This window comes from Actinosynnema sp. NPDC037264, assembly GCF_055603705.1.
The window spans coordinates 1-56209 of the sequence record NZ_JBVJVK010000045.1; the positions used below are offsets into that span (position 1 = coordinate 1).

General features: G+C 72.5%; 57 protein-coding genes and 1 pseudogene (1 of these 58 cut by a window edge). 36 read left to right on the forward strand and 22 right to left on the reverse strand.

The annotated features are described in order from the left end of the window. Nucleotides 1–229: 229 nt before the first annotated feature. Both ACZ7GX_RS33530 and zapE read right to left on the reverse strand, forming a co-directional pair. Nucleotides 230–472, reverse strand: coding sequence for a DUF3040 domain-containing protein (locus ACZ7GX_RS33530; RefSeq protein WP_106618954.1), 243 nt, complete (start codon nt 470–472; stop codon nt 230–232). Between the two features lie 67 nt (nt 473–539). Next, on the reverse strand, nt 540–1550 hold the full coding sequence (gene zapE / locus ACZ7GX_RS33535; protein ID WP_498782674.1) for a cell division protein ZapE: 1011 nt from the start codon (nt 1548–1550) through the stop codon (nt 540–542). Nucleotides 1551–1589: 39 nt separating this feature from the next. Between zapE and ACZ7GX_RS33540 the strand changes: the two genes are divergently transcribed. Genes ACZ7GX_RS33540 through ACZ7GX_RS33580 form a run of 9 tightly spaced genes read left to right on the forward strand, consistent with a single transcriptional unit; the run spans nt 1590 to nt 6232 of the window. Then, complete coding sequence (locus tag ACZ7GX_RS33540) at nt 1590–2363, forward strand: pyrimidine reductase family protein (protein WP_498782815.1); 774 nt, start codon at nt 1590–1592, stop codon at nt 2361–2363. Nucleotides 2364–2415: 52 nt separating this feature from the next. After that, a complete protein-coding gene (locus ACZ7GX_RS33545; protein ID WP_498782676.1) occupies nt 2416–2868 on the forward strand; it encodes an Asp23/Gls24 family envelope stress response protein in 453 nt (150 codons plus the stop codon). A gap of 5 nt (nt 2869–2873) precedes the next feature. Continuing rightward, a complete protein-coding gene (locus ACZ7GX_RS33550) occupies nt 2874–3125 on the forward strand; it encodes a hypothetical protein (RefSeq protein WP_498782678.1) in 252 nt (83 codons plus the stop codon). Continuing rightward, entirely contained in the window at nt 3125–3301 is a 177-nt protein-coding gene (locus ACZ7GX_RS33555; RefSeq protein WP_498782680.1) for a hypothetical protein, read from the forward strand. The genes ACZ7GX_RS33550 and ACZ7GX_RS33555 overlap by 1 nt, the downstream gene beginning before the upstream one ends. Nucleotides 3302–3339: 38 nt before the next feature. Next, nucleotides 3340–3600 (forward strand): Asp23/Gls24 family envelope stress response protein, encoded by a 261-nt coding sequence (locus ACZ7GX_RS33560; RefSeq protein WP_498782682.1) that lies wholly within the window; start codon nt 3340–3342, stop codon nt 3598–3600. Further along, nucleotides 3601–4104: a DUF6286 domain-containing protein gene (locus tag ACZ7GX_RS33565; RefSeq protein ID WP_498782684.1), complete on the forward strand. Its 504-nt coding sequence runs from the start codon at nt 3601–3603 to the stop codon at nt 4102–4104. After that, entirely contained in the window at nt 4101–4676 is a 576-nt protein-coding gene (locus ACZ7GX_RS33570) for an alkaline shock response membrane anchor protein AmaP (RefSeq protein WP_498782686.1), read from the forward strand. The genes ACZ7GX_RS33565 and ACZ7GX_RS33570 overlap by 4 nt, the downstream gene beginning before the upstream one ends. Further along, the gene (locus ACZ7GX_RS33575) at nt 4661–5734 is read left to right on the forward strand and encodes an ATP-dependent DNA ligase (protein ID WP_498782688.1); all 1074 of its coding nucleotides are present in this window, start codon (nt 4661–4663) and stop codon (nt 5732–5734) included. Before ACZ7GX_RS33570 ends, ACZ7GX_RS33575 begins: the two co-directional genes overlap by 16 nt. 27 nt (nt 5735–5761) lie before the next feature. Beyond that, complete coding sequence (locus ACZ7GX_RS33580; RefSeq protein ID WP_498782690.1) at nt 5762–6232, forward strand: hypothetical protein; 471 nt, start codon at nt 5762–5764, stop codon at nt 6230–6232. Nucleotides 6233–6235: 3 nt separating this feature from the next. Here the strand turns inward: ACZ7GX_RS33580 and ACZ7GX_RS33585 are convergent, their stop codons facing one another. After that, nucleotides 6236–6673, reverse strand: a complete 438-nt coding sequence (locus ACZ7GX_RS33585; RefSeq protein WP_498782692.1) for an iron chaperone — start codon at nt 6671–6673, stop codon at nt 6236–6238. Nucleotides 6674–6676: 3 nt separating this feature from the next. Further along, entirely contained in the window at nt 6677–7579 is a 903-nt protein-coding gene (locus ACZ7GX_RS33590) for an EamA family transporter (RefSeq protein WP_498782816.1), read from the reverse strand. Nucleotides 7580–7740: 161 nt separating this feature from the next. Here ACZ7GX_RS33590 and ACZ7GX_RS33595 point away from each other — a divergent pair, with 161 nt between their 5' ends. After that, entirely contained in the window at nt 7741–9258 is a 1518-nt protein-coding gene (locus ACZ7GX_RS33595; RefSeq protein ID WP_498782695.1) for an alpha/beta fold hydrolase, read from the forward strand. 1116 nt (nt 9259–10374) lie between these two features. Here the strand turns inward: ACZ7GX_RS33595 and ACZ7GX_RS33600 are convergent. The 8 genes and pseudogenes from ACZ7GX_RS33600 to ACZ7GX_RS33635 all read right to left on the reverse strand — a co-directional run bounded on the left by ACZ7GX_RS33600 (nt 10375) and on the right by ACZ7GX_RS33635 (nt 17249). After that, the gene (locus ACZ7GX_RS33600; RefSeq protein ID WP_498782697.1) at nt 10375–11052 is read right to left on the reverse strand and encodes a DUF6319 family protein; all 678 of its coding nucleotides are present in this window, start codon (nt 11050–11052) and stop codon (nt 10375–10377) included. Nucleotides 11053–11098: 46 nt separating this feature from the next. Further along, entirely contained in the window at nt 11099–11701 is a 603-nt protein-coding gene (locus ACZ7GX_RS33605; protein ID WP_498782699.1) for a DUF2238 domain-containing protein, read from the reverse strand. A gap of 90 nt (nt 11702–11791) precedes the next feature. Beyond that, nucleotides 11792–12727, reverse strand: a complete 936-nt coding sequence (locus ACZ7GX_RS33610; RefSeq protein ID WP_498782701.1) for a DUF1996 domain-containing protein — start codon at nt 12725–12727, stop codon at nt 11792–11794. A gap of 38 nt (nt 12728–12765) precedes the next feature. Beyond that, a complete protein-coding gene (locus ACZ7GX_RS33615) occupies nt 12766–15534 on the reverse strand; it encodes a glycosyl hydrolase (RefSeq protein WP_498782703.1) in 2769 nt (922 codons plus the stop codon). A 106-nt stretch (nt 15535–15640) separates the two neighbouring features. Beyond that, nucleotides 15641–15850, reverse strand: a complete 210-nt coding sequence (locus ACZ7GX_RS33620) for a DUF8847 domain-containing protein (RefSeq protein WP_230571353.1) — start codon at nt 15848–15850, stop codon at nt 15641–15643. Nucleotides 15851–15947: 97 nt separating this feature from the next. After that, a pseudogene (locus ACZ7GX_RS33625) lies at nt 15948–16346 on the reverse strand (phosphotransferase); the annotation flags it as partial. Nucleotides 16347–16398: 52 nt separating this feature from the next. Next, nucleotides 16399–16569 carry a hypothetical protein gene (locus ACZ7GX_RS33630; protein ID WP_498782706.1) on the reverse strand — a complete coding sequence of 57 codons (171 nt, stop codon included), beginning with the start codon at nt 16567–16569 and terminating at the stop codon, nt 16399–16401. 173 nt (nt 16570–16742) lie between these two features. Continuing rightward, nucleotides 16743–17249 carry a nuclear transport factor 2 family protein gene (locus ACZ7GX_RS33635; protein ID WP_498782708.1) on the reverse strand — a complete coding sequence of 169 codons (507 nt, stop codon included), beginning with the start codon at nt 17247–17249 and terminating at the stop codon, nt 16743–16745. A 117-nt stretch (nt 17250–17366) separates the two neighbouring features. Between ACZ7GX_RS33635 and ACZ7GX_RS33640 the strand changes: the two genes are divergently transcribed. After that, nucleotides 17367–18260: a LysR family transcriptional regulator gene (locus tag ACZ7GX_RS33640; RefSeq protein ID WP_498782709.1), complete on the forward strand. Its 894-nt coding sequence runs from the start codon at nt 17367–17369 to the stop codon at nt 18258–18260. Nucleotides 18261–18326: 66 nt separating this feature from the next. Here the strand turns inward: ACZ7GX_RS33640 and ligD are convergent, their stop codons facing one another. Together ligD and ACZ7GX_RS33650 are read right to left on the reverse strand one after the other, a co-directional pair. Then, the gene (gene ligD, locus ACZ7GX_RS33645) at nt 18327–19319 is read right to left on the reverse strand and encodes a non-homologous end-joining DNA ligase (protein ID WP_498782710.1); all 993 of its coding nucleotides are present in this window, start codon (nt 19317–19319) and stop codon (nt 18327–18329) included. 108 nt (nt 19320–19427) lie between these two features. Continuing rightward, a complete protein-coding gene (locus ACZ7GX_RS33650) occupies nt 19428–20042 on the reverse strand; it encodes a TetR/AcrR family transcriptional regulator C-terminal domain-containing protein (RefSeq protein ID WP_498782712.1) in 615 nt (204 codons plus the stop codon). Between the two features lie 77 nt (nt 20043–20119). Between ACZ7GX_RS33650 and ACZ7GX_RS33655 the strand changes: the two genes are divergently transcribed. The 3 genes from ACZ7GX_RS33655 to ACZ7GX_RS33665 all read left to right on the forward strand — a co-directional run bounded on the left by ACZ7GX_RS33655 (nt 20120) and on the right by ACZ7GX_RS33665 (nt 23542). Beyond that, entirely contained in the window at nt 20120–21271 is a 1152-nt protein-coding gene (locus ACZ7GX_RS33655; RefSeq protein WP_498782714.1) for an acyl-CoA dehydrogenase family protein, read from the forward strand. Nucleotides 21272–21283: 12 nt separating this feature from the next. Then, nucleotides 21284–22453, forward strand: coding sequence for an acyl-CoA dehydrogenase family protein (locus tag ACZ7GX_RS33660; protein ID WP_498782716.1), 1170 nt, complete (start codon nt 21284–21286; stop codon nt 22451–22453). A 201-nt stretch (nt 22454–22654) separates the two neighbouring features. Continuing rightward, the gene (locus ACZ7GX_RS33665; RefSeq protein ID WP_498782718.1) at nt 22655–23542 is read left to right on the forward strand and encodes an alpha/beta fold hydrolase; all 888 of its coding nucleotides are present in this window, start codon (nt 22655–22657) and stop codon (nt 23540–23542) included. Between the two features lie 215 nt (nt 23543–23757). On the opposite strand, the gene ACZ7GX_RS33670 is transcribed toward ACZ7GX_RS33665, so the two are convergent. Further along, nucleotides 23758–24807 (reverse strand): S66 family peptidase, encoded by a 1050-nt coding sequence (locus tag ACZ7GX_RS33670; RefSeq protein ID WP_498782720.1) that lies wholly within the window; start codon nt 24805–24807, stop codon nt 23758–23760. A gap of 54 nt (nt 24808–24861) precedes the next feature. Next, on the reverse strand, nt 24862–25494 hold the full coding sequence (locus ACZ7GX_RS33675; protein ID WP_498782722.1) for a GntR family transcriptional regulator: 633 nt from the start codon (nt 25492–25494) through the stop codon (nt 24862–24864). 324 nt (nt 25495–25818) lie between these two features. On the opposite strand from ACZ7GX_RS33675, the gene ACZ7GX_RS33680 reads away from it, so the two are divergent. The 12 genes from ACZ7GX_RS33680 to ACZ7GX_RS33735 all read left to right on the forward strand — a co-directional run bounded on the left by ACZ7GX_RS33680 (nt 25819) and on the right by ACZ7GX_RS33735 (nt 42603). Then, nucleotides 25819–26763, forward strand: coding sequence for an asparaginase (locus tag ACZ7GX_RS33680; protein WP_498782724.1), 945 nt, complete (start codon nt 25819–25821; stop codon nt 26761–26763). Between the two features lie 39 nt (nt 26764–26802). Further along, nucleotides 26803–27117 carry a hypothetical protein gene (locus ACZ7GX_RS33685; protein WP_498782726.1) on the forward strand — a complete coding sequence of 105 codons (315 nt, stop codon included), beginning with the start codon at nt 26803–26805 and terminating at the stop codon, nt 27115–27117. Between the two features lie 46 nt (nt 27118–27163). After that, nucleotides 27164–27601: a peptide-methionine (R)-S-oxide reductase MsrB gene (gene msrB, locus ACZ7GX_RS33690; RefSeq protein WP_498782728.1), complete on the forward strand. Its 438-nt coding sequence runs from the start codon at nt 27164–27166 to the stop codon at nt 27599–27601. Between the two features lie 235 nt (nt 27602–27836). After that, on the forward strand, nt 27837–28778 hold the full coding sequence (locus ACZ7GX_RS33695; RefSeq protein WP_498782730.1) for a TIGR04222 domain-containing membrane protein: 942 nt from the start codon (nt 27837–27839) through the stop codon (nt 28776–28778). A 63-nt stretch (nt 28779–28841) separates the two neighbouring features. Continuing rightward, nucleotides 28842–29768 carry a TIGR04222 domain-containing membrane protein gene (locus tag ACZ7GX_RS33700; RefSeq protein WP_498782732.1) on the forward strand — a complete coding sequence of 309 codons (927 nt, stop codon included), beginning with the start codon at nt 28842–28844 and terminating at the stop codon, nt 29766–29768. Next, nucleotides 29710–30531, forward strand: a complete 822-nt coding sequence (locus tag ACZ7GX_RS33705) for a TIGR04222 domain-containing membrane protein (protein WP_498782734.1) — start codon at nt 29710–29712, stop codon at nt 30529–30531. Before ACZ7GX_RS33700 ends, ACZ7GX_RS33705 begins: the two co-directional genes overlap by 59 nt. Before the next feature lie 32 nt (nt 30532–30563). Then, entirely contained in the window at nt 30564–31361 is a 798-nt protein-coding gene (locus ACZ7GX_RS33710) for an MbnB/TglH/ChrH family RiPP precursor modification enzyme (RefSeq protein ID WP_498782818.1), read from the forward strand. Next, the gene (locus ACZ7GX_RS33715) at nt 31358–31702 is read left to right on the forward strand and encodes an SCO6045 C-terminal-like domain-containing protein (RefSeq protein WP_498782736.1); all 345 of its coding nucleotides are present in this window, start codon (nt 31358–31360) and stop codon (nt 31700–31702) included. The genes ACZ7GX_RS33710 and ACZ7GX_RS33715 overlap by 4 nt, the downstream gene beginning before the upstream one ends. Then, on the forward strand, nt 31684–32211 hold the full coding sequence (locus ACZ7GX_RS33720) for a hypothetical protein (protein WP_498782738.1): 528 nt from the start codon (nt 31684–31686) through the stop codon (nt 32209–32211). The genes ACZ7GX_RS33715 and ACZ7GX_RS33720 overlap by 19 nt, the downstream gene beginning before the upstream one ends. A gap of 215 nt (nt 32212–32426) precedes the next feature. Further along, nucleotides 32427–35627: a S8 family serine peptidase gene (locus ACZ7GX_RS33725; RefSeq protein WP_498782740.1), complete on the forward strand. Its 3201-nt coding sequence runs from the start codon at nt 32427–32429 to the stop codon at nt 35625–35627. 229 nt (nt 35628–35856) lie between these two features. Continuing rightward, entirely contained in the window at nt 35857–39102 is a 3246-nt protein-coding gene (locus ACZ7GX_RS33730) for a S8 family serine peptidase (protein WP_498782742.1), read from the forward strand. Nucleotides 39103–39363: 261 nt separating this feature from the next. Then, entirely contained in the window at nt 39364–42603 is a 3240-nt protein-coding gene (locus ACZ7GX_RS33735; protein WP_498782744.1) for a S8 family serine peptidase, read from the forward strand. Nucleotides 42604–42654: 51 nt separating this feature from the next. Here the strand turns inward: ACZ7GX_RS33735 and ACZ7GX_RS33740 are convergent, their stop codons facing one another. Continuing rightward, nucleotides 42655–43242 (reverse strand): YbaB/EbfC family nucleoid-associated protein, encoded by a 588-nt coding sequence (locus ACZ7GX_RS33740; protein ID WP_498782746.1) that lies wholly within the window; start codon nt 43240–43242, stop codon nt 42655–42657. 129 nt (nt 43243–43371) lie between these two features. On the opposite strand from ACZ7GX_RS33740, the gene ACZ7GX_RS33745 reads away from it, so the two are divergent. The 3 genes from ACZ7GX_RS33745 to ACZ7GX_RS33755 are packed head-to-tail and all read left to right on the forward strand — an operon-like array spanning nt 43372 to nt 45143. Beyond that, entirely contained in the window at nt 43372–43707 is a 336-nt protein-coding gene (locus ACZ7GX_RS33745) for a hypothetical protein (protein WP_498782748.1), read from the forward strand. Between the two features lie 12 nt (nt 43708–43719). Continuing rightward, nucleotides 43720–44544, forward strand: a complete 825-nt coding sequence (locus ACZ7GX_RS33750; RefSeq protein ID WP_498782750.1) for a WXG100 family type VII secretion target — start codon at nt 43720–43722, stop codon at nt 44542–44544. Beyond that, nucleotides 44544–45143: a hypothetical protein gene (locus tag ACZ7GX_RS33755; RefSeq protein WP_498782752.1), complete on the forward strand. Its 600-nt coding sequence runs from the start codon at nt 44544–44546 to the stop codon at nt 45141–45143. The genes ACZ7GX_RS33750 and ACZ7GX_RS33755 overlap by 1 nt, the downstream gene beginning before the upstream one ends. Here the strand turns inward: ACZ7GX_RS33755 and hemQ are convergent. The 3 genes from hemQ to hemE are packed head-to-tail and all read right to left on the reverse strand — an operon-like array spanning nt 45127 to nt 48303. After that, nucleotides 45127–45819 (reverse strand): hydrogen peroxide-dependent heme synthase, encoded by a 693-nt coding sequence (hemQ, locus tag ACZ7GX_RS33760; RefSeq protein WP_498782754.1) that lies wholly within the window; start codon nt 45817–45819, stop codon nt 45127–45129. The genes ACZ7GX_RS33755 and hemQ overlap by 17 nt on opposite strands. Nucleotides 45820–45835: 16 nt before the next feature. Continuing rightward, on the reverse strand, nt 45836–47254 hold the full coding sequence (gene hemG / locus ACZ7GX_RS33765) for a protoporphyrinogen oxidase (RefSeq protein ID WP_498782756.1): 1419 nt from the start codon (nt 47252–47254) through the stop codon (nt 45836–45838). Beyond that, nucleotides 47251–48303, reverse strand: coding sequence for a uroporphyrinogen decarboxylase (hemE, locus tag ACZ7GX_RS33770; RefSeq protein ID WP_498782758.1), 1053 nt, complete (start codon nt 48301–48303; stop codon nt 47251–47253). Before hemE ends, hemG begins: the two co-directional genes overlap by 4 nt. A 97-nt stretch (nt 48304–48400) precedes the next feature. Here hemE and ACZ7GX_RS33775 point away from each other — a divergent pair, with 97 nt between their 5' ends. Then, on the forward strand, nt 48401–48937 hold the full coding sequence (locus tag ACZ7GX_RS33775; protein ID WP_498782760.1) for a DUF3000 domain-containing protein: 537 nt from the start codon (nt 48401–48403) through the stop codon (nt 48935–48937). Between the two features lie 75 nt (nt 48938–49012). On the opposite strand, the gene ACZ7GX_RS33780 is transcribed toward ACZ7GX_RS33775, so the two are convergent. Continuing rightward, the gene (locus ACZ7GX_RS33780) at nt 49013–50176 is read right to left on the reverse strand and encodes a dipeptidase (protein WP_498782762.1); all 1164 of its coding nucleotides are present in this window, start codon (nt 50174–50176) and stop codon (nt 49013–49015) included. Nucleotides 50177–50430: 254 nt separating this feature from the next. On the opposite strand from ACZ7GX_RS33780, the gene ACZ7GX_RS33785 reads away from it, so the two are divergent. Continuing rightward, complete coding sequence (locus ACZ7GX_RS33785) at nt 50431–51147, forward strand: response regulator (RefSeq protein ID WP_053718177.1); 717 nt, start codon at nt 50431–50433, stop codon at nt 51145–51147. A gap of 67 nt (nt 51148–51214) precedes the next feature. After that, on the forward strand, nt 51215–52462 hold the full coding sequence (locus tag ACZ7GX_RS33790; protein ID WP_498782763.1) for an HRDC domain-containing protein: 1248 nt from the start codon (nt 51215–51217) through the stop codon (nt 52460–52462). Between the two features lie 76 nt (nt 52463–52538). Here ACZ7GX_RS33790 and ACZ7GX_RS33795 read toward each other — a convergent pair whose 3' ends face one another. After that, nucleotides 52539–53186 (reverse strand): MerR family transcriptional regulator, encoded by a 648-nt coding sequence (locus ACZ7GX_RS33795; RefSeq protein ID WP_498782765.1) that lies wholly within the window; start codon nt 53184–53186, stop codon nt 52539–52541. A gap of 92 nt (nt 53187–53278) precedes the next feature. Between ACZ7GX_RS33795 and ACZ7GX_RS33800 the strand changes: the two genes are divergently transcribed. From ACZ7GX_RS33800 to ACZ7GX_RS33815, 4 genes are all read left to right on the forward strand, one after another. Further along, on the forward strand, nt 53279–54184 hold the full coding sequence (locus tag ACZ7GX_RS33800) for a hypothetical protein (protein ID WP_498782767.1): 906 nt from the start codon (nt 53279–53281) through the stop codon (nt 54182–54184). Further along, nucleotides 54181–54630, forward strand: a complete 450-nt coding sequence (locus ACZ7GX_RS33805; RefSeq protein WP_498782769.1) for an ABA4-like family protein — start codon at nt 54181–54183, stop codon at nt 54628–54630. The genes ACZ7GX_RS33800 and ACZ7GX_RS33805 overlap by 4 nt, the downstream gene beginning before the upstream one ends. 83 nt (nt 54631–54713) lie before the next feature. Next, nucleotides 54714–55934, forward strand: a complete 1221-nt coding sequence (locus ACZ7GX_RS33810; protein WP_498782771.1) for a thiolase family protein — start codon at nt 54714–54716, stop codon at nt 55932–55934. Continuing rightward, nucleotides 55931–56209: the start of a 3-hydroxyacyl-CoA dehydrogenase NAD-binding domain-containing protein gene (locus tag ACZ7GX_RS33815; protein ID WP_498782773.1), read on the forward strand. It continues 1833 nt past the right edge of the window; only the first 279 of its 2112 coding nucleotides appear in the window; it begins with the start codon at nt 55931–55933; its stop codon lies off the right edge, out of view. Before ACZ7GX_RS33810 ends, ACZ7GX_RS33815 begins: the two co-directional genes overlap by 4 nt.

Consider the following 56209-nt stretch of genomic DNA (forward strand, 5'->3'; position numbering starts at 1 on the left):
TGCACTGGCAGGCCACCAACGACATCGTCGAGACCATCGACTGGATCCGAGCCGCACCAGACAAAACCCGATCATGACCCGGCGGACACGCCCTAGGCCGGATCCGCGAAGTGTGACGCACCTCCCCGACCACCGGGGTCGGTCGACGGGCGTGACCGGGCGCGGCGCGACTGCGCGATGAGCTGGTGGGCGCCGGCCCGCTCGTGCGGGACCGCGGGGCGGTCCCGGCTCACCGCCAGGTGTAGCCGCGCATCAGCATCAGCAGCGCGCCGAACCCCAGCGACGCCAGGGCGGGGCCGAACGCCCCGAGGAACAGCAGCAGCACACCCAGACCACCGAACGTGGCCACGAGGGCGTAGCTGAGCACGGGGTGCCGGGGTTTGCCGGCGACGAGCGCCGAGGCCAGGCCCGGCTCCTCGTCCGCGAGTCTGCTCTCGATCTCACTGAGGGTGCGGCGTTCCGCTTCGCTCATCACGGCCGAGGGATACCCGGCGCCCCACCCGCAAAACCACCCCGAACGGGGGCCTGAGCAGGCAAGATCAGCGCGACAGGGCGACGAGCCGCGATACCGCCCGCAGGTACTTCTTGCGGTAGCCGCCGCGCAGCATTTCGGCGGTGAAGAGCTCCGAGAGCGGCTCGCCGGACACCGCCACCGGGATGTCCCGGTCGTAGAGGCGGTCGCCGAGCGCCACGAGCCTCAGCGCCACCGCCTGGTCGGGCGCGGGCCGGACGTGGCGCAGGTGCACCGCGGTCACCCCGTCCACCAGCCGGCCGTAGCTCGACGGGTGGATCCGGGCCAGCGCGGCGCACAGGTCGGCGAAGTCGTCCAACGTGCTGCCGGGCGTGCTCACGGCCTTGGCCACGAGGTCCTCGTCGGCCATCGGCGGCGGCGCGTCGGGCAGGCCGCGGTGGCGGTAGTCGGGGCCGTCGACCCGGACCACGGTGAACTTCGCCGACATCGACTGGATCTCGCGCAGGAAGTCGGCGGCGGCGAACCGGCCCTCCCCCAGCTTGTCCGGCAGCGTGTTCGACGTGGCCGCGACCGACACGCCCGCCGCGGTCAGCTCCTTGATCAGGCGGGTGACCAGCATCGTGTCGCCCGGGTCGTCCAGCTCGAACTCGTCGATCGCGAGCAGCTTGTGCGCGGACAGCCGGCGGACGGTCTCGCCGAAGCCCAGCGCGCCGACCAGGTTGGTCAGCTCGACGAACGTGCCGTAGGCCTTGGGACCGGGCACGGCGTGCCAGACCGAGGCCAGCAGGTGGGTCTTGCCGACGCCGAACCCGCCGTCGAGGTAGAGCCCGGGCTTGGCGTCCTCGGCGCCCGACCGCTTGAACAGCCGGCCGAACACGCCCCGGCCGCCGCCCTCGGACACGCGTTCGGCGAACTCACGGCCGGCCCGCACCGCCGCGGCCTGGCTCGGCTCGTCCGGGTTGGGCAGGTAGGTGGCGAAGCGGACCGCGTCGAAGCGGGGCGGCGGGACCATCGCGTCCACCAGCTCGTCCGCGGCGACGTGCGGGGTGCGGTCGGACAGGCGCGGCGGGGCGGACATGACCGGATCGTAACGGCGTGCTGGGATGTGGCGGTGCGGATGTTGTGGCCACCACGTGACGGCGAGATCACCGACGACGAGCTCGAACGGCTCTACGACTACCCCGACGGGCTCGACCGGCCGTGGGTGCAGGTGAACTTCGTGTCCAGCGTGGACGGTGCGGTGTCGGTGGCCGGGCGGTCCGAGGGGCTGGGCAACGAGGCCGACCGCAAGGTCTTCATGCTGGGCCGCGACCTGTGCGACGTGGTGCTCGTCGGCGCGGGCACGGCCCTGGTCGAGGGCTACCACGGGGTCAAGGCGGGCGAGGTGCGCGCGTCCCGGCGGGCCAGGCTGGGCCTCGCGCCCGTGCCGCCGGTCGCCGTGGTGACGGGGCGGTGCTCGATCGAGCCGACGTCCACGCTGCTGACCAGCACGACCGTGCCGCCGATCATCCTGACCACGCGGGCCGCGCCCCGGGAGCGGCGTGACGCGCTGGCCGCGGCGGGCGCCGACGTGGTCGTCGCCGGCGAGGAGACCGTGGCCATGGACCTGGCGCTGGCGGCCCTGCGCGAGCGCGGCCTGCACCGGGTCGACTGCGAGGGCGGGCCGAAGGTGTTCGGCGCGTTGATCGACGCGGACCTGGTCGACGTGCTGTGCGTGACGTTCTCCCCGCTGCTCGCGGGAGGTGACGCGGGTCGGATCTCGAACGGTCCGCTGCCGCCGGCGCCCCGGTCGCTGGAGCTGGCGTCGGTGCTGCACCACGACAGCGCCCTCCTCCTGCGGTACCGCAAGGTGACGCCTGATCCGGTGACGTCCGGCCCGTCCACGCCCTGATCCGGATACGGTCCGCTCCCGAACGTGCACGCACCGATTCGGAGGGACCGCCGTGGCCCAGAGCACCGCCGTCAAGCCGGAGACCGGCACCGCGCCGCGTGCGGCCGACGACACCGAGCAGGGCAGGACCACGATCGCGTCGTCGGTCGTGCAGAAGGTCGCGGGCATCGCGGCCCGGGAGATCTCCGGCGTGCACGCCGTCGGCGGCGGGGTGTCGCGGGCGTTCGGCGCGTTGCGCGAGCGCATCCCGGGCGCGGGCACCGTGAACACCGCCGGCGTGGCCGTCGAGGTGGGCGAGAAGCAGGCCGCGGTCGACCTGGACATCATCGTCGAGTACGGCGTGAGCATCGTCGACCTCGCGCGGGCGGTGCGGCGCAACGTGATCGGCCAGGTCGAGCGGATGACCGGGCTCGAGGTCATCGAGGTCAACATCGCGGTCAACGACATCCACCTGCCCGAGGAGGACGAGGAGACCACGCCGACCACGGGGTCGCGGGTCGAGTGACGGACGTGGCGGAGGACGTCGAGGCGGCGGTGCTGGCCCACCCGGAGGTGGCGCGGCTGGACGGCGCGTTCGCCTCCTACCTGCCGGGACGGCGCGTGCTCGGCGTCCGGGTCGGCGCGCGGGTCGAGGTGGCGGTGGTGCTGCGGACCGACCGGCCGATCGGCGAGGTGGTGCCGGAGCTGCGGGCGCGGGTGACGCGGGTGGCGGGCGCCGCGCCCGTGGACGTCGTCGTGGCCGATCTGGAGTGGGAGAGCTGATGAGCGCGACGCAGACGGGTCTGCTCGCGGGCCTGGTCCTCGGGCTGGCCGCGACCAGCGGTTTCACCGCCTTCCTGGTGACCCTGGCGGTCGGGGTGATCGGCCTGGTCGTGGGCCGGGTCCTCGACGGCGAGCTCGACCTCGGCGACCTGCTCGGCCGGGGCCGCGACAAGTGACCGACGCCGAGGGCTCGCTCGAGATTCACCCGACCGTGGTGCGGAAGGTCGCGGCGCACGCCGTCCGGCTCGTGCCCGGCGCCGAGCCGAGCGCGGTGGTCAAGGTCGACGAGGTGGAGGGTGACCTGGACCTCGCGGTGAAGCTGGCGTTGCGCTACCCGGCGCCCGTGCGCACGGCCGCCGCGGACGTGCGGCGGCGCGTGACCGAGGAGGTCGAGCGGATCACCGGCTACCGGGTCCGCTCGGTGGCGCTGACGGTGTCCGCGCTGCGCGCCGAGACCCGGCCGCGGGTGGTGTAGGTGCGGGTCCTGCTGCGGGTGCTGTCGCCGTTGCTCGGGTCGGCGTTGGCCGCGGCCGGCGCGCTGCTGGTCGTCGCGGTCGCCCGGCACTGGTCCGGGCACGGGTGGCCGACGTGGCCGGACTGGTCCTGGGTGGACCGACCGGTGCTCGTGACCGGCGCGTGCGTGGCCGCAGGAGGGCTGTTCCTGCTGGTCGTGGCGTCGCGGGCGGGGGTGTCGCAGGTGCCGCTGGACGACCCGGCCGACGGCGTGCGGGTGGTGACCACGCCGGCGTCGCTGGCCCGCGTGGTCGGGCACCGGGTGCGGGCGGAGGACGGGGTGGTGGACGTGTCGGTCACCGCGTCGCGGCGCAAGGTGCGGGTCCGCGCGACCAGCCGCCTGCACGACGAGGCGTCGTTGCGGCCGCGGCTGCTGGAGGTGGCCCGGGCCGCGGTGGACGACCTGCCGATGCCCGTGCGGCCGAAGGTGTCGGTCATCGTCATCTCGCCGAAGGACCGCCCGTGAACCGCTCGAACCGCGCCGAACGCGTGCTGGCCGCCGTGCTCGGCGTGCTCGCCCTGCTGGTCGGCGGCGCCGCCGTCGTGCTGCACCGCTTCGCCGTCGACCGGCCGGTGCTGGACCCCGTGGTGCTCGACTGGGCCCGGCGGCACCTGCTGCCCGTCCGGCTCGGGCTGATCGCGCTCGGCCTGCTCGCCGTGGTGCTCGGGCTGTGGTGGGCGTGGCGCGCGGTCCGCCCCGAACGGCACCCCGACCTGCTCCTGGACGACGTGGTCGTCACCGCCAAGGCGCTGGCGGCGGCGGTGCGCGGGGACGCCGAGCAGGTGCACGGCGTGGCCGGCGCGAAGGTGGCCGTGGTGGGCGGGCGCGCGTTGCGGCTGCGGTTGACGCTGCGGCACGGCGCGGACGTGCGCCGGGTGTGGCGGGAGTTGGACGGTCGGGTGCTGTCGCGGGCCCGCGCCGCGCTCGGCGTCGAGGTCCTCCCGACCGCGGTGCGCCTCGATCTGGCGAAGAGGAAGCGCCAACGCGTGCGCCGGGCCCGGTCACCCGGCAGGATGGCCGCGTGGCGCTCCCGTTGACCCCTCCCGTGCAGCCGATGCTGGCCACCTCGGTGGACGAGATCCCGACCGGCTCGGACCTCGTGTTCGAGCCCAAGTGGGACGGCTACCGCTGCCTGGTGTTCCGCGACGGCGACGAGGTGTTCCTCCAGTCCCGCAGCGGCAAGCCGCTCAACCGGTACTTCCCGGAGGCGGAGGCCGCGCTGCGGCGCACGCTGCCGCCGCGGATCGTCGTCGACGGCGAGCTCGTCGTGGCCAAGGACGACAAGCTGGACTTCGACGCGCTGTCCGAGCGGATCCACCCGGCGGAGAGCCGCGTGCGGCTGCTGGCGGAGCGGACGCCGGCGAGCTTCGTGGCGTTCGACCTGCTGGCCCTGGGCGACGAGCTGCTGCTGGAGCGGCCGTGCACGGAGCGCCGGTCCGCGCTGGAGGGCCTGATCACGCCCGGCGACGGCCTCTACCTCACGCCCGCGACCACCGACGGCGACCTGGCCGCGCAGTGGTTCGAGCTGTTCGAGGGCGCGGGCCTGGACGGCGTCATCGGCAAGCCCGCCGCCGGCGAGTACACGCCGGGCAAGCGCACCATGATCAAGGTCAAGCACGCCCGCACCGCCGAGTGCGTGGTGGCCGGGCTGCGCTGGCACAAGGACACCGAGCCGGGCACGGCGGTCGGTTCGCTGCTGCTCGGCCTGCACGACGACGCGGGCGTCCTGCACCACGTCGGCGTCGTCGGCTCGTTCAAGGCGGCCGAGCGGCGGGCGTTGGCCGAGGAGTTCAAGGACCTCATCACCACCGACGAGCACCCGTGGCTGGTGGAGCCGGACGGCCGCCGGCTGCCCGGCGAGATCAACCGGTGGCGGGGCAAGCACGCCGACTGGGTGCCGTTGCGGCCCGAGCGGGTGCTGGAGATCGCGTACTCGCAGACCGAGGGCGGCGCGCCCGCCCGGTTGCGGCACAACGGCCAGTTCCGCCGCTGGCGGCCCGACCGCGACCCGGCGTCGTGCGGCTACGACCAGCTCGAGCAGCCCGCGCGCTACGACGTGGAATCGGTGCTGCGAGGCGAAGTTCGCCCCGCGTGACCGCTCGGGTGAGTACCGTGGTCGGCTGTGGCCGAGGTAGCTGACGTGAACGTGCTCATCCGGGAGTTGGACGATCGCATGCAGCACGACTGCCAGCGGCTGTCGGCGTGGCGGGTCGTGCACCGGACGACCGGGCTGTTCTACACCGTGGTGCTGATCTTCGTGCCCGCCGTGCTGGCGGTGGGCTTCACCTCGTCGGAAACGCCGCTGGGCAAGGTGCTGCTGCTCATGGCGGCGGTGGTGGGCGGGCTGAACGTGACGTTCCGGCCCTACCTGCACAGCCTGAACCGCCGCAGCGCCGTGAACACCATGCGCCGGCTGCGCGACGAGTTCCGCGCCGACGTGGCCGCCACGGTCGAGGGCGAGCTGCTGGCCGTCTACCGCAAGTACTCGGCGACCTACGCGACGATCTTCGAGGAGCGCGGCGGCGAGCTGATCGACGGGCGGCTCAGCGTGGAGGAGCCGCCGCCCGACCCGCCGGCCAAGCCTCAGCACTGAACCTCAGCTGCGGGCCGCGCGCACCTTCGCCACGAAGTCGTCCACGCCCTGCCGTGCGACCTCACGCCCGATGAGGTCCAGCGGCAGGTCGTCGAGCCGCTTGAAGCGCACGCAGCTCTTGCCCATGTCGAGCTTCCGCCCGGTCGCCTCGAACTCGGCCCGGAACTCCTGCTCGCGCTCGCCGTACACGCCCATCAGGTACAGCGAGACGTGGTTCTTCTGCGACGCGAGGGACACGTACCCGAGCGGCTGCCCGTTGTAGGTCTTGCCGGACACCTCCAGCGGCACCGAGTAGGTGATCATCCCCCACTGCACGCCCTCGACGTACCCGGCCGGCAGGTTCGCCAGGATCACGTCCCGCACCGCCGACACCGTGGAGCGCCGGTCCTCCGGCAGCTCCGCGAGGTACTCCTCGACCGTCCCGGCCTTGCTCCGGACCACTCCTCACACCTCCGGTCTGCCGGTCCGGGTGGCGCCGATCGACGCCAGCACCACGCAGAACACCGCGACCCACTGCGCGGGGCGCAGCGCCTCGTGCAGCAGGACCAACCCGGCCACCGCCGCGACGGCCGGCTCCAGGCTCATCAGGATGCCGAACACGCGCGGCGGGATCTTGCGCAGCGCCTCCAGCTCCAGCGAGTACGGGACCACCGACGACAGCAGCGCCACCGCCGCGCCCGCGACGAGCACCACGGGGTCGAGCAGCATCGTGCCCGCCTCGGCCACGCCGAACGGCAGCGCCACGGCCGCGCCGACCACCATCGCCAGCGCCAGGCCCTTGCCGTCGGACGTGCGGCTGCCCAGCGCCGCGGTCAGCAGGATGTAGCCGGCCCAGCACGCGCCCGCGCCCGCCGCGAACAGCACGCCGGGCAGCGACAGGCCGCCGTCGACCCTGGTCAGCAGCAGCACGCCGGTCGCCGCGAGCAGCGCCCACACCCCGTCCAGCCAGCGCCGCGACCCGATGACGGCCACCGCCAGCGGGCCGAGGAACTCGATGGTGACCGCCGCGCCCAGCGGGATGTGCTTGATCGCCTGGTAGAAGCTCAGGTTCATGGCGCCGAGCACCAGCCCGTAGCCGAGGACCACCGCGTACGTCCGGCGGTCCAGCCGCAGCGACGGCCGCCACACCGCGAGCAGGATGAGGGCGGCCAGCACGAGCCGCAGCGTGACCGTGCCCGCGGCGCCCGCCAGGGTGAACAGCTGCTTGGCCACGGCGGCGCCGACCTGCACGCTGACCACGCCCAGCAGCACCAGCGCGGGCGGAGGTATCGCGCCGAACGCCTTGGCCGCGATCGTGACCGGCCCGGAGCGGTGGAGCCTGCGTTCGGGGATGCCCTCGACGTGCACTGTGACCACGCGGACATCCTGCCCCAGCCCGCTCACCGAAGTCTCACCTGGACTGTGTGAGGCTCTGCACCGAACCTCTGGGGCAACCAGCCCACCGGGAGTCCAATGCCGTGGGAGAGAGCGAGGGGACCGCTGTGCCGCGTCGGCGTCACGCCGCTTCGATGTTGGTGGCTCTGAGCGCGCTGGCCGCGTGCAGCGCGGGTCCGTCGACCCGGCCGGTGATCGCCGTGCACGGTGACGGCGAGGAGCCGTCGTCCGTCACCACCCCGTCCGGTCCCCGCGAGGTCCCGCCGCTGGAGAGCTACGAGACGCCCGGGCTGTCCTGGTCGTCGTGCACGGACTCCGCGCGTGCCCGGATGGGTGATTCCGCGCCGGCCGGCACGTGGGAGTACGAGTGCTCGCAGCTCACCGTGCGGCTGGACGTGCCGAGCCGTCCCGGGCGGGGCAACTTGGGTATGTCCCTGCTGCGCGTGGGCACGGGCGGCAGCCCCTTGGTGGTGGTCGGCGAGGCGGGCGGCGAGCCTGGGACGTTGAAGGCGGCGCGGCTGGCGGCGAGCCTGCCCGCGACGGTGCTGAGCACGTTCACGCTGATCGGTGTCGACCGGCGGGGCACCGGCGAGTCGGACCCCGTGCAGTGCGTGCCGGACGCGGCGCGGGTCGGGATCGTGGAGGCCGATCCGGGGGCGGAGTCGAACGAGGACCTGGTCGACGCGTACACGTTGGCGAGCCGCGAGTGCGTGCTCGACATGGAGAACCGGTTGCCGGCGGTGGACTCGTGGCGTGCGTCGGCCGATCTCGAGCAGCTGCGCGAGGCGTTGGGCGTGCCGCACCTGAACGCCATCGGGCTCGGTGAGGGTTCGCGGGTGCTGACGCTGTACGCGTCGCGGTTCCCGGACCGGATCGGGCGGATGGTGTTCGACGGCGCGCCGGACCCGACGTTGGACGTGACGGCCGTGATGCAGACGCGGGCGGTGGCGGCGGAGGAGACGTTCTCGGCGTTCCAGAAGGACTGCGTGGTGCGCGGGTGCCCGTTGGGGGCCGGTGCGACCGATCGGTACAAGGCGTTGCTGGACTCGCTGCGGGACCGGCCGTTGCGCGGCGGCGATTTCGACCTCACGCCGGGGACCGCCACGGAGGCCGTGCTGGCCGGCTTGGCGGACCGGTCGCGGTGGGGCGCGCTGGCTGACGCGATCGTGGCGGCGGAGGGTGGTGACGGCGCCAAGCTGGGTGCGTTCATCGAGCCGCTGCTGCTGGAGCGGGACGACGACCCGCCGCGCATCGACGCCGGGATCATCACGGGGTGCAACGACACGACGACCCGCGTGCCGCCGGAGCGGGTGGCGGGTTTGACGGAGGACTGGCGCACCAAGCACCCGATGTTCGGTGCTCACTTCGCGCGCAAGCTGCTGGCCTGCGGCCCGTTCCCGGTGCCTCAGGCGGTGAAGGTGCCGAGGCTCGTGGGGGCGCCGCCGGTGCTCGTGCTGACCACGGCGTCCGACCCGGTCACGCCGCGTGAGGGCGGGGAGCGTGCGGCGCAGGCCCTGCCGGCCGGGGTCGTGGTGGGGTGGCAGGGCGGCGGGCATGGCGCACTCGGCCAGTCGGCGTGCGCGACGAAGGCCGCGGAGGAGTTCCTGGTGGACGCCAAGGTGCCGTCCAACGGCACCGCCTGCCCACCGTGAGGCCGGCACCACGTCACCCGGCACCCCGACCGCAACCCCGCTACCCTGCCCGCGGACCCTCCCGCGTCCACCCGCCAGGGCCCACGACAACCGAACACGATCGAGTGAACCTGGCCGGAAAGTGTACGGAAACACTGTTCCCGTACCTCGGTTGAAAACCAGCGGACCCGCCGAAACCACCCCCGACCGCCCACCACCCGGCACCCACCACCTGGCAGCCGGCACCCGGCAGCCACCACCCGGCAGCCCGGCACCCGTCACAGCAGCCCAACCAGCCGCCAACCCCCGGACCCGGGCCCCGCCGCCCCGAGCCCTGCACCCGCCGAGCCCGAACGCGACCCCGCCACGAGACGGCCACCGCACACCCTCTCGGCGAACGACGGCCCTGACGCACCACGGACCTGACGACGCCACGGACTCGGCAGCACGACGAGCCCGGCAGCACGAGCCCGACGGCACGACGAGCCCGGCAGCACGAGCCCGACGGCAGGGCGCCTGACCCCCGCGACATGGCGTGTCCGCAGAGGTGATCCGGGCGCGGAACCCTGGGTGCGAAGTCCCGGCCCGGTGGATCCGGGCCGCGAACCCGAGCGGGCGTTCGGACGGCGCGCGAAAGGCCAGCGGCGGCCGGTAGTCGGCGCGAAAGCTGGCGGTGGCTCGGCGCAAAGGCCGGCGCCGGCGGCGGGGCGGCGCGAAGGGCCGGCGGCGGGCGGTGGGGCGGGCGAAAGACCGGTGGCGCTCGATTGGCGGCGGTGGTCGGTGGTGGTCGGTGGCCCGGACCCCGGCTCGCTGGGGCGGGCCGGGGTCGGGTGGTTGCGGTTTGCGGCCTGCTTGGCAGGCGCGGGATGGACTAGCAGGTGGAGCAGCACCCGCAGCCGGGGCCCGTGCAACCCGAGCACCCGCAGTTGTGGGCTTGAGCGTGCTCAGCGGTCGTGATCTCAACAACCATCTTGTGCCTCCGCGGCGTCGAGGGACTTCGTGCGACCGAAGGTATTTCGACCCCACGGTCCGCCCCTACCGCCGGCCAGGGGAAGTACCCTCACCCGATCGCGGAACGCCAATCATCAATACGTTGCAATACGTGTTCTCGCCAGGTCAGCACCCGCTCCCGCCCGGTCAGCCGGTCAGCTCGTCCAACGCCCGCTGGGCCGCCTCCAGCTCCGCCCGCAGCTGCTCCACCCGCGCGAGGTGGCGTTCGCGGGCCGCGCTGAGCACGCTCTCGACCGCCTCGTCGACCTCCGGCGGCAGCAGCTTCGACGCCTGCGACACCGCCGACGCCGCCACCGGCGCGGCCTTCAACGTGCGCTTCGACCCCCACTGCACGTCGACCGTCCACTCGCCGTCCGCGGTCGACGTGAGCGTCACGGTCACCTCCGCCGGCTTCGCCTGCTTGCGCGCGGCCGGTCGGCGTTCCGCCGGCGCCGCGGGCGCGGCAGGCGCCGGAGCGGGCCTCGGCTTGGGCGGGGCGGGCGCCGGCGTGTAGATGTGCTCCACCGGCGCCACCGGCGGCGGGGTTTCAGCGGCGGGCGCCGGGGTGCGCTTGCGCGGAGCCGGCTTCTCCACGGTCAGCTCGGCCGGCGAGAACGACAGCTCGTCCTTCTCCCCCGTCGGCCGCACCTGGATGAAGTCCCCCTCGGCGGGTTCGGTGAACGCCACCACCTTCGCCGACCGCCCGGCCTCCACCCCGACCGCGGCGGAGGTGAACCAGACCGCGGGCGGTCGGCCCGCGGCCAACTCCGCACGCAGGTGGTCGATGTCCTGCGGGGACAACGAGCTCTGCTTCGCCTTCGCCATCGCCTACCTCCACGACTTGCACAAGATCTGTCGGGTGCAGCTTGCCCTACCCCACCGACAATCCCGCGAGCTGCCGGTCGTGGGCACGTCCCAGCGCCCCCTGCGCGACCACCGATCCCACGAGCGCGAGGAGCATGTCCCAGTGCGTGTCCCACACATCACCTTGCGTGCCAAGGAAGTCCGTCGCCGACTCACCCCCGATCACCGCGCCGGCCCACTCCACGAACTCGTAGCCCGCGCTGACCGCCAGGCACGTGGCCGACACGAGGAAGAACGTCCACCGCCCCGGCCGCAGCGGCGTCCGGCGCAACAAGATCTCCCGCGCCAGCACCGCGGGCACGAAACCCTGCACGAAATGGGCGAACCGGTCGTAGTGGTTGCGGTCGGTCCACAGATCGCCGAACGGCACCTCGGCGTAGGTGTAGTGGCCGCCGAGCGCGAGCACCAGCGCGTGCCCGAAGATCAGCCAGTACGCGAGCGGCGTGAGCGGGAACCGGCGGCGCGTCCACGCCAGCAGGGGCAGCGCGATGAGGATCGGCGCGACCTCCAGCAGCCAGGTGACGTAGCTCTTGGGCCGGATGGCCGACACCGCGACCGCCACCACGACGAGTACCGCGAGGGTGACCGGCAGGCGGTCCCTTGGCTGCATCCGGCGATCCTGCCACCAACCGGGCGCCCCGCGCATCAGTCCACAGTGGACGGGCGGCGGAGGACAACGCCCCCGCCGCCCGCGCGACCCCTAGATCGGGTTGCCGTTCGTGCCGCAGATGCGACCCGCGTTGACGCAGTTCCGCACCCGTCGTTCCAGTTCCGGCTGGTCCCACGCGTTGATGAAGTCACCGTGGAAGGTGTACCCCGGCGCGTTGGTCACGTTCACCCCGTTCACCGTCCCGCCCAGCGACAGCCCGCCGCCGTTGACCGGGTAGGTGATCAGGAACTCCAGCCTCGGCAGGACCACGTTGTGCGTGGACGGGCACGACCCGTTCCAGAACACGATGTGGTCCTTGTGGTTGGCGCTGTCCAGGTCCCGACCGTTCCAGCAGGTCGGGAAGTCGAGGTAGGTCTCCAGCTTGGTGCCGGCCGGGCAGTTCATGAAGTCCCGGCTCGACGGCGACTGCGTGGTGCACGACCACCGCGCGGACGGGTTCTGGTCGGGGCTGGTCGCCCGGGCGTTGCCGACGACGTACCGCAGGTCCGGCGGGTACGCGACGGCGCGTTGCATGTCGTGGATGCCCTGGTAGTACACGGTGACGCTCTCCGGCGCGACCGGCTGCCCGTTCTTGTAGAGCGTGGGCACCCAGTAAGCGGACAGGTCGACCAGCGGGTCGCACGTGGTGCCCGCCGCCTTGAGCGACGTGTACGTGGACGACGCGTTGGTCGACCGGTTGCCGAAGAACTCGTGCACGTGCGACACGCCGGTCTGGTTGGGGTAGATGATCGGGTCGTTGCCGGACCGGTGGCTCGCGCGGCAGTTGGCGCGGAACTCCGACGCGGCCTGGATGCCGGCCTGCTGTTCGATGGCCGCGGCCTGGTGCGCGTCCGGTGCGGCCGGGTGGTTGTCGTGGTTCACCAGGGGGCCCGCGCCCGCCGGCTGGTAAGCGACCACCGACCCGATCAGGGCCAGTGCCAGCGCGACGGACGCGGCGCCGATGACACCTCTCAATCTCGCGTTCATCCGATCTCCTCCGGGTGGAGCGGGATGCGGCGGCAGGTCTAGGAGCCGAACGTGATCCAGTTGACGTTGACGAAGTCGGCGGGCTGGCCGCTGGTGAAGGTGAGGTAGACGTCCTGCTTGCCGGTCAGGCCGGCGATGTTGGCGGGCACGGTGCGCCAGCTCTGCCAGCCGCCGGTGTTGGCGATGGCGAAGCTGCCCAGCGGCGTGGCAGTGGGGCTGCCGACGCGGACCTCGACCAGGCCGCTCACGCCACCCGCCGCGCCGCTGGCGACCCGGGCGATGAACTGCCGCCCGGTGCGGGAGCCGAAGTCGACGCCGCGGAAGAGCGCCCACTCGCCGTTGGCGATGCCGGCGATGTTCTGGCCGCCGCCGCTGTCGGTGGTCGTCTCCTTGAACACGCCCTTGTGCTCGTCGTAGGACTCGGCCTGGATCGTGGCGAAGGCGTCCCGGCTCACGGGCGGAGCGGTCGTGGTCGTGGTGGTGGTGGTCGTCGTCGTGGTCGTAGTAGTGGTGGTCGTCGTCGGGTTCACGCCACCGGAGCCGGAGTCGACGCCGCTGCCGGCCGGCCCGCGCCACGCGGTGGACGACGCGGGCACGGACAGGGTCTGCCCGTCGGAGAACGTCACGGTGGCCGTCGTCGTGCCCGGGTTGTAGGCCACGTAGGTGCGGGCGCCGTTCTTGCTCAGCACGGCGTGCGTCGGCACGTTCGCGGTGACGGACGTGTCGGGCGTGCCGTAGGTGTTGAGCGACGTGATCCAGTGGTAGGCGTGCGCCCGCGAGTCGCCGTCCTCCGGCGGCAGGCCGGAGCCGTAGTTCGCCAGCGCCTGCGCCGGGTCGGCGAGCGCGAGGAACTGGGTGATGACGTCCTTCCACTCGACCTCGGTGCCGCCGTTGTTGGCGCGCAGCTCGTTGACGTTCTGGAGGATGTCGGCCTTGTAGTCCGCGTGGTACAGCGAGCCGCCGGTGATCGGCAGCATGTTGATGCCGTGGATCTCCTCCGGGTTCGCCGTCCACCACGTGCTGTAGCTGGCGCCCGCGCCCCACACCATGCCGACCGTGCCGTGCTGGAAGGACGCCGGGAACACCGTGTCGTCCTTGTCGAACCAGTACTGGGCGATCGTGCTCTCCTGCGTGGTGTGCAGGTAGATGCCCGCGTCGCGCAGCGCGGTGTCACCGGTCGCCTGGCCGAACAGCACCGCGGCGGTGGCGAACATCATGCCCTCGGACGAGGACTCCTCGTTGTTGCCGTGCGCGAAGCCGGCGTGGCCGGACGCCCAGCCGTGGCCCGCGTAGGCGTCGAAGTTGCGCAGGAACGGGAAGCGCGACTCGCCGCGGTCGTAGTTGTTGGCGTCCTTGACCAGCAGCTTGACCATGCCGCCGTACCGGGAGTCGGAGGCCCAGGTCGGGTCGTGCTGCGCCAGGACGGCGGCGGCCAGCACGTAGTAGCCGGCGTGGAAGTGGTGGTCGTTCAGCTCGGCGTCGGTGCCGTAGGAGGCCTTGTAGCCGGTCAGCGCGCCCCACGTGGCGTCGTAGACGAAGTGGTTGCCCGCCTCGCCGGACGACGCGGTGAGCCAGTCGGAGAGCCGGTCGCGGACCATGCCGAGCAGCCGGTCGCGGCCGTCGGTGTAGCCGATCTGGTTGGCCACCCGGGCCAGCGCCGCCAGGCGCCACAACGCCTTGCCGGTCCAGTAGGTGTCGCCCGCGCCCTTCCACGGGTCGGCGGCGTTGAGCTCCTGGTCGATCTCGGCGCGCAGGCGGTTCTTGTCGGCTGCCGAGGACAGGGGGAGCGCCGGCAGGACGCCGTTGAACGTGCTGCGGGTCGTGAACGACGAGCCCTCGCGCAGCCGCATCTCACCGCGCGGCGAGGTGTAGCGGTAGCCGGTGACGGTGTCGGTGGAGTTGAGCCACTGGTGCCGGTAGAGGGCCTGCAGGGTGCCGGTCTGGGTTCCCTGGCGCGCCGTGGTCGTGGCCGTGTAGGTGGCCGTGAGCTGGGCGTTCGCCGAGTTGTACGTCCAGTTGACCTTCGTGTCGGTCACGAACGAGAACGCGTAGCGCTGGAACAGCGAGAGCGCGTCGCGGCTCGGCAGCACGGCCACCGAGAAGAAGGCGGCCGACGAGGTGGCCTCGGCGGTGCCGACGACGTTCCAGGTGCTCGGCGAGAACAACGCGTAGTCGCGGCCGTTGATCGTGACGCCGAGGGTGGTGCCGGTGTTGCTCCAGATCGTGGTGGCGCCGTTGAAGCCGACCCTGGCCGCGCCGCCGGTGGCCTCCGCGTACACGTACGGCGAGCCGTGGCCGATGGTCGTGCGCAGGGTGCGCGTCCCGTCGGTCCACAGTGGACTGACCGTCCAGTCGGACCAGCCGTCGACCTGGGTGCGCGGCGCGTTGAGGCCGCTGACGCCGACGAACAGGTCGTCGGTGTGCATGAACTCGTAGAACCGGCCGTCCGGGGTGATGTTCGGGCTGGTCGGGTAGCCGACGCCGAGGCCCTGCGCCGCCGCGTGGAACGTCAGCGGGTGGGCGTACATGTTCTCGGAGTACGGGTTGCCCGGATAGCGCTGGAAGGCCAGCGACGACCACCAGTCGTTGGTCGGGACCGGGCGGCCGGCCATCCGGGCGGTGACCTTCGGCGTCACGGGCGCGCCGTTGGAGTCGGACGGGCCGACCGCGCCCGCCGGGCGGGTGGTGGCGTAGCTGCCTGCGCCGACCGTGACGGCGCTTGCCGTTCCGGGCAGGGCGAGGGGGATCGCGGCAGCCGCGGCCACGGCGACCGCGAGGGCCGCCAGGTGGGGGCGGATTGAACGCACAGGGACCTCCAGCAGGGACTCACAGCTCTGTGAGAGCGCTCTCACGCAAGCCAAACGGTAAACCGCAGGTGAGGCGTGTGTCTACGGTTGGCCGCTACTGACTCTGTCAAGAGCCGGGCTGGTCCTCGACGCGGAGGCGGTACTCGCAGCCGTACTCGACGGCGTACTGGAGGTCGTAGTGGTGCACGATCTTCGGGCCGCCGTGCAGGTGGACGTGGGTGACGGTCGGCTTCGGGGACTCGGGCGGCTTCGCGTGCGAGTCGACCCGGCCGTCGAGGGGACCACCGACGAACCGCACCACGTACGCCTGCGTCATCGGCCTGCCTCCCTCTCTTCGGCGTTGCCCCCATGGTACGAGAGGACCAGTCGGATCGCGGCTGAACCGCTGCCGGAAACAGCCGGTCGGCCGAAGGTCAGGTCCGGAACCAGTGGTCGGCCAGGTCGTCGAGCGTGGTCGCGCCGGTCGGCACCTCGCGCAGGTACCGGGCGACGTTCGAGTAGACGTGCAGCAGCGTGCAGGCCGGCACCTTGCGCGGGTCGACCGTGCGGCCGTAGCCGTCGTGCAGCGCCTTGTTGGCCGCGCGTTCGCCGCGGGTGAGGAAGACGCCGGTGGCGACGAACTCGTACTCGCGGGCGGCGCGCATCGCGGGCTCGAAGTCGAACAGGCCGGTGAGGCGGCCCTCGTCGACCAGCAGGTGGGCGCTCATCACCTCGGTGTGCGCCGGCACGAGTTCCGGGTGCCCGAGGTCGACGGAGTCGAGGAAGTCGGGTACCTGCTCCAGCCACCCGGGCGCGAGCCCGCGGTCACGCTGCCGCGCGACGCACGGCGGGAGGCTGGAGCGTTCCCGCGGGGTGGGCGAACGATTACCGGTCCTCGCCCGACTGCTCGTCGGCTGTCTCCTCGTCGGTCTTCAGCGAGCCGTCCTCGCCGAGGCCGACCCTGTCCAGCACCCCCCAAATGGCGTGGGCGACGGCCGCGTAGTCGCGGGCGGGCACGTCGGCGGGCAGCAGGACTTCGAGGCGTCGGGCGTTCATGCGGCCACCCTGCTCCCAGCCCACCGGGCCACGCGATCCCCCGTCCGTGGCGGGTGGACCACGAGTCCTCCCGCGTCCTCGCCGCACGGCCGCCCGACGTGCGCACTCCGGCGGCCGACCGACCCGCCTCCCGCCCCCTCGGGTCGGCCGCACACCACCCGGGCAGGTGACCGTCAGTCGCCGAAGATCCTGGTCGGGTCGCCGGTGAACCAGGCGTTGTCGATGCGGAGGCGGCGGATCACCCACCGCTCGCCGTCCCGCACGAGGACCACGTCGTAGGGGTTCTTCAGCAGCGCGAACACGCCGTGGTCGGCGGCGAGCAGGTGCTGCGCCTCGACCAGCGCGGTCAGCCGCGCGGTGTCCCCGTCGACCGCGATCCGGGCGTTGGTCACCTGGTGGGTGGTGTCGACCCGTCCGCTGAACATGCCCAGGACCGTGGTCACGATCGCGTCCCGCCCGGACATCAGCGGCGGCGGTCGCGCGCCCCACTTCGCGGCGGCGGGCCGGAAGTCCAGCTCGGCGTCGGCGGCGAAGGCCGACGCGAACAGCGCCCGGTCCTTCAGGTCCTGCCCGAGGCCGAAGCGGTGCAGCGCGTCGAGGACCTCGACCCGGTCCCGCAGCTCCCGCACCACCGCCTCGCCATCGCCGGCGGACAGCGCGCGGTCATCGGTGACGTACATCAGGTGCTCCTGTCGAAGGTTGATCGGCAGGTCCACCCTGCGGCCGGCGGGATCCGGGAACAACGCCGCGTCGTGCCACGATCGTGAAGCGACGGTTGACGATGCGGAGGTGCGGGCGTGCTCGAACGACACGAGATCGACGCGTTCCTCACGCTTGCCGAGGAGCTGCACTTCGGCCGCACCGCCGAGCGGCTGCACGTGTCCACCGCCCGGGTCAGCCAGACGATCCGCAAGCTCGAACGGCGCGTCGGCGTCCCGCTGTTCGACCGGACCAGCCGCCGCGTGGAGCTCTCGCTCGCCGGACGTCGGCTGGAGGAGGACCTGCGGCCGGCGTGGCACCAGGTCGCCGCCGCGCTCGCCCGCGCGATCGAGGCCGGCCGGGGCTTCACCGGGACGCTGCGGGTGTGCTTCACCGGAGCCGCGGGCGGCCAGCTGCTGGTCGGCGTCACCGAGCTGTTCCGACAACGCCACCCCGACTGCGACGTCGAGATCAGGGAGGCGCAACCGGCCGATCTCATGCCGTGGCTGAGGGACGGCACCGTCGACCTCGCGCTGACCACATTCCCCGTGCTCGAACCGGACATCACCACCGGACCGGTCCTGGTCTCGGAGGCCAGGTTCCTCGCCGTGCCGATCGGGCACCCGTTCGCGTGCCGCGACAGCCTCTCCGTCGAGGACCTGGCCACCGTTCCGGTGCTGCGGCTGCCCGACACGCTGCCCGAGTCCCTGCGCGCCGACCACGCCCCGGCGACGACCCCCGCGGGCCTGCCGATTCCGGCCGGGCGGTCGGCCGCGACGTTGCAGGAGCTGCTCACCCTGGTCGGCGCCGGGCACGGCGTCCTGCCGGTGGGCGCCAACGTCCGCCGCTACTACGCCCGCCCCGACACCGCCTACGTCCACCTGCACGACGCGCCACCCGTGCACTGTGGCCTGCTCTGGCGCACCGACAACGCCACCGCCCGCGTCCGCGCCTTCAGCACCGCCGCCGACGACTACGTCACCGCGCGCTGACGACGTCACCCGGAGATCGTCACGCCGCGCTGGACGGCCGGACGGGCAACCGGCCTGACTCCCGCGCTAGTTCCGCTTCCGCGACGGCTGCACGCGGGGCGGTTCGCCGGGCATCTTCGGGTAGTCCGGCGGGTAGGGCATCTCGCCCCGGTCGTCGGCCTCGTACCACTCCAGCAGGCGCTCGATGCCGAACGCCTCGTCGTCCAGGGACGCGTGCGGGTCGCCGCTCTCGGCCAGGTAGGCGGGCACGGTGAGGACGTCGAAGTCGTCCGGGTCCACAGTGGACAGGCGGTCCCACGTCACGGGGGTCGACACGGTGGCGCGAGGCGTGCCGCGGACCGACCAGGCGGACGCGATGGTGCGGTCGCGGGCGGCTTGGTTGAAGTCGAGGAAGACCCGTTCGCCGCGCTCTTCCTTCCACCACGACGTGGTCGCCTTGTCGGGCACGCGCCGTTCCACCTCACGTGCCAGCGCGATCACCGCGTGCCGGACGTCCACGAAGTCCCACTCTGGCCGGATGCGCACGGCCACGTGGATGCCACGACCGCCGGACGTCTTCGGGTACCCGGTGAACCCCAGCTCCTCCAGCACCTCCCGCAGCACCATCGCGACCGCGACCGCGTCCCGGAAGTCGGTGCCCGGCTGGGGGTCGAGGTCGACGCGCAGCTCGTCCGGCCGATCGGTGTCCGCACGCCGCACGGGCCACGGGTGGAAGTCGAACGTGCCCAGGTTCGCCGCCCACGCGAGCACCGCGGGCTCGGTCGGGCACACCTCGTCCGCGGGTCGCCCGGAGGGGAACTTGATGCGCGCCGTCTCCACCCACTCGGGCGCCCCCTTGGGCAACCGCTTCTGGTAGAACGCCTCCCCGGTCACCCCGTCGACGTAACGCTTCAGGGTGGTCGGCCGGTCGCGCAGCACGCGCAGCAACGGCTCCGCGACCGCCAGGTAGTACTCGACCACCTGGATCTTGGTGATCCCACGCTCGGGGAAGTAGACCTTGCCCGGGTTGGACACCCGCACCACGCGTTCGCCTACGTTCAGTTCCACAGCCTGGGCCACGCGGGCGAGCCTAACAACGAACCACGTGCCCAGCGCGATGATCGCCCGACACGGCCGTGACCACGAACACCACCCTCCACATCGCCCACACCGGTCCGGTGCGCGGGCTCAGCCGGGCGCTCGCGCCGCCAACCCGGTGACGAACGCCTCCAGCGCCAGCTCGAAGCTGTCGTGGTCCAGCTCGCGGGCCACGGCGGGCAGGAGGTGGGCCTTGTCCAGGTTCGGGTACCGGTCGCGGTAGAAGGTCTGGTCTTCCGAGAAGCCGCTGGAGAACGAGCTCAGCGCCGCGCCGAACACCAGGTACATCAACGACGCCGCGATCATCGTCGCCTCGCGCCGCGACCAGCCCGCCGAGACCAGCCCGCCGTGCACGACGTCCAGCCGCCGCAGCGACGCCTCGCGGTGCGCCGGCCCGTACGCCAGGAACGGCACGATGTTGGGGTGCGCGGCCAGCGCCGCCCGGTAGGAACGGGCGCAGCTGCGCAGGCCGTGCCGCCAGTCGCCGCCCTCGAACCCGGACACGTCGACCCGCTCCAGGATCCCGGCGGCCACCTCGTGCAGCAGGTCGTCCTTCGTGCTCACGTGCCCGTACAGCGACGCGGCCTGAACTCCCAGCTCAGAGGCCAGTTTGCGCATCGACAGGCCGTCGAGCCCGTCCCGGTCGATGATGTGCAGCGCGGCGGTCCGGATGCGCGAGGCACTCAGGATCGGGCTCCTCGGCATGTCCGCTCCCCTTGCCTGTGGTCGATTCCGCGCCTAGGTTAGATAACCTAACACCGTTCGGTTAGGAGGTCACCCCGGTGGATCTGCGCATCTCCGACGAACACCGGCAGCTCAAGGAGCTGGCACACCGGTTCACCGAGGAGCGGATCGTCCCGCACGCCACGCGCTGGGACCGGGACGAGGCCATCGACCGCGACCTGGTGCCCGCCCTGGGCGACGTCGGTTTCCTCGGTCTCGGCATCGACGAAGCGTACGGCGGCTCGGGCGGCGACCACCTGGCGTACTGCCTGGTGCTCGAGGAGGTCGCCCGCGGCGACTCGGCCGTGCGCGGCATCATCTCCGTCTCCCTCGGCCTGGTCGGCAAGACGATCGCCAAGCACGGCACGGAGGCGCAGAAGCAGCGGTGGCTGCCGGGCCTGTGCTCGGGCCGCGAGCTGGGCTGCTTCGGCCTGACCGAGCCGGGCACCGGCTCCGACGCCGCGTCACTGGCCACCAAGGCCGTCCGCGACGGCGACGACTGGCTGATCACCGGGCGCAAGGTGTTCATCACCAACGGGACGTGGGCCGACGTGGCGCTCGTCTTCGCCCGAACGGGTGGTCCCGGCCCGAAGGGCATCACCGCGTTCCTGGTGCCGACCGACTCGCCCGGCTTCACCGCCACGGAGATCCGCGGCAAGCTCGGGATGCGCGGCCAGGCCACCGCCGAACTGACCCTCGACCAGGTCAGGGTGAGCGACGCCGACCGGCTCGGCGACGAGGGCGCGGGCTTCAAGCTGGCCATGGCCGCCCTCGACCGGGGCCGGATGTCCGTCGCCGCCGGGTGCGTCGGCGCCGCCCGCGGGGCGCTGGAGGTCAGCGTCGCGTACGCCAAGCAGCGCGAGCAGTTCGGCAAGCCCATCGCCGGTTTCCAGCTCGTGCAGGAACTCCTGGCCGACATGGCGGTGGAGACCGACGCGGCACGCCTGCTCACGTGGCGGTGCGCGGACCTCGCCGACCGCGGCGAGCCGTTCGGCACGGAGGCGTCCATGGCGAAGCTCTACGCCAGCGAAGCCGCCGTGCGCGTGGCGAACAACGCCATCCAGGTCTTCGGCGGGTACGGCTACGTCGACGAGTACCCCGTCGGCAAGTACTTGCGGGACACCCGCGTGACGACCCTCTACGAGGGCACCAGCCAGATCCAGAAATTGCTCATCGGCCGGGCGCTGACCGGCGTCAACGCGTTCGCGTAGAGGGAGGACGGCATGGACTTCACGCTCGACGAGGAGCAGAAGGAGATCCGCGACTGGGTGCGGACCTTCGTGCGCAAGGAGGTGGCGCCGCTGGAGCCGGAGGTGCTGCGCCGCGAACGCCTCGGTCAGCCCGGTCTGACGCGTGACGAGCTCAAGGAGCTCCAGGACAAGGCCAAGGCGGCGGGCTTCTTCGGCGTGCTCACGCCCCAGGAGTACGGCGGCATGGGCCTGGGCGCGCTCATGACGGCGCTGTTGGAGGCCGAGCTGGGTCGCACGTTCGTGCCGTTCCGGTTCGGCGGGTACGCGGACAACATCCTGTTCCACGGCAACGAGGAGCAGAAGCAGCGCTACCTGCTGCCCACGATCTCCGGTGAGCGGGTGTCGTGCTTCGCGATCACCGAGCCGGGCGCGGGTTCCGACGCCAAGGCCATCCGCACGTCCGCCCGCAAGGAGGGCGGCGAGTGGGTGATCAACGGCGAGAAGACGTTCATCACGCAGGGCAACGAGGCCGACTTCGTGATGGTGTTCGCGGTGACGGACAAGGAGAAGGGCGCGGACGGCGGCGTCACGTGCTTCCTGGTCGACCGGGACATGGGCTGGAAGTCCGAGCCGATCCCGACCATGGGCCAGTGGGGTCCGGCCGCGCTCGTGTTCGAGGACGTCCGCGTGCCCGAGGAGAACGTGCTCGGCGAGGTCGGTCGCGGGTTCAACCTGGCCATGCAGTGGATCGGCCAGGGCCGCTACCTGCTGCCGGCGCGGGCGCTCGGCTCGTGCGAGCGGCTGGTGGAGATGGCCATCGAGCAGGCGAAGACCCGGGTCACGTTCGGTCAGCCGATCGCCGAGTACCAGGCCATCCAGTGGATGATCGCGGACTCGGCGGTGGAGATCGAGGCGTTGCGCTGGCTCGTGCTGCACGCGGCGTGGCTGGTCGACCAGGGCGCGGACTCGCGGCAGGCGCAGTCGATGGCGAAGCTGTACGGCGGCATCAAGGCGAACGAGATCGTGGACCGGGTGCTGCAGATCCACGGCGGCATGGGCTACACGCGCGAGCTGCCGATCGAGCGCTGGTACCGGGAGCTGCGGCTGCTGCGCATCTACGAGGGCACGGACGAGATCCAGCGCCGCACGATCGCCCGCAACCTGCTCAAGGGCCACGCGAAGGTGACGGGGACGCTCGGCTGACCCGCTTCGGTCGGGCTTGACGGGGTCGCCGGCTCCGCCAAGCCCGACCGGCCCCCGTCAAGACCACCCGGTCGTGATCTTGCCACTGTCGAACGCCAGTTCGAGAATGGACCCATGACCAACAGAGGTAGGGCAGACCCCACCAGGGCTCGGGGAGCGCGCACCAGGGACTGAGCGCGATCACCCGACCACGATGAGTGCATGCGATCACGACCGGCGCTCTTCCCGTCCGACCTGACGCGTCAGCGCATCACGACACCCGCGGGCACGTTCGACGCCGTCGCGACCGGCCCCAGCACCGGCCGCAAGGTGTTGCTCCTGCACGGCGCGCTGGAGTGCGGGATCGAGTGGCGGCACCAGTTGCGGGCGTTGGCGGCCCACGGGTACCGGGCGGTCGCGCCGGACCTGCGCGGCTACTCACCGGGCGTGCGGCCGCGCCGGGCAAGCGCGTACGGGCTGGACCACCTGGTGCGGGACGTGGTCGAGCTGGCGGACGCGCTGGAGTGGACGAGGTTCGACCTGGTCGGGCACGGCTGGGGCGCGATGGCGGCGTGGGTCGCGGCGGCGAGGTTCCCGCTGCGGGTGCGCACGGTGACGGCGGTGTCCGCGCCGCACCCCGGCGCTCTCGCCGAGGCGGTGCGCACGGACCCGGACCAGCGTCGTCGGTGGGCCCGCCTCGTCCGCCTGCCGGAGCCCGGTGTCGCGGAACGCGCCCTGCTGGCGGACGACGGCGCGCGGCTGCGTGCCGGCTGGCCGTCGGCGATCCCGCCGGAGCGGGCGGCGCAGTACGTGCGGAAGCTGGCCGAGCCGGGCGCGCTGACCGCGGCGCTGAACTGGTACCGGGCCAACGACTTCACCGAGGGAACCGCCGCGGACCTCACCGACCTCCACCGCCCGGTCTCGGTGCCCACCCGGTACCTGTGGGGCGAGGAGGACGAGATCATCTCGCCCGACACTGCGCAGAACGCGGCGCGGTGGACCACCGGCCCGTACTGGTTCGAGGTGCTGCCGGGCGTCGGCCACTTCGTGCCGGAGCAGGCCGCGGAGGAAACGACCCTGCACCTGCTCGACCACCTGGCCACCTACTGACCCACCCCCGACCGAACCGCCAGAAGCCCTCACCTCCACCGCCGGCCCAACCCCCGCCGCCGCCGATGCACACGACCGCCCCGGTTCGACCCGACCCACTGCGCCCGACCCACTGCGCCCGACCCGTTGGCGGCGGACCCGGCACGCCCGATCCATTGCCGCCCGAGCCGTTGCCACGCGGACCCAGAGCGGGCCGGGAGCCGGCTGGAGCCTTGTCAGCCGTAGTCGGCGAAGATCCGGCGTTCGATGCCGTCGACGGTGATGTCACCGCCGTGCGGAAGGATCCACTGCGGCCTGGTGTGGCCGAACGGAACGCCGACGCAGACGACCGCCTCGGGGTGGTAGCGGCTCACCACCTCGACGACCGCGTCACGCTGCTCGGCCCGCAGCCGCGCCCGGTCCGCAGCAGGCGGCCGGCGGGTGAAATCCGACACCGGCGGCCGGGCCACCAGGACCGCGTCCACCGCGCCGAGGACGCCGCGTTCGCCGAGCGAGCGGACGATCCAACCGACGTTGCGCGCCGGCAGGAGTTCCTCCGACGTCTCGATGATGAGCACGCCGCCCTGCAGAACGTCCGGCGGGAACGGGAACCGGCCGGCGGTCAGGATCCACTCGATCACCTCCAGGCAGCCGCCCCAGGCGCGGCCGGTCACGGAGCGGGCCGGGCCGTGCCAACTCCAGGGCTCCGTCGCCTCCCGCTCACCGAAGGACTCCAAGGCGCGCGGGTCGGCCCAGTCGATGCCGACGTCCTCGGACTCACCCGGATCGGTGATCTCCAGGCGCTCACCGGTCAGCAGGGCCGCCCGCAGCGACCGGGCGTGGACGTCGTCCACGGCGGGTCCGGGGCCGAGGTGGACCTGGGAGGAGCCGCCGTAGAAGCTCGCGATGCCGTTCGCCCAGAGCCAGTGGTGCAGGTTGGTGTTGTCGCTGGTGCCCAGGAACGGCTTGGGATCCGCCCGGGCGAGGTCCGCGCGCAAGTGCGGGATCACGGTGATCTGGTCCTCACCGCCGACCACGGCGAGGATGCCGCGGATCTGCGGGTCCGCGAACGCGGCGTTGACGTCCGCGGCGCGCGCCACAGGTGTCGCCCCGACGTCCCGCGTCGTCGGGTACTCGACCGGAATGAGGCCGGTCACCTCGGTGAGCCGGCGCATCGCCTGCTCGTGCACCTCGGGAAAGGCGCCTGCGGCCGCGAACGACGGAGAGAGGACCGCGATGCGATCACCCGGTCGGGCCTTCAGCGGGTGGACGAGGTCGAGCGCCATGCCGAAGATCCAAACACGACTGCGGCGGATGCGCGCTCCCCCGCCGAGCGGCCGTCAGGCCAGGCTGGTGAGCATCTGGGCGCAGACGCGGGCCAGGTGCTTGCGCATCACGTCGGACGCGCGGGACGGGTCGGTGGCGGCGATGGCGGCCACCAGGGCGTCGTGGTCGTCCAACGACGCGTGCTGGTGCGGCGGGTCGTCGCGCAGACCGCTGCGCAGCAACACCACCCGCTGCTGCGCCAGCCGCACCTGCTCGGCGATCCGAGGGCTGCGCGCCGCGTCCAGCAACGCCTGGTGGAACGCCAGGTCCAACCGGTACGGGAAGCGCTCACCGGCCGAGTACGCCCGACGCGACTCCTCGCACACCGCGCGCAGCCGCACGACGTCCGCCTCGGTCCGCCGTGACGCGGCCAGCTCGACCGCCGCGCACTCCAGCGCGGTCCGCAGCTCGAACAGCGCCCGCACGTCGGCCTCGTCCGAGATCGGCACGGAAGCGCCCCGGTGCGGCGCCAGGACCAGCAGCCCCTCGGACGCCAGGTGCCGGATCGCCTCGCGCAGCGGTCCCCGCGAGATCCCGAGCCGCTGGGCCAGCTCGACCTCGTTCACCCGCGCCCCGGGCGGAATGTCGCCGGTGAGCACCAGCTCGCGCAGCACGTCCACGGCCTGACCGGCCAAGCTCAGGTGCAAGGGGGGTCTGACGTGCTCACCGCCGGGCGCCGCCTCGTGGCTAGACCGCGTCCGGGGAGCGTCCTGCTTCATCACCGACCACCACCCGGGCACACCAGAACGTGCGCGCCGGCATCGCCCGCCGAGCCACCTCGGGCTCCAGCCGGTGGCGACACGTGACCAGCACAGTGATCAATATAGCGAACCGGCCCGCGGCGGGAGCGAGGCTCACCGACGGCTCGGAACATGCCACGTGTCACGAACGTCTCCTAGCGCACCGGGTCGCCAACGATGTTAACTGTCGACAGTTGGCAGCGCACACGCGCACAGGGTGGAGGTACCGGCATGGCACACGAACTGGTCGCCGAGGTCTGGCGTGGCGAGTTCCTCGAGTCCGTGCACCACGGCTCCGTCATCGCCCTCGACCGCACAGGCCGCGAAGCGCTGGCGCTCGGCCGCCCGCACGACACCGCCTACCCGCGCTCGTCCAACAAGCCGATCCAGGCGCTGGCCATGCTCCGCCACGGCCTCGACCTGAAGGACGAGCTGCTCGCCCTGGCCTGCGCGAGCCACTCCGGCGAGGACTTCCACGTCGACGGCGTCCAGCGCATCCTGCACGCGCACGGCCTGACCGAGGCCGACCTCCAGTGCACCCCCGACCTGCCGATCGGCGAGGACGCCCTCCGGTCCCACCTGGCCGCGGGCCGGGCCAAGGCGCCGGAGTACATGAACTGCTCGGGCAAGCACGCCGCCATGCTCGCGACCTGCGTCGTCAACGACTGGTCGACCCGGGACTACCTCGACCCCGCCCACCCCCTCCAGCGGGCCATCCGCGACACCCTCGAGGAAGTGGCCGGCGAGCGCGTCGGCGCGGAGGGCGTCGACGGCTGCGGCGCGCCGTTGCTCGGCATCAGCCTCACCGGCCTCGCGCGGGCGTTCGCCAAGCTGGCCGGCGCGCAGGACGGCCCGGAGCACCGGATCGCGCAGGCCATGAACGCCTACCCGGAGTGGGTCGGCGGCACGGGCCGCGACGTCACGAAGCTGATGCGGGCGATCCCGGGCGCGGTCGCCAAGGACGGCGCGGAGGGCGTCTACGCGATCGGCCTGCCGACCGGCGAAGCCGTGGCGTGCAAGATCGCGGACGGCTCCAGCCGCGCCAGGGCGGTGGTCCTGGTGGCCGCGTTGCGCAAGCTGGGAGTGGACGCGCCGGACGAGTTGGCCACGTTCCCGGTCCTCGGCCACGGCAGGCCGGTCGGCGCGGTCCGGCCGTCACCCGTCCTGGCGAGTTGAGCCGCCCGGCCGCTTGAAACGCCGGCTACGCTGGGTCCCATGGCCAGCGCCAGAGCCGCCGACGCACCGGACGATCGCCCACTGGGCAGCATCGACGACGAGCTGATCGGACTCGACCCCGACGACCCCGAGACGAGGGCGTTCGCCGAGCACCTCGGCCGGATGCAGCAGCAGCCACCCAGCTTCACCATCGAGGGCACGGTCGCGGGCGTCGGGCAGTTCGCGGACTCGGCGAACCGGGCGGGCGGCCTGCGCAGGCTCACCGCGGTCGTCGTGGTGGGCCTCATCCTCCTGGGTGTGCTGGTCAGCGTCTGGTACTACCTGGGCACCCTCGTCTGGGTGTTCTTCTACTGACTTCCGCCGACGTTTCGGCCGCCGCGGTTTCGACTAACGTGGAGGTATGGAACCTGTCGTCGGCGCCACCCCGAAGGTGGTCCACTCGGAGCTGGAGTGGCGGGAGATCCTGACCCCCAAGGAGTACGCGGTGCTGCGCGACGCGGGCACCGAGCCGGCCTGGGTCGGCGAGTACACGGACACCAAGACCGAGGGCGTCTACGAGTGCCGCGCGTGCGGCGCGGAGCTCTTCCGCAGCGACACGAAGTTCGACTCGCACTGCGGCTGGCCGTCGTTCTTCTCGCCGCTGGCCGGTGACGCGGTGATCCTGCGTGAGGACCGCGCGCACGGCATGGTCCGAACGGAGGTGTTGTGCGCCACGTGCCACAGCCACCTCGGGCACGTTTTCGAGGGTGAGGGCTACGCCACCCCCACGGATCAGCGCTACTGCATCAACTCGGTGAGTTTGCGTCTGGTCGAAACCCCCGGTGGTCGAGCAGACTGAAGGCGCTACTCCGAATGATGACTGATCCACTCCAGGAGGAATCATGCGCATCTTCAAGGGCACTGACGGCGAAGGCTCCGGCGGCGTGGACGGCGCGTCGTCCTCCTGACGGACCACCGGCGAACCGGCCAACCCTAAGGCTTGCTCAAGCCCCCTTGCTGGAGTGTGGCCTGGCGCACACGATTGCCTCCTAGCTGGTGGACCTGGTTCCGCCGAGGGCCACAGGGGGTGGACCGTGGAGCGACCGTGGGGGCTTTCAGGCCCGGAATTCCTTGAGCTGTACTGGATCGCGCTGGCCGGGTCACTGGTCTTCGCGATCTTCGTCCGAGTGCGCCTGCGGGGGACGCGGGGAGACGCCCCCGCGGGTGCGCTCGGGTTGCTGGACATCGCTTACCTGACCGGCGGGCCACGTCGAGTGGTCGAGACGTCGGTCGCGTCGCTCATCGACTCGGGCGCCCTGGTGGCCGCCCGCAACGGGGCCGTGCGCCTCGTCGGCTCGCCCGTCGCCGACCACCCGGTCGACCAGGCCGTGCTCGCCGACGCGAAGCGCTACCGCTACCGGACGTTGACGCTGCTCATCACCTCGGTGTCGGAGAAGGACGCGCCGCGCGAGGTCGGCCGCCGGCTGTCCGAACAGGACTACCTGGTCGCGCCGGACGTGCTGAAGAGGCGGTTGCGGACGGGTGTCGCGCCGATGGCGCTGTTGTTCGTCGTCGGTGTCGCGCGCTGGATCACCGAGCTGGCGGTCGGCGCGCCCGAGTGGACGATGTCGTGGCAGCTCGTGCTGACGGGCTTGCTGATCTGGGGGTTGTCGCAGGCGGCTCCGTGGACGCGCACCGCCAAGGGGCGCGACGCGGTGGCGAAGGCTCGCGCAGGCGAGATCACCGGGGGGTGGGGAGGGACCAGCTCGGCGAACGCCGCCGAGCTGGTCGCTCTCAACGGTTTCACCAGCCACCCGAGCATCACGTTGCGTGCCGCCGCACGGCCGCGTCCGCCTGCTCGGAAGGCGTCGCGCGGTGCTCGCGCGAGCAGCGCGTACAGCGCGACGAGCGGCGGCAGCACCTGCAGCGGCGGCGGTGGCAGCAGTTGCAGCAGCAGCAGCAGTAGTGGGAGCAGCTGCGGTGGCGGGAGCAGCTGTGGCGGCGGGGGCGGCTGCGGTGGTGGCGGCGGGGGCTGACGGGGTTCTTACGCTTCCGTGACCACGGCCGTCATCGGCCTGACGGCTCCTAGGGTGGCGGCCATGACGTTCCTGTGGTGGTACGGCCCGGCGCTCGTCGCCGCGGTGCTGGTGGGCCTGCGGTGGAAGCGGGTCGCCGGCGACGTGCCCGACCGGCCGCTGTCGTTCGAGGAGATCGGTTACCTCGGTGGTGGCCCGGTGCGGGCGGTCGAGGTGGCGTTGGCGGGGTTGGTGGCCGAGAACCGGGCGCGGGTGTCCGGTTCGGTGGCCGCGGCGGTGCCCGGCGAGGAGCAGCCGGCCACCGCGTTGCAGGCGGTCGTGCTCGCCCGGCTCACGCCGCCGCGTGACCTGGACGAGCTCGTGGTCGGCGCGGCCACCAGCGGTCCCGCCCGGCAGATCGGGCAACGCCTGGTCGCGGGCGGTCTGCTGGTGTCGCCGCGGCGGCGGTTGGCTCGGGCGGTGCTGTCGGTCGTGCCGGTGGCGGCGCTCGTGGTGGTGGCTGTTCTCGCAGGTCCGGGCGGGTGGGTGACGGTCACCGCGCTGTCGGTCACAGGCTTGCTCGGAGTCCTGCTGCTGTTGGGTCCGCCGCCCGTCCTGACCAGGAGGGGCGCGTGGGCGTACGAGGAGGCCACGGCGGGCCTCGCACCGGTCGACCCGGCCGAGGTGACCGCCCGCTACGGCCTGGTCCGCACGACGTCGCGCACCGCCGGACCGCCCGTGCCGCGCAAGGGGTCGGCACGGGCGGAGACGGCGGTGTTCGACGGCGAACGGGCGGAACCGATCGCACCTGCGGAAACGTCACAGGCACCGCTACCGCGGCGCAGGCGTGCCGTGGTGGTCGAACCGCAACGCTGGCAGCGGCGCAACGGCTGGCTGGTGGCAGGCGGGTGGTTCGCCGGTGGGTGGTTGGCCGCGGAGTGGTTGGAGGGCGATGACGGTGGCGACTCAGTGGACGCCGACTTCGGCGGGTTCGGCGGGTTCGACACCTGAGCCGGGGCCCGAGCAGCAGGGCATGCTGGTCGGCGGGCCGGGCCGCGCGGCCGAGGTCGCGGTGGTGTCGCTGGTCGAGGCGGGCGCCGTGCGGATCTCCCGCGAGGGCTTGGTCTCGGTGGTCGGACGGCCGGGTCACGGCTGGAGCCCGTTGCAGGCGTACGTGCTGCGCTCCGCGCCGAGGACGCTGGGCGAGCTGATCACCGCGACGGCGTGGAGCGCGGAGGCCCAGTCGCTGCGGCAGCACCTCGTGGACGTCGGCCTGGTCACGCCGCCCGGTCGGCGCAAGGCGCTGCGCACGCTGCGCCTGCTCGTGGTGGCCGCCGTCGTGGTCACGATGATCGTGGCGGGCGCGCTCGACCTGCCGTTCGCGTTGGCCTTCTTCACGGCGGTGGCGGGGGCGGTGGTGGCGGTGGTGCTCGGGCGGCTGAGTCGTCCGCTGACCGCCCGGGGACGGCAGGTGGTGCGGGCGCTGAAGCAGGTGGCCGTCTCGCCGAACCGGATCGCGCTGGTCGCCTACTACGGGCTGCTGGGCAAGGTCGAGCGCCACCACGTGTGGGAGGTGCTGGGCATCGCACCGGCCGCGGCGGCGACACTGCGACGGCGATCGCGCGGCAGCGGGTCGGACGGCGGCGCGTCGTGCGGCGGTGGGTGCGGCAGTTGTGCCAGCAGCAGTTGTGGCGGGAGCAGCAGCAGCAGTTCCGACAGCGGCGGCTCGTCGTGCGGTGGTGGCGGTTGCGGCGGCGGTGGCGGCGGCGACTGATCGGGTCGAAGGCGACGAGGAGGCGGTGGCACGTGGAGAAGCTGGGTGTCGGCATCGGGTGGCGGCCGGAGATCGACCTGACCGTCGAACGCCTGCCGGGCATCGACTTCGTGGAGGTCGTCGCGGAGAACCTGCACGTGGGGCACCTGCCCGAGTCCGTCCTGCTCCTGCGCGAACGGGGCATCCCGGTTCTGCCGCACGCGGTCTCCCTCTCGCTCGGCGGCGCGGAACCCGTTGACGCGCAACGGGTCGCGCACCTCGGCGCGCTGGCCGAGGCGCTCGACGCCCCGCTGGTCAGCGATCACGTGTGCTTCGTGCGCGCGGGCGGCCTCGACTCCGGCCACCTCATGCCGCTCCCCCGCACCCGCGACGCGCTCGACGTGCTCGTCGCCAACGTCAAGGCCGCGCAGCAGGACCTGCCCGTGCCCCTCGCCCTGGAGAACGTCGCCGCGCTGCTCGACTGGCCGGACGGCGAGCTGACCGAGGGCCAGTTCCTCGCCGAGCTGGTCGACCGCACCGACTGCCACCTCCTGGTCGACGTCGCCAACCTCTACGCCAACGCCCGCAACCTCGGCACGGACGTGGCCCGCTTCCTGGACGAGATCCCGCTGGAACGCCTCGCCTACGTGCACGTCGCCGGCGGCGAGGAGCACCAAGGCGTTTACCACGACACGCACGCGCACGCCGTGCGGCCCGAGGTGCTGGACGTGCTGGCCCAGCTGCGCGCCCGCGTCGACCCGCCCGGCGTGCTGCTCGAACGCGACGACGACTACCCCGCCGACGCCGAACTGGCCGACGAGCTGGCCGCGATCCGGGCGGTGCTGGGATGACCGGACCCCAACGGGACCGGTTGGCCGCGGCGCAGGCGGAGCTGCTGCGGGCGCTCCTGGCCGACGGCGACGTGCCCGAGGGGTTCGACGCGGAACGGGTGCGCATCGAGAGACGCGCGTTGCTCAACAAGCGGCGCGGGATCGTGGAGATGCTCCGGCCCGAGGTCGCCGTCGAGCTGGGCGACCGGTTCCGGCCCCTGTTCGACGCCTACGCCAAGGAGCACCCCAAAGAGGTCGGCACGCGCTTCCGCGAGGACGCCGCGCGCTTCGCCGAGTGGGCGACCGCCCGGGGCGAGCTCCAGCCGCCGAGGAGAAGACGGTGGTGGCGGCGCGCAACCTGATCGGCGTCCCGTTCCGTCCCACCGGCATGTGGAGACGGACCTGGCCGTTGGGCGTGCTGCTGCTGGCCACCGCGTGCGGCCCGATCGAAGGCGTGGCCTGCACGGCGATCGGCACTCGCACCGGCGTGAGCGTGGAGGTCGCGCACCCCGAGGCGGCTTCCGCGAAGATCGAGGTTTGCTGGGACGGCTCCTGTGCAACCCCCTCGCTGGAGCTGTACCCGTCGAGCAGGGTTGCCGAGACGACCTGCACCGGCACTTCCCCGGACGACTCGTGCAGCGCGCGTTCCGAGCCGACGGGAGGCAAGCACGGGTTCGCCGACCTCCCCGACCTGCCCGCGCAACCGGTCACGGTGACCTTGACGCTGCTGGACCAATCCGGTTCTTCCCTGGTGGACCGGAATTTCGTGCTGACCCCCGAAATGGTCTACCCCAACGGTCCGGACTGCCCATCGGGTGGTCCACAGGCAGGTATCTCAGTTGGTGCCGACGGCTCTATTACTGAACGGTAGGTAACCGTTTACTCGGCTGAATTGGTCAAGAACATGCCGACCAATCAGCGGCTGTCCGCCCTTCCCGAACCCTCTAGCGTCGGTGACGTCAAGGGCAACGTCGCTCCCGGTACATCCGCCGCCACCGCGGGTAGCAGCCCTTCCGGCCGCGTACCCGCCATGCGCGGCACTCACCGGGAGGTTCGAGACAGTTGAAGAGCAAACGCATCCGTGGCATGACGTGGGGGGCCGTGCTCGTCGCGGCCGGCCTCACGGCGAGCGGTCCGGGGGTGTCGGGGGCGGAGGACGCCCCACCGGTCACCGGCGAGCACCACGAGGTCACCCTGATCACGGGCGACCGGGTCGTGCTCCTCGATGACGAGGTCACCGCCCTGGTCGCCGCTCCGGGACGAGAACGCACGGTGTTCCACAGCTACCGGCGCGACGGGCACCTGCACGTCGTGCCGCGCGACGCGGCGAAGGCCGTCTCGCAGGGCAGGCTGGACCCGAGGCTGTTCGACGTCACGGGGCTGGTCGAGGCCGGCTACGACGACGGCAGCCGCGACACCCTGCCCCTGATCGTGACCGGCGAGCAGGAGCCGGCGACGGCCGGTCTGCGCGTCGGCCACCCGCTGCCCGCCGTCGGCTCGTACGCCGCGCAGGTGGTCAAGTCCGAGGCCGCGGACACCTGGCACACGCTCGTGTCGAGGGCGAGCGTGCGCAAGGTGTGGTTGGACGGGTTGCGCCAACCGGGTCTGGACCGCTCCACCGCGCAGATCGGCGCGCCGACCGCGTGGCAGGCCGGGCACACCGGCAAGGGCGTGAAGGTGGCCGTGCTGGACACCGGCGTCGACCAGGACCACCCGGACCTGGCGGGCCACGAGGTCGCCGAGCGCAACTTCACCGACGACCCGGACAACACCGACGGCGTCGGGCACGGCACGCACGTCGCCGCGACGATCGCGAGCTCGGGCGCGAAGTACAAGGGCGTCGCGCCGGACGCGGACCTGCTGGACGGCAAGGTGTGCGTGCTCTCGGGCTGCCAGGAGTCGGCGATCGTGGCGGGCATGCAGTGGGCCGCCGAGCAGGGCGCGGACATCGTGAACCTCAGCCTCGGCGGCGGCGACACCAGCGAGCTGGACCCGTTGGAGGAGGCCGTGAACACGCTGTCCGCGCAGACCGGTGTGCTGTTCGTGGTCGCGGCGGGCAACAACTCCCGCCCCGAGACGATCAGCTCGCCGGGCAGCGCCGACGCCGCGCTGACGGTGGGCGCGGTGGACCGGCAGGACGGCATCGCGCCGTTCTCCAGCCGCGGCCCGCGCGTCGGCGACGGCGCGGTCAAGCCCGACATCACCGCGCCCGGCGTGGACATCGTGGCCGCGAAGTCGAGCAGCGGCACGGTCGGCACACCGGCCGGCGACGGGTACGTGTCCATGTCGGGCACGTCGATGGCGACGCCGCACGTCGCCGGCGCGGCGGCGGTCCTCGCGCAGCAGCACCCGGACTGGACGGGCGCGCAGCTCAAGGCGGCGCTGGTGGCGTCGGCGAAGAACAACCCGGCGCTCACCGCGTTCGACCAGGGCGCGGGTCGGGTCGACCTGGCCAAGGCCATCACGACCTCGGTCACCGCCGAGCCCGCGAGCCTGGCCATGGGCCTGCAGAAGTGGCCGCACGACGACGACACCCCGATCAGCAAGACCGTGACCTACCGCAACGACGGCACCGCGCCGATCACGTTGTCGCTGGCCACCGAGGTCAAGGCTCCCGACGGCGGCTCCGCGCCCGCCGGTCTGGTCGGCGTGTCGCCGGCGAAGGTGACCGTGCCGGCGGGCGGCGAGGCGACCGCCTCGGTCACCGCCGACACCCGGCTCGGCACGCAGGACGGCCTGTACGTGGGTTCGGTGGTGGCGACCGGCGGTCCGACGCCGCTGCGCACCGCGCTCAGCGTGAACCGCGAGGTGGAGAGCTACGACGTCACGTTCGCCTTCGTGGACGGCGCGGGAGCGCCCGCGGCCGACTACTACACGTCGATCATCGGGCTGAGCAACGGCACGTTCGCCTTCCCCTACGACGCGGACGGCTCGTTCACGCTGCGGCTGCCCAGGGGCGAGTACTTCACCAACTCCGACGTGCAGACCGACGACACGCGGTTGGCGCTGCTGCCCCGGCCGGGGCTCAGCGTCACCGCGAACACCACGGTGACGCTCGACGCGCGCACGGCCAAGCCGTTGAAGATCACCGCACCCGACGCGGGCGCGGAGGAGGCGTTGGGCGACGTCACGATGGCGCGCAACCACGGCGACCGGCAGGCCAGCGTGAGCACGGCGTTCCTCGGCGGGTTCGGCCCGAACGTGTCCATCGCGCACGTCGGACCGGAGCTGGCGGCGGGCGACATGACCGCGTTGCTGGGCGCGCAGTTCCGCGGCACGCCGGTCGGCGACAAGCCGGTGACCTACCGGTTCGCCTGGACGCAGCAGGGGAAGATGCCGGTCGGGTTCGTGAAGGACGTGGCCGCGACCGAGCTGGCAGAGGTGCGGACGACGTTCGGCCCCGGACCGGCGGGCCGCCGGTTCGGGCACGGCGGCAACCCGATCACCGCGGGCGGTGTCGGCGGCTGGGCGTGGCTGCCGGACGTGGCCTCGCCCGGTGAGGCGATCAACCGGGTCACCACGGACCTGGCGTGGTCGTGGGGCTTCCTGCAGTTCGGCGCGGAGGGCGCGGTCGAGGCGACGTTGACCTCGCCGGAGCGCACCTACCAGCGGGGCGGCACGCACGACGAGCGGTTCAACGACCCGGTGTTCTCCCCCGCGCTGCCCGAGTCGCGCTCGCCGTACCTGGCGCGCAGCGGCGACGAGATCAGCTTCGCGGTGCCGCTGTTCACCGACCGGGCGGGCAACGGCGGCAACGCGGCGGTGTCGTCGGCCCGGACCACGTTGCTGCGCAACGGGACGAAGGTCGGCGAGACGTCGTACGCGGCGAACGGCCTGTTCGAGGTGCCCGCGGGCGCGGCGGCCTACCGGGTGGAGACCGACGCGGTGCGGGCGACCGGCACGTCGGAGTTCGCCACGAAGGTGAGCGCCGCGTGGACGTTCCGCTCGGACACGGCGGCGACCGACCGGTACGTGCCGCTGCCGCTGTCGGTGGTGCGCTTCACGCCGGAGCTGGACGCCGGCGGCGCGGCGCCCAAGGGGCAGGCCCTGCGCGTGCCGCTGACCGTGCAGCAGCAGGACGGGGCGGTCAACGGCACGATCAGCCGGATCGACGTCGAGGTGTCGTTCGACGACGGCGCGACGTGGACCGCGGCGCCGGTGTCGGGGGGCGTCGCGACCATCTCGAACCCGAACGCGGTCGGCTACGGCTCGGTGCGGGTGAAGGCGACCGACAGCAACGGCAACGCCTTGGAGCACACCGTGATCAGGGCTTACAAGATCGCCTGATCGAGCCCGGGAGGGGCGGCCGCGACCGGCGGGCGCCCCTCCCGGCGAGCAACGCCCGTTGGGCTGCTCGGCCGCCCGCACGCACCACTTTGGGCCGCTGAATCCGCTCCCCCGGCTGGATAGCGTCGAAACGTCGGGGGGCGACGTCCAATCGGTTCACCGCACTTCCACCCCGCCTCCCGCAGGCGCGTTCCACAGCGCGCTCAACCAGATTCGGGAGGTATCTGCGTTGAATCCGAGATCACGAAGGCGCGGCGTCGCTTGGGGTGCCGCGCTGCTGGCGGTCGGACTGGCCGCCGGCACCGCCACGGCTGTCGCGTCACCCGCACCACCACCATCAGCATCACCGAACGTCGCCGACGGCGAGCGGCACACCGTCACCCTGATCACCGGCGACCGGGTCGTCGTCGCGGGCCAAGCGCTCCTGTCGGTCACGCCGGGCCGCGACCGCGGCGGCATCACGTTCCACCGGTTCCTGCGTGACGGCCACCTGCACGTCATCCCGCGCGACGTCGCCCGGCCGCTCGCCGACGGCAAGCTGGACCTGCGGCTGTTCGACGTCACCGGGCTCGTGGACGCGGGCTACGACGACGCGCGCCGCGACACCGTGCCGCTGATCATCACCGGCGACCAGCCGCGCACCGGCGGCGTCCAGGTCACCCGCGCGCTGCCCACCATCGGTTCGGTGGCCGCGCGCACCGCGAAGTCCGAGGCCGCCACGGCCTTCCAGGGCCTGGTGAACGACCCGGGCGTGAAGAAGGTCTGGCTGGACGGCATCCGCAAGCCGAGCCTCGACCGCTCGGTGGCCCAGATCGGCGCGCCCACCGCGTGGCAGGCCGGATTCACCGGCAAGGGCGTGAAGGTCGCCGTGCTCGACAGCGGAGTCGACCAGACGCACCCCGACCTCGCCGGCCGCGAGGTCGTGGAGCGCAACTTCACCGAAGACCCCGACAACAGCGACCTGGTCGGCCACGGCACGCACGTCGCCGCCACGGTCGCCAGCGCCGGCGAGAAGTACCGGGGTGTCGCGCCGGACGCGCAGCTCCTCGACGGCAAGGTGTGCTCGTTGAACTGCGCCGAGTCCTGGATCGTCGACGGCATGCAGTGGGCCGCCGACCAGGGCGCCGACGTGATCAACATGAGCCTGGGCGGCACGGACACCCCGGACGTCGACCCGCTGGAGCAGGCCATCGAGACCCTGTCCGCGCAGACCGGCACGCTCTTCGTGGTCGCCGCGGGCAACTCCGGTCGCCCCGAGACGCTGAGCTCGCCGGCCAGCGCGGACGCGGCGCTCGCGGTCGGCGCGGTCGAGCGGGACGACGCCATCGCGGACTTCTCCAGCCGCGGCCCCCGCGTCGGCGACGGCGCACCGAGGCCGGACGTCACCGCGCCCGGCGTGGACATCGTCGCGGCCAAGTCCAGCACCGGCCAGATCGGCACACCCGTGGGCGACAAGCACATCGCCGTTTCCGGCACGTCCATGGCCACACCGCACGTCGCGGGCGCGGCGGCGTTGATCGCGCAGCAGCACCCGGACTGGAACGGCGCGCAGCTCAAGGCCGCGCTCATGGCCTCCGCCAAGAACAACCCGGCGCTGACCGCGTTCGACCAGGGCACCGGCCGCGTCGACCTCACCAAGGCCATCACCACCACGGTGACCGCCGACCCGCCGTCGCTCGCGCTCGGCCTGCAGGAGTGGCCGCACGAGGACGACGTCGCGACCAGCAAGGAGTTCGCGGTCCGCAACACCGGCACGCAACCGGTCACGCTCGACCTCACGATCGACGCCAAGGGACCCGGCGGCACGCCCGCGCCGGCCGGTGTGCTCACCGTCAGCCCCACCACGGTCACCGTGCCTGCGGGTGGCGAGGCCAAGGCCACCGTCACCGCCGACACCAAGGCGGCGACCGCCGACGGCGCGTACGGCGGCACGGTCCTCGCCTCCGGCGGCGGCGTCGAGCTGCGCGTGCCGGTCGGCGTGAACCGCGAGGTCGAGAGCTACGACGTGGCGTTCGACTTCATCGACGCGGAGGGCAACCCCGCGGTCGACTACGTCGCGTTCGTCATCGGTCTCGACAACGACAAGTTCGTGGTGCCGAGCGGCACGGGCGGCAAGGCCACCGCCCGGCTGCCGGTGGGCGAGTACATGTTCGTGGGCGAGGTGCTGACCGACGGCACGAACAGCGCCGTGCTGCCGCAGCCGAGCCTGCGCGTCAGCCGCGACACCACAGCGGTCACCGTGGACGCGCGCAAGGCGAAACCGATCTCCATCACGTTCCCCGACCCGAAGGCGGAGCCCGACTTCGGCGACCTGCTGATCACCCGCAGCCGGGACGGCGAGCTGGTGACCGCCCTGGGCGCGGGGTTCGCGGGCGGCTTCCGCACGGTGTCGATCGGGCACCTCGGCCCCGAGCTGCCCGCCGCCGACGTGTCCGTGCTGGTGAGCACGCAAGCGGTGGGCACACCGGTCGGCACGACGCCGGTGACCTACCGGTTGTCGTGGGCCGAGCACGGCAAGGCGCCCACCGGCCTGGTCCGGGCGCCGGCCAAGCGGGACCTGGCCGAGGTGCGGTCGGAGTTCGCCGCCGGTCCGGCGGGCAAGGAGCACCGGTTCGCGGGCTTCCCCGTGCTGCCCGGCGGGTTGAGCGGTCTCGGCGTCGAGACGACGGTGACCGCTCCGGGCAGGTCCCTCGACTACGCCACCACGCCGTCGGGCGTCGGGTGGGTGTGGTCGCTCGCGCAGTTCGGGCAGGACGGGATCGAGGCGCAGCTCGACTCGCCGCTGCGCACCCACCAGCCGGGGCGCACGTACCACGAGCGGTTCAACCGGCCGGTGTTCGGGCCGGCCATGCCCAGGTCCCCGTTCCCGTACCTGGCCCGGGCGGGCGACGTGGTCGGCTTCTCGCTGCCGCTGTTCGGCGACCGGGACGGCAACGCCGGCCGGTCGGTGACGTCGTCGGCCCGGACCACGTTGCTGCGCAACGGGGTCGTGGTCGGTGAGACGGGCGAGGCCGCCGCCGGCCGGTTCCTCGTGCCGCCGGGTGCGGCCGACTTCCGCGTCGAGGCGGAAGCCGTGCGCGCGCCGGGCGTCTCGGAGTTCTCGACGGCGGTCAGCGGCGCGTGGACGTTCCGCTCGGACACCGTGCCGGGTGACCGGTTCGCGCCGCTGCCGTTGACCGTGGTCCGGTTCACCCCCGCGCTCGACGCGAACGGCGTCGCGCCCGCCGGCCGGGTGCTGCGGGTGCCGCTCGTGGTCGAGCAGCAGCCGGGCGCGGCCAACGGCCGGGTCGACCGGGTCTCCGTCGAGGTGTCGTTCGACGACGGCAAGTCGTGGACGTCGGCGCCGGTGGTCGGGCGCACCGCCCTGGTGCGCAACCCCGCCGCGGCCGGGCACGCCTCGCTGCGCGTGAAGGGCGCCGATCGCGACGGCAACACGTTCGAGCAGACCCTGATCCGGGCCTACAAGATCGGCTGAGCGAGATCGGGTGACGAGAGGGGGCATTCGCTCGATCGGATGCCCCCTCTCGCACACCATCGACGGTGAGTAATCACCGGCTACCCCGTTCGAGGGGTGAACTCCCCACGAAGAGACGCTGTCTTCACCCTGACGGGTGGATAGCGTCGAAGTCGTTGGGGGGCTTCGACTGTTCCGGTACTCCGCCGCACCGTGAGCCGGCGGCGCCTTCCGACGCGCGCGTTTCCGCAGCGCGACAACCAGATTCGGGAGGTATCTGCGTTGACGTCGAGATCACGAAGGCTCTGGGTCGGGTGGGCGGCCACCGCCCTCGCGGCCGGGCTCGCGGCAGGCACGGCAACGGGGGTTGCCGCCGCGACACCGGAGCGGCACGACCAGGTCGCCGGGCACCGCCTGGCGACCGTCACCCTCATCACGGGCGACCAAGTCCTGCTCAACGGACCCACGTCCGGCTCGTTGCGGGCCGGCCCCGGCCGTGAAGGGGTCGTCGTCCACACGTTCCACCGGGACGGCAACCTGCACGTGGTGCCGGCCGACGCGCTCGACGCGGTGGCCGAGGGCAAGCTGGACCTGCGCCTGTTCGACGTCACCGGGCTGGTCGAGGCCGGCTACGACGACGCGCGGCGCGACACCCTGCCGCTGATCATCACCGGCGACCAGCCGCGCACCGGCGGCGTCCACGTGACCCGCGCGCTGCCCACCGTCGGCGCGGTCGCCGCGACCACGGCGAAGGCCGAGGCCGGCACGACGTTCCAGGCCCTGGTGAACGACCCGGGCGTGAAGAAGGTCTGGCTCGACGGCCTGCGCCAACCCAGCCTCGACCGCTCCACCGCCCAGATCGGCGCGCCGACCGCGTGGCAGGCCGGGCACACCGGCAAGGGCGTCAAGGTCGCGGTCCTCGACGGCGGCGTCGACGGCGCGCACCCCGACCTGACGGGCAAGGAGGTCGCGGAGCAGAACTTCACCGAGGACCCCGACGCCACCGACGTCGACGGCCACGGCACGCACGTCGCCGCGACCATCGCCAGCTCCGGCGAGAAGTACCGGGGCGTCGCGCCGGACGCCCAGATCCTCGACGGCAAGGTGTGCGTCCTCCAGGGCTGCGCCGAGTCGTGGATCCTCGGCGGCATGCAGTGGGCCGTCGACCAGGGCGCCGACGTGGTCAACCTGAGCCTGGGCGGCAACGACTCACCGGAGCTCGACCCGCTGGAAGAGGCCGTGAACACGCTGTCCGCCCAGAGCGGCACGCTGTTCGTGATCGCCGCGGGCAACTCGGGCCGTCCCGGCACGGTCGGCTCGCCGGGCAGCGCGGACGCCGCGCTCACCGTGGGCGCGGTCGAGCGCGACGACAGCATCGCGTACTTCTCCAGCCGCGGTCCCCGCGTCGGCGACGGCGCGGTCAAGCCCGACATCACCGCACCGGGCGTGGACATCGTCGCGGCGAAGGCAGCCACCGGCAGCATCGGCACGCCCGTGGACGAGCACCACGTGGCGCTGTCCGGCACTTCCATGGCCACGCCGCACGTCGCGGGCGCGGCGGCGTTGATCGCCCAGCAGCACCCGGACTGGACGGGCGCGCAGATCAAGGCCGCGCTCATGGCGTCGGCCGAGCACAACCCGGCGCTGACCGCGTTCGACCAGGGCGCGGGCCGGGTCGACCTGGCCGAGGCCATCACCACCTCGGTGACGACGGACCCCGTCAGCCTGTCCATGGGCCTGCAGCAGTGGCCGCACACCGACGACACGCCGGTCACCAAGGAGCTGACCTACCGCAACGGCGGCGCCGCGCCGGTCACCTTCCCGGTGTCCGTCGAGGCCAAGGGCCCGGACGGCAAGCCCGCGCCCGCCGGCATGTTCACCGTCGCGCCGACCACCGTGACCGTGCCCGCCGGCGGTGAGGCCAAGGTGACCGTCACCGCGGACACCAGGGTCGGCGCGGTCGACGGCGCGTTCTCCGGCACGGTGGTCGCCGGTGACGTCCTGCGCACGCCGGTGGCCGTCGACCGCGAGGTGGAGAGCTACGAGGTCGAGGCGACGTTCCTCGACGCCGACGGCCAGGCGCCCACCCGCTACAGCGGCACGGTGATGGGCCTGGACAACGACACGTTCACGTTCCTGGACGGCACCGACAACACCGTGACCACCCGCCTGCCCAAGGGCGAGTACCTGGTGTCCGCCACGGTGGTCACCGGTGACGTGGAAGACGGCCGGTTCGCTGTGCTGCCGCAGCCCTCGCTGACGCTCACCGGGGACGTCTCCCTGACGTTCGACGCCCGCACCGCCAAGCCCATCAAGATCACGCCGCCCGACCAGGGCGCGGTGGCGTTCATCGGCGACATCAACCTCGAACGCACGATCGGTGACCGGCGGACCGGGTACGGCGTGGCGTTCCTCGACGGGTTCCCGGAGAACGCCACGATCGCCCACACCGGCCCGGCGCTGGCCGACGACCAGCTCGAAGTCACGATCGGCGCCCAGTACAAGGGCACGCCGGTCGACGGCGCGCAGGTCTCCTACCGGTTCTCGTGGATCGAGCACGGCCGGGTGCCCACCGGCTTCGTCCGGGCGCCGGCCAAGCGCGAACTGGCCGAGGTGCGGACGAGGTTCGGCCCCGGCCCCGCCGCCGACGAGTTCATCCACGGCGGCGGCGCCATCGGCCCCAACGGCTCCGGTGGCTGGTTCGTGCTGTTCCCGGTGAAGCCGGGCAGCGCGGCGGTCGACTACGTCAACACCGCCGGTCTCAAGTGGGTCTGGCAGTTCGCCCAGCTCCAGGGCGAGTTCGGGTTCGTCGCGGACTACCGGTCGCCGGACCGCGCCTACCGGCCCGGCGAGCGCGGCCGGGAGAGCTTCAACTTCCCGGTCTACGGTCCCGGCCTGCCCGCGTCCCGCTACGAGTACCTCTCCCGGATCGGCGACCACCTGCTCGTGCAGGTGCCGTTGCTCAACGACGGCGCGAACAACCTGGGCGGGTCCGCCTACGAGACCGCGCGAACCGCGCTCTACCGCGACGGGGCCGAGATCGGCGAGGTGCCGAGGCCGAGCGGGCAGTTCACCGTGCCCGGTGGCGCGGCGGACTACCGCGCGGAGGTCGACTTCGTCCGGGCGCCGGGCGTCTCCGAGCTGAGCTCGCGGGTCACCGGCACGTGGACGTTCCGCTCGGACACCGTGCCCGAGGGCGAGCTCCGCAAGCTGCCGATCTCGGTGGTGCGGTTCGCGCCCGAGCTCGACGCGAACGGCGGCACGCCCGCCGGACGCCTGCTGCGCATCCCGTTCACCGTGGAGCAGCAGCAGGGCGCCGACAACGGCCGCGTCCGCAAGGTCGAGGTCGAGGTGTCGTTCGACGACGGCAAGACGTGGTCCAAGGTGCCCGTCGTCGGTGGCGCGGCGCTCGTGCGCAACGCCGACCAGGCGGGCTTCGCGTCCTTGCGCGCCAAGGGCGCCGACAGCTCGGGCAACACGTTCGAGCACTCGGTGATCCGGGCCTACCGGCTCACCCGGTAACCGCGGACCGGAGCGGAGGGGCGTCCGGGGTCGGGCGTCCCTCCGCCCGTGTCACCACGTGTCCTTGCGGAAGATCGAGCCACCTTCGTCCGGGTCGTCGTCCACCGGCGGGCGGCGGGCAGGGGGCGGCGGCTGCTGCTGGAACGGCTGCGGCGGAGGCGGCGGCTGCGGGTAGTTCCGCACCGGCTGCTGGAACGTCTGGGGCGGCTGCTGGTACGGCCCACCAGGCCCACCCGGCCCTGGACTGCCAGGTCCTGGACCGCCGGGTCCGGGCATCCCGGGCGCACCCGCCACGACCGGCGGCGTCGGGCCGAGGCCCAGCTCGGACGGGTCGATCGAGCTGTCCTCCAACAGCGGCGCGGCCAGCGCCTGCACCTGCCGCGACGCCTCCGCCGACGCCTGGAACACCAGGTTGAGCAGGTTCGCCGCCAGCTCGCGGCCGTTGCGCAGGGCCCGGTCGTCGATGCGCAGGTCGACCAGCTGGCCGTTCGCGGTCACGGTCGCGGTCAGCAACCCGTCACCCGACTTCCTGGTCACCCGCAGCCCGGCCAGCTGTCCCTGCAGTTCGTCGGCCTGCTGCTGCTTCTGCTCGGCGAGTTCGGTGATCCGCGCCAGCTTCTGTTCGAGATCTTCTCGCATCGCGCCCTCGATCCGCTGTACTACTGTCTGCCGCAGGCTAGTGCACCGAACGGCGGCGCAATTCGCGATCCGGTGGAACCAGAGCGTGTTCGCGACCGTCCGAGGGATCGATATCGGGGAGGTGGCGCGATGACGGCGAAGTTCGACGTCAAGCTCGACGGCATCCTGGAGTTCGCGGGCACGTCGGTCCGCCGGGGCGACCGGTTCGACCAGGTCATGACCGCTCTGGAGGCCGCGAAGGTCGGCCGCGAGTCGTTCGGCAAGATGCCGTCCAGCGGTGACGTCTACGCCTCGTACGAAGAGCGCGTCACCTCGACCATGAACGATCTCAAGGAATGCGCCGAGGCCATGCGCGACATCGCCGAATCGGTGCGCGACACCGCCGAGGACTACCAGGGCGTCGACGGCGGAATCGGAGAGATCCTCACAGACATCGTCCAAGGCCTCGAAGGGCTGGCGATTTAAGAAGGTGGGCGGATGAGTCCCAGCACGACCGTCGAGGTCAACAACAAGATCGAGACTTTCCTGAACGGCTGCCCCGGCCCGATCCAGGGCATCATCCGGCCGCTGCTCAACCCGTTCCTGGAAGCCATCGACTGGGTCGCGGGCGATCCGGACGACCTGATCCGCGCGGCCGACGCGTGGGAGAAGGCCGCCACCGACATCCGCGCGATCGTGTCGGACGAGGCGAGCGCGCGGCAGGCCGTCAGCGGCGTGTGGCAGGGCCCGGCGGCGGACAAGTTCAACGGCAGGCTGACCGAGATCGAGGAGCAGATCGACCAGCTCGCCCAGAACGTGCAGGACACGTCCGGGATGCTGGTCGAGGCCGCCAAGGGCTGCGTCGACTCGGCGAACCTGATCATCGACCTCGTGATCGACCTGATCATGATGCTGGTGACCGACCTGCTGGTCAGCCTCGCGCTCTCGGTGGTCAGCTTCGGCGCCTCGCTGGCCGCCGGCGCCGCCGCGGCCGCCGCCAAGGCCGCGGCCACCCTCGGCAAGGTCTTCAAGATCGTGAAGAAGCTGGCCGACCTGCTGATGAAGCTCTCGAACATGCTGCGCAAGCTGGCCGAGGCCGCCAAGGCGTACAAGGCGGGCCTGAAGGCGATCAAGGCGCTGAAGAAGGCCGCGGGCACGTTCAGCAAGGAAGGCATCGCGCTCGGCGTGGCCAAGTCGATCTACACCGCGCCGGTGCGCATCCCGCTGGGCCAGGTGCTGGGCGAATCGGTGCCCGGCGGACCGGCGGGCGGACTGTTCAACATGGGCAAGGACGTCTACAACTACGCCACCGACGACGACTGATGCCACTGGTCGACGACCTCAAGGTGTGGGGGGACGACGCGCGGCGCGTGCTCGCCCCCGGTGAGGCCCTGCTCGCGATCACGTCCGTGGGCGTGGCCTACGGCGCGCGCGGCGGGGCCGAACCGGACTTCTGGACCACGCCGGCGGGTCGGGTCGCCGACCGGGTGAACCGGGCCGTGCCGGAGCCGAAGGGCTGGGTCGGCAAGGCGTTGGCCGGCGTCGGCGGGGTGGCGTTCGCGTCGCCGTCGCTCGACCTGCCGGCCGACTTCCCGGAGAGCTGGATCGGCGGGCGCACGTGCTACGGCCCGGCCGGGTCGTCGGCCAGGCAGCTCGAAGCGGTCGTCACCGGGCACAGCTTCTTCGCCGTGACGTCGCAGCGGGTCGTCGTCCTGGTCGCCGCCGACGACCGGATGAGCGTGGCCTGGGCGGCGCCGCGCGACGTCGTGGCGGCGGCCAGGCGCCGTCCCCGGCTCCTCGCGCGGGGACGGTTCGGCCTGGTGTTCCGGGACGGCTCGTGGATCGTGCTCGGCACGTTCGGCGCGCACGTCGGCAGCGCCCACGCCAAGCGCGTCGTCGCCGCCCTTACGGCAGGTTCGTGACCAGCTCGGCGGCCGGCACGCGGGTGCCGGTGTAGAACGGCACCTCCTCGCGCACGTGGAGACGAGCCTCCGTGCCGCGCAGGTGCCGCATGAGGTCGACGATGCGGTGCAGCTCGTCGGCCTCGAACGCCAGCATCCACTCGTAGTCGCCCAGCGCGAACGACGCGACCGTGTTCGCCCGCACGTCCGGGTAGTCGCGCGCCTCCTTGCCGTGGTCGGCGAGCATGCGGCGGCGGTCCTCGTCCGGCAGCAGGTACCACTCGTAGGACCGCACGAACGGGTACACGCACACGTACTTGCGCGCTTCCTCGCCCGCCAGGAAGGCCGGGATGTGGCTGCGGTTGAACTCGGCGGGCCGGTGCAGCGCGACCTGGCTCCACACCGGGGTGGACACCCGGCCGACGGCGGTGCGGCGGAACCCCGTGTAGGCCTGCTGGACCTGCTCGATCTCCTCGGCGTGCCACCAGATCATGTAGTCGGCGTCCGCGCGCAGGCCCGCCACGTCGTACACACCGCGCACCACGACGCCCTTGGACTCCAGGCCGTCCAGGTACTCCTGCGCCTCGGAGGCCGCCGGACCGCGGTCGTCGGGCAGGCGACCGGGCTCGACCCGGAAGACCGACCACATGGTGTAGCGGATGGTGTCGTTGAGTTCGTTGTAGTTCAGGCGGGCCATGGCCCAATCCTCTCACTCACCCGGCGCGGGGCAGCACGTGAGCGGCGACACGCGCGGCGGCGGCGTCCCCGGTCGCGATGCACGCGGGGATGCCGACACCGTGCAGCGTGGCGCCCGCCACGGCCAGGCCGGGCACCGCGTCGACCGCGTCCTCGATGCCTTGGACGACGTCGAGGTGGCCGACGCCGTACTGGGGCAGGCCGCCGCCCCAGCGGGTGACCACGGCGTCGATCGGCTGAACGGTGACGCCGGTGAGCTGCCGCAGGTCGTGCCGGACGGCCGCGATCAGCTCGTCGTCGTCGCGCTGCAACAGGTGCGCCTCGCCGTGCCGGCCGACGCTGCCGCGCACCAGCACCGGCTCGCCGGCCAGGTGCGCCCACTTGCGGCTGGAGAAGGTGAACGCCTTCGCGGTGAACGGCACGCCGTCGGCGGCCCGCTCGTCCTCCGCCAGCAGCACGCCGGACCGCTCGGGCAGCTCGGTGCCGGGCGGCAGGGCCAGCGCCACCACCGCCATCGACGCCAGCTCGACCTCGGCGTAGCGGCGGGCCGCGGCGGGCGCGACGTCGGCGAGCAGCTTGCGCGCGGCGGGCGCCGGCACGGCGAGCACCACGCCGTCCACGTCCAGGTGCCGCGGCGCGGCGGCGGAGCCGATCTCCAGCCGCCACCCGTGCTCCCGGCGGATCAGGGCGCGCACCGGCAGGCCGAACCTGATCTCGGCCGCGGACGCCTCGGCCAGGCGGTCGACCAACGTCGACAGGCCGTCGCGCAGCGTGCCGAAGACCGGCGGTCGGGTGACACTCGGCTGGGGTGGCGCGGGAATCGTGGTCGCGGCGGCGGCCAGCAGCGAACCGATGCCCGAGTCGAGCGCGCGGGCGAGCTGCGGCATCGTCGCGCGCAGCCCGAGCACGTCGGTGCGACCGGCGTAGACACCGCCGAGCAACGGCCCGACCAGGCGGTCTCCCACCTCGGGGCCGAACCGCTCGCGCAGCAGCGCGCCCACGGACACGTCCGCGCCGTCCAGCCGGATCGGCGGCAGGTCGGGTTCGGCGGCGACCCGGCGCAGGCCCTCGTGCGACAACACCTGGCGCACGGCGTCGACCGACGCGGGGACACCCATCAGGGTGTGCGCGGGGATGGGTCGGGTGTCGCCGGCGGCGTGGATGCTCGCGGCGACCTTCGCCGGGTGCACCAGCTGGTCGGCCAGGCCCAGTTCGGCGACCAGCCCGGTGGCCTCGGGGCGGCGGTTCAGGAACGCCTCCGCGCCCACGTCGTAGGCGCGCCCGCCGACCTCGGCGGTGCGCAGCTTGCCGCCGAGCCGGTCGGACTGCTCCAGCACGGTGATCCCGGCCCGAGGACCGAGCAGGTGGCGCAGCCGGTGCGCGGCGGCGAGGCCGGAGATCCCGCCCCCGACCACCGCCACTCGCAGCGCTCTCATGCGGCTCGGTGCACCAGCTCGACGGCCCGGGTGATCACGTCCGGGTCGGTGTCGGGCAGCACGCCGTGGCCGAGGTTGAAGATGTGCCCGGCGGCGGCCCGGCCCTCGTGCTTGATCCGCTCGATCTCGCGTTCCAGCGCGGGCAGGCCCGCGAACAGCAGCGCGGGGTCGAGGTTGCCCTGGACCACCGGCTTCGGCAGGTCCGGCGCGGCCCGCACCAGCCGCTCGACCGCCACGTCCAGCGGCGTGCGCCAGTCGACGCCGACCACGTCCGCGCCCGCCTCGCGCATCGCCGGCAGCAGCTCGCCCGTGCCGACGCCGAAGTGGATGCGCGGCACGCCGCTCACGCTCTGGAGCACCCTCGCCGAGTGCGGCAGGACGAACTCGCGGTAGTCGCGCTCGGACAGCGCCCCCGCCCACGAGTCGAACAGCTGGACCGCCTTCACGCCCGCGCGCACCTGCACCCGCAGGAACTCGGCGGTGATGCCCGCCAGCCGGTCCAGCAACGCGTGCCACAGGTGCGGGTCGCCGTGCATGAGCGCCTTGGTGCGCTCGTGGTTCTTGCTCGGGCCGCCTTCGACCAGGTACGAGGCCAGCGTGAACGGCGCGCCGGCGAAGCCGATCAGCGGCACGTTCCCGAGCCGGGCGTTGAGCAGCCCGATCGCGTCGGCCACCGGGCGCACCTGCTCCTCGTGCAGCTGCGGGATGGCCTTGACGTCGGACTCGGTCGAGATCGGCTTGGCCACCACCGGCCCGGTGCCCGGCACGATGTCCAGGTCGACGCCCGCGGCCTTGAGCGGCACGACGATGTCGGAGAACAGGATCGCGCCGTCCACGTCGTGGCGGCGCACCGGCTGGAGGGTGATCTCGCAGACCATCTCCGGGTCCATGCAGGCGTCCAGCATGGCGGTGCCTTCGCGCAGCTTGCGGTACTCCGGCAGGGAGCGACCCGCCTGGCGCATGAACCAGACCGGGGTGCGTGACGGCCTGCCGCCGCGCGCGGCGACGAGCAACGGGGCTTCGGTGATGTCGTTCATCTCGCCCTCCATGCTCCCACGGGCCGGGTGGTGGGCGTCTTGGGGCGGCGTCTCCAGGCACGGCGTGCCGCGCTCACGTTCCGAGGTTTAGGGGCCTACAGTCCGTGGTGTGACGGAGCCCGAACTGTTCCAGCGGGCGGTGGCGACGCTCCGGTCGGTGCGAACCCGACCCGAGCTGGAGTTGACCGAGGTGCGCCCGCCGCAACGGCTTGCGCCTTGGGCCTTCGCGTTGACCGCGGAGGTGACCGGGCCCGCCGACGAGCTGTCCTCCGGACGGCTCGTGCTGCTGCACGACCCGGACGGGGTCGAGGCGTGGTCGGGCGTGTTCCGGCTGGTCGCCTACGTGCGGGTGGAGCTGGACCCGGAACTGGCCGCCGACCCGCTGCTGCCCGAGGTCGGGTGGTCGTGGCTGGTGGAGGCGCTGGAGGTGGCCGGGGCGGAGTTCCTGGCGCTGGGCGGGACCGTCACGCAGACCTCGTCGGCCCGGTTCGGCGACATCGCGGGCCCCGCCCGCACCGACGACCTGGAACTGCGCGCCTCCTGGACCGCCCGCACCGCCGACCTGGTGGCCCACGGCACCGCGTTCTACGACGTCATGGCCACCGCCGTGGGCCTGCCCCCGGTGGGCGTGAGCACCCTTCGCTGACCCGCGCTTCCGCCCCTACCGGGCCTGCCCCCGGTCGGCGTGCCGACCTCGCGCCGATGCCGGCAGCGAGGCGGGTCAGTCGTTGGCGCGGAGGACCCGCAGGGCGTTGAGACCGGCGAGCTTGGCGCAGTCGTCCTCGCTCCACCCGCGATCCAGCAGGGCGCCGATCAGGTCCGGGTAGCAGGAGACGTCCTCCATGCCCTCCGGCAGGCTGCGCGTCCCGTCGTAGTCGCCGCCCAGGCCGATGTGGTCGATACCGGCCACCTCACGGGCGTGATCCAGGTGGGCGAGGACGTCGTCCACGGTCACGCGCGGTGTCGGGCCGGCGGCCGGCCAGGTGTCCGCGAACCGGTTGCGGGCGTCGAGGTCGTTGTGGTTCTCCCCCGCCGCCTCCATCGCGTCCTTCAGCCGGCCGTCCCAGTCGACGTAGGCCTGCGACAGGAACTGCGGCACGAACGTCACCATGCACACACCGTCGTTGTCCCGCAGCCGCGCGAGCACGTCGTCCGGCACGTTGCGGGGGTGGTCGGCGACGGCGCGGCACGACGAGTGGCTGAACAGCACCGGCCGCGTCGAGACCTCCAGGGCGTCGCGCATGGTGGACGGCGCCACGTGCGACAGGTCGACCATCATCCCGATGCGGTTCATCTCGCGCACCACGTCGCGCCCGAAGTCGGTCAGCCCGCCGTGCACGGGCTGGTCCGTGGCCGAATCCGCCCACGGCGTGTTCTCGTTGTGAGTGAGCGTCATGTACCGGACGCCGAGCCGCCGCAACGCGCGCAGCACGCCGAGCGAGCCGTTGACGCTGTGTCCGCCCTCCGCGCCGATCAGGGAGGCTATCCGCCCGTCCCGGAAGGCCCGTTCAGCCTCGTCGGCGGTGGTCGCGATGCGCAGGTGGTCGGGGTAGCGCGCGGCGAGGTCGTGCACCAGCTCGACCTGCTCCACCACGGCGGTGACGGCTGCGTCGCCCGCCAGTTGGCAGGGCACCCAGACGGACCAGAACTGCATGCCCAACCGGCCGTCGCGCGCCCGGACCAGATCGGTCTGCAGGGCGGGCTGCCGGACCGCCAGGTCGACTATCGAGACGGCCGAGGCCGGATCGCCGGCTGTTGACTTTTCACCGAATTCACCCTCGGCGACCAAGGCGCGCAGGGCCCACGGCAGGTCGTTGTGCCCGTCGACGAGGGGCACCCGGGCCAGCAGTTCCTCGGCCCGGCCTCGACCTGTGGTGCTCGCCACCCGCAACTCCTTGATGTCGTCGTGAGAACCGCTCGCGTTACGTGCCCGATCGAGTTGTCAGCCGATCGTGTGACAGCGGGGGCCATCAGTGACAACTCATTCGGGATAGATACCCGATTGATCGTCCCGTAGACCCGCTTGGGCGGCTACGCTGCCCCAGACGACACCACTTTCGGTCGATCAGTGGCGCGGCTGATTGGACGAAAGTCCCGGTGCCGGTCGGGGGGCACGACCGACTCCAGGGAGGTAGTGACGTGGCTGCCGTCGGCTTAGGTCAGGCCGTTCGTACCACGCCAGCCGGCACGTTGCCGGCGAACATGGTCCCGCACCCGCGGGAGGAGCTTTTTTCAGTGCTGGTGGTCGACGACCACCCACTGCTGAGGGAGGCGATATCGGCTCGGCTCACCCAGATGGGAGCCGGGACAGTGCATGAGGCGGCTTCGGTTGCGGAGGCTCGGGCGCGGGCACTCGCTACCGGACCGTGCGACCTCGCGATCCTCGATCTGGGTCTGCCGGATGGCACCGGCATCGACCTGGTCACGGAACTCCGTGCCCAGGGCTGGCCCCGCATCGTGGTCCTCGCGTCCTCCGACGACCCCTACGCGGTCAGGTCGGCCTTCCAGGCAGGCGCCCAGGCGTACCTGCTGAAGTCCGCCTCGCCGATGGTGGTCACCGACGGGGTGCGCAGGGTCCTCGACGGCGGCGTCTACGCAGACCCGAGCGTCGCGCCCGTGCTTGCCGCGGGCACGAGGGTGCCGGGCACCGACAACACGCCGCGGGAGCTCTCCGCGCGTGAGGTCGAGGTCCTCCAGCTGGTCGCCGATGGCCAGAGCAACAAGGAAATCGGCGAGGCGCTCAGCCTTTCCGCGCTCACGGTGAAGTCTCACCTGTCGCGGATCGGACGCAAGCTGGGCACCGGGGATCGGGCTCAGATGGTGGCGCTGGCCATGCGTGCCGGCGTGATCCGCTGAGCAGGTCGGCACACTGAACCGGCCGAACACACCCGCGAGTGGTGCGTTCGTCGTAGGGTCTTCCGCCGTGGACGTACCCTCCGACGAGCCAACCGAACCAACCGGTGCTGATCCGGTGCCGCTGGTGGAACCCGCTGACGGCGTTCCGCCTGTCGTCGCCGACGCACCGTCGCTCCGGCGTGCCGCTGATGCGCTCGCCGGAGCGACGGGTCCGGTTGCGGTGGACACCGAGCGAGCCTCGGGATACCGCTACTCGCAACGCGCTTACCTGGTGCAACTGCGCCGGGAAGGCGCCGGGACCGTGCTGGTCGACCCGATCGCCCTCGGCGGTCGGCTCGATCCGCTGGTCGAGGCGCTGGACGGGACCGAGTGGGTGTTGCACGCGGCGTCGCAAGACCTGCCGTGCCTCGCCGAACTCGGGCTGCGTCCGAGCGTGTTGTTCGACACCGAGCTGGCGGGCAGGCTGGCCGGCTTCGAACGGGTGGCGCTGGGCACGCTCGTCGAGCGGTTGTTGGGCTACCGGTTGGAGAAGGGGCACGGCGCGGCCGACTGGTCGCGCCGCCCCCTTCCCGCCGATTGGCTGAACTACGCCGCCCTCGACGTCGAACTGCTGGTCGAGCTGCGTGACGTGCTCGAGCAGGAGCTCAAGCGGCAGGGGAAGCTGGAGTGGGCGCTCGAGGAGTTCGAGGCGGCCCGCACGGCGCCCCTGCCGCGTCCGCGCGCCGAACCGTGGCGGCGCACGTCGGGCATCCACCGGATCCGCAGCCCGCGACAATTGGCCGCGGTGCGGGCGTTGTGGGAGGCGCGTGACGCGCTGGCCCGTGAGCGCGACATCGCGCCGGGTCGGGTGCTGCCGGACGCCGCGCTGGTCGACGCCGCGGTGAAGAACCCCTCCGACGAGGCGGCGCTGCTGGCGCTGCCCGTGTTCCGCGGACGTGCGCAACGGCGCATGGTGGGCGTGTGGCTGGGCGCGCTGCAACGCGCCGCCGCACTGCCCCGCAACGAGCTGCCGGAGCCGTCGCAGCAGCACGACGGCCCGCCGCCGGCCAACCGCTGGGCGGACAAGGACCCGGTCGCGGCGGCACGTCTGGCGGCCGCCAGGACCGCCCTGACGGCCGTGGCCGAGGCGAACACCCTGCCGGTGGAGAACCTGCTGCTGCCCGACCTCGTGCGGCGCACGTGCTGGCAGCCGCCGGCGGACGTCTCCCCCGAGGGCGTGGCCGCGGCGCTGCGCGAGGGCGGCGCCCGAACCTGGCAGATCGCCCTGACCGCCGACGCCCTCTCCGAGGCCCTGACCCCGACCCCCGAGCCCTGACCCCGCGCGTGTCCTACCTCCAGGGCCCGCGTGTCCGACGTTCAGGACGCGGGACCTGGAGGTTCGACCCGCGAGGTCAGGTGTCGGAGCACGGTTGGGCGGGGGTTTCCTCGGCCTGGCGCACGCCGGAGAGCTCACGTCGGGCCAGCGCGCGCACGGCCGCCATGGCCGCGTCACCCAGCACGGTCCCCACGACGACGCTCTCCAGCGCCTCGTCCTTCGTCCCCGCGCCGAGCGCGTAGCCCAGGTCGGCCTCGGCCAACGGCCGGGCGGCGGCGGCGAACCCGTCGAGCAGGTCCGCGAACCGCTCGTGCCCGACCTCGCGCGCCGTCGCCAGCACGCCCACCAGCGCCTTGAACGCGTACGACGTGGGCCGGCACACCCACCCCTGCCGCTCCAGGAACGCCCGCACCTGCTCGTGCGCCACCTCGTCGTCCGCGCCGAGGTCCGGCGGCGCCACCGCGGCCGAGATCGTGCCCATCGCCTTGTGCAGGGACTTCTCCGGGTCGTCCAACGCGCCGAGCACCTCGCGCACGGCCGCGATCGACAGCCCGCCCAGCTCCACCATCGCCCGGACGAGCCGCAGCCGGTGCAGGTGGTCGTCGGAGTACCTGGCCTGGTTCGGACTGGTCAGCTCACCGGCCGGGAGCAGCCCTTCCCGCAGGTAGTACTTGATCGTCGCCACGGGCACGCCGCTGCGACGGCTCAACTCGGCGATGCGCATCGGGCACGACCCCTTCCTGAGACGAACCTCAGCATGGATACTGTAGCTATCCGATAGTAGAAAGTGCCGCTATCCATCTCTAGGAGTCGTCCATGACCCGAGTCCTGCGCTGGCACCCGCCGCTGATGCTCTTCTCCCTGCTCATGGCCGCCATGACGGCCGTCTCACTGGTCGGCCTGGTCGTCGACGACCGGATTCTGGTGGGGTCGCCGATCTGGTTCAAGCCGTTCAAGTTCGCCGTGTCCCTCGGCCTCTACGCCGTCACGCTGGCCTGGATGCTCACCCTCGTCACGAGGTTCCGCCGGGTCGGCTGGTGGGCCGGTACGGTCATCGCGCTCGCCTCCGCCGCCGAGATGGCGGTCATCGTGGGCCAGGTGCTGCGGGGCGCCCGAAGCCACTTCAACGTCGGCACCCCGTTCGACCAACTGCTGTGGGACATCATGACCTACAGCATCCTGACGCTCTGGATCATGCACGCGGTGATCGCCGCGGCCTTGCTGATCACCAGGTTCAGCGACCGCGCGACCGGGCTCTCCATCCGGCTCGGCCTGCTCCTCGCCCTCGTCGGCCTCGGTCTCGGCACCCTCATGACCAAGCCGGCACCCGGCCAGGACGACGACGCCGGGATCGTGGGCGCGCACAGCGTCGGCGTGCCCGACGGCGGCCCCTACATGCCGCTGACCGGCTGGAGCACCGAGGGCGGCGACCTCCGCGTGCCGCACTTCGTCGGCATCCACGCCCTGCAGGTCATCCCGCTGGCCGTGGCCCTGTTCGGCCGGCGCGCGACCCCGAAGCTCGCCTGGGGCCTGACCATCGCCTACGCGGGCCTGATGGCCCTGGTCACGTGGCAGGCGCTGCGCGGCCAGCCGCTGCTGCGCCCCGACCTGCTCACCGCGCTGGGCGCGCTGGCCGTGGCGACCTGGACCGCCGCGGTGATCGCGAGGACCCTGCGCACGACCGACACGACCGACGACCAGAAGGAGGTCGTGCGCGCATGACCGGGTTCCTCTTCCAGATCACGTTCTGGCTCACCGTCCCGTTCTGGGGCCTGATGATCTTCGCCCCGCACGCCGCGCTGACGAGCCGGATCGTCTCGTCCCCGTTGATCGCGGTGCCGCCGCTGGCCGTCTACGCGGGCATGGTCGCCGGGCACCTGCCGCAACTGTGGGCGACGATGAGCAGTCCGGACCTGGACACGTTGAGGGAGTTCCTGGCCACGTCCTGGGGCGCCTCGGCGGTCTGGGCGCAGGTGATCGCGTGGGACCTGCTGATCGGCGCGTGGATGTACCGGGAGGGCCGCCGCCTGGGGCTGCACCCGCTGCTCATGGGCCCGCTGCTGGCGCTCACGATCATCCTGTCCCCGTTCGGGTTCGGGCTGTTCCTGGCCATCCGGGCCTTCTGTGACCGACCCGACAGGGCGACCACGGTGGTTACCGGCCAGTAACAGGGGCTAGAGTTGTGTTACCGATCGGTAGGAGTCGCGCCCGACCGCTCGGGCGAATCGTCACCACAAGCGGAGGAGACGCCGTGGCCGCACCAGAAGCGCCGGCACGCGTTCGGAACGTGGTCTTCGTGGACGGCGTGCGCACGCCGTTCGGCAAGGCCGGCCCCAAGGGAATCTTCGCGGAGACCCGTGCCGACGACCTGGTCGTCAAGGTGATCCGCGAGCTGCTGCGCCGCCACCCCGGGCTGCCGCCGGAGCGGGTCGACGAGGTGGCCATCGCCGCCACCACGCAGATCGGCGACCAGGGCCTGACCATCGGCCGCACCGCCGCGCTGCTCGCGGGCCTGCCCAAGTCGGTGCCCGGCTACGCCATCGACCGCATGTGCGCGGGCGCGATGACGGCGGTGACGACGTCGGCCAGCGGCATCGCGTTCGGCGCGTACGACGTCGTGATCGCGGGCGGCGTGGAGCACATGGGCCGCCACCCGATGGGCGAGGGCGTCGACCCCAACCCGCGGTTCCTGTCCGACAAGATCGTCGACCCGTCCGCGCTCGTCATGGGCTCGACGGCGGAGAACCTGCACGACCGGTTCCCGGCCATCACCAAGGAGCGCACGGACGCGTTCGCGGCGGCCTCGCAGGCCAAGTACGCCGACGCGGTGAAGAACGGCAAGATCGGCCCGGAGCTGGTGCCGGTCGCGACCCGGTCCGCCGAGCACGGCTGGGGCCTGGCCACCGCCGACGAGCCGCCCCGTCCCGGCACCACGGTCGAGGACCTGGCCAAGCTGAAGACGCCGTTCCGCCCGCACGGCCGGGTCACCGCGGGCAACGCGGCCGGCCTGAACGACGGCGCGACCGGCTGCATCCTGGCCGAGGAGGAGACCGCGCGCGAGCTCGGCCTGCCGGTCGGCATGCGCCTGGTCGGCTACTCGTTCATGGGCGTCGAGCCCGAGGTCATGGGCGTCGGCCCGGTGCCGGCCACCGAGAAGGCGTTGAAGCGGGCGGGCCTGTCCATCGAGGACATCGGCCTGTTCGAGATCAACGAGGCGTTCGCCGTGCAGGTGCTCGCCTTCCTCGACCACTTCGGCATCGCCGACGACGACCCGCGGGTCAACCAGTGGGGCGGCGCGATCGCCACCGGCCACCCGCTGGCGTCCTCGGGCGTGCGCCTGATGACCCAGCTGTCGCGGCAGTTCGCCGAGCGCCCGGACGTGCGCTACGGCATCACCACCATGTGCATCGGCATCGGCATGGGCGGGACCGTCATCTGGGAGAACCCGCACTGGAACGGAGAGTCGAAGTGACCACGTTGACCGCCGACGAGGCCAAGGCCCTGTTCCCCGACGAGGTCGTGACCCACGCCCGCACCCGGCTCGTGTCCGTGCCCGGGCTGGACGGCCAGGTCGCCGTCATCACCATCGACAACGGCCACGACCACACCCGGCCGTCCACGTTCGGCCCGCAGTCGCTGGTGAGCCTGAGCCAGGCGTTCGACGAGGCCGCGGCGGCGGCGCCGGTCGCGATCGCGGTCACCGGCAAGCCGTTCGTCTTCGCCGTGGGCGCGGACCTGACGGCCGTC

Coding starts and splice junctions, on each gene's coding strand:
- ACZ7GX_RS33530 (WP_106618954.1), bottom strand. CDS start 472: ATGAGCGAAGCGGAACGCCGCACCCTCAGTGAGATCGAGAGCAGACTC.
- zapE (WP_498782674.1), bottom strand. CDS start 1,550: ATGTCCGCCCCGCCGCGCCTGTCCGACCGCACCCCGCACGTCGCCGCG.
- ACZ7GX_RS33540 (WP_498782815.1), top strand. CDS start 1,590: ATGTTGTGGCCACCACGTGACGGCGAGATCACCGACGACGAGCTCGAA.
- ACZ7GX_RS33555 (WP_498782680.1), top strand. CDS start 3,125: ATGAGCGCGACGCAGACGGGTCTGCTCGCGGGCCTGGTCCTCGGGCTG.
- ACZ7GX_RS33595 (WP_498782695.1), top strand. CDS start 7,741: ATGTTGGTGGCTCTGAGCGCGCTGGCCGCGTGCAGCGCGGGTCCGTCG.
- ACZ7GX_RS33600 (WP_498782697.1), bottom strand. CDS start 11,052: ATGGCGAAGGCGAAGCAGAGCTCGTTGTCCCCGCAGGACATCGACCAC.
- ACZ7GX_RS33605 (WP_498782699.1), bottom strand. CDS start 11,701: ATGCAGCCAAGGGACCGCCTGCCGGTCACCCTCGCGGTACTCGTCGTG.
- ACZ7GX_RS33610 (WP_498782701.1), bottom strand. CDS start 12,727: ATGAACGCGAGATTGAGAGGTGTCATCGGCGCCGCGTCCGTCGCGCTG.
- ACZ7GX_RS33620 (WP_230571353.1), bottom strand. CDS start 15,850: ATGACGCAGGCGTACGTGGTGCGGTTCGTCGGTGGTCCCCTCGACGGC.
- ACZ7GX_RS33630 (WP_498782706.1), bottom strand. CDS start 16,569: ATGAACGCCCGACGCCTCGAAGTCCTGCTGCCCGCCGACGTGCCCGCC.
- ACZ7GX_RS33635 (WP_498782708.1), bottom strand. CDS start 17,249: ATGTACGTCACCGATGACCGCGCGCTGTCCGCCGGCGATGGCGAGGCG.
- ACZ7GX_RS33650 (WP_498782712.1), bottom strand. CDS start 20,042: ATGCCGAGGAGCCCGATCCTGAGTGCCTCGCGCATCCGGACCGCCGCG.
- ACZ7GX_RS33660 (WP_498782716.1), top strand. CDS start 21,284: ATGGACTTCACGCTCGACGAGGAGCAGAAGGAGATCCGCGACTGGGTG.
- ACZ7GX_RS33665 (WP_498782718.1), top strand. CDS start 22,655: ATGCGATCACGACCGGCGCTCTTCCCGTCCGACCTGACGCGTCAGCGC.
- ACZ7GX_RS33670 (WP_498782720.1), bottom strand. CDS start 24,807: ATGGCGCTCGACCTCGTCCACCCGCTGAAGGCCCGACCGGGTGATCGC.
- ACZ7GX_RS33680 (WP_498782724.1), top strand. CDS start 25,819: ATGGCACACGAACTGGTCGCCGAGGTCTGGCGTGGCGAGTTCCTCGAG.
- ACZ7GX_RS33685 (WP_498782726.1), top strand. CDS start 26,803: ATGGCCAGCGCCAGAGCCGCCGACGCACCGGACGATCGCCCACTGGGC.
- msrB (WP_498782728.1), top strand. CDS start 27,164: ATGGAACCTGTCGTCGGCGCCACCCCGAAGGTGGTCCACTCGGAGCTG.
- ACZ7GX_RS33700 (WP_498782732.1), top strand. CDS start 28,842: ATGACGTTCCTGTGGTGGTACGGCCCGGCGCTCGTCGCCGCGGTGCTG.
- ACZ7GX_RS33705 (WP_498782734.1), top strand. CDS start 29,710: ATGACGGTGGCGACTCAGTGGACGCCGACTTCGGCGGGTTCGGCGGGT.
- ACZ7GX_RS33715 (WP_498782736.1), top strand. CDS start 31,358: ATGACCGGACCCCAACGGGACCGGTTGGCCGCGGCGCAGGCGGAGCTG.
- ACZ7GX_RS33725 (WP_498782740.1), top strand. CDS start 32,427: ATGACGTGGGGGGCCGTGCTCGTCGCGGCCGGCCTCACGGCGAGCGGT.
- ACZ7GX_RS33740 (WP_498782746.1), bottom strand. CDS start 43,242: ATGCGAGAAGATCTCGAACAGAAGCTGGCGCGGATCACCGAACTCGCC.
- ACZ7GX_RS33745 (WP_498782748.1), top strand. CDS start 43,372: ATGACGGCGAAGTTCGACGTCAAGCTCGACGGCATCCTGGAGTTCGCG.
- ACZ7GX_RS33750 (WP_498782750.1), top strand. CDS start 43,720: ATGAGTCCCAGCACGACCGTCGAGGTCAACAACAAGATCGAGACTTTC.
- ACZ7GX_RS33755 (WP_498782752.1), top strand. CDS start 44,544: ATGCCACTGGTCGACGACCTCAAGGTGTGGGGGGACGACGCGCGGCGC.
- hemQ (WP_498782754.1), bottom strand. CDS start 45,819: ATGGCCCGCCTGAACTACAACGAACTCAACGACACCATCCGCTACACC.
- hemG (WP_498782756.1), bottom strand. CDS start 47,254: ATGAGAGCGCTGCGAGTGGCGGTGGTCGGGGGCGGGATCTCCGGCCTC.
- hemE (WP_498782758.1), bottom strand. CDS start 48,303: ATGGAGGGCGAGATGAACGACATCACCGAAGCCCCGTTGCTCGTCGCC.
- ACZ7GX_RS33795 (WP_498782765.1), bottom strand. CDS start 53,186: ATGCGCATCGCCGAGTTGAGCCGTCGCAGCGGCGTGCCCGTGGCGACG.
- ACZ7GX_RS33800 (WP_498782767.1), top strand. CDS start 53,279: ATGACCCGAGTCCTGCGCTGGCACCCGCCGCTGATGCTCTTCTCCCTG.
- ACZ7GX_RS33805 (WP_498782769.1), top strand. CDS start 54,181: ATGACCGGGTTCCTCTTCCAGATCACGTTCTGGCTCACCGTCCCGTTC.